This is a genomic window from Pseudomonas frederiksbergensis (genome assembly GCF_000802155.2).
GTDB classification, from domain to species: domain Bacteria; phylum Pseudomonadota; class Gammaproteobacteria; order Pseudomonadales; family Pseudomonadaceae; genus Aquipseudomonas; species Aquipseudomonas frederiksbergensis_A.
Genome location: NZ_JQGJ02000008.1, coordinates 226834 through 272860, shown reverse-complemented (window position 1 = coordinate 272860; position 46027 = coordinate 226834). Strand labels below are relative to the sequence as shown.

The 46027-nt window shown below is 60.4% G+C and carries 42 protein-coding genes and 2 pseudogenes (1 of these 44 cut by a window edge); 13 read left to right on the top strand and 31 right to left on the bottom strand.

The annotated features are described in order from the left end of the window. The 9 genes and pseudogenes from JZ00_RS31525 to fdxA all read left to right on the top strand — a co-directional run. Positions 1–204: pseudogene (locus tag JZ00_RS31525) on the top strand (hypothetical protein); the annotation flags it as partial. 48 nt (positions 205–252) lie between these two features. Further along, positions 253–450, top strand: a complete 198-nt coding sequence (locus tag JZ00_RS17400) for a hypothetical protein (RefSeq protein WP_039591952.1) — start codon at positions 253–255, stop codon at positions 448–450. Between the two features lie 4 nt (positions 451–454). Next, positions 455–784, top strand: a complete 330-nt coding sequence (locus JZ00_RS17395) for a hypothetical protein (protein ID WP_039591954.1) — start codon at positions 455–457, stop codon at positions 782–784. Continuing rightward, positions 781–1215, top strand: a complete 435-nt coding sequence (locus JZ00_RS17390; protein WP_039591955.1) for a hypothetical protein — start codon at positions 781–783, stop codon at positions 1213–1215. The genes JZ00_RS17395 and JZ00_RS17390 overlap by 4 nt, the downstream gene beginning before the upstream one ends. 422 nt (positions 1216–1637) lie before the next feature. Then, complete coding sequence (locus JZ00_RS17385) at positions 1638–2030, top strand: DUF7694 domain-containing protein (RefSeq protein ID WP_039591956.1); 393 nt, start codon at positions 1638–1640, stop codon at positions 2028–2030. A 43-nt stretch (positions 2031–2073) separates the two neighbouring features. Beyond that, on the top strand, positions 2074–2268 hold the full coding sequence (locus JZ00_RS17380) for a DUF4224 domain-containing protein (protein WP_039591957.1): 195 nt from the start codon (positions 2074–2076) through the stop codon (positions 2266–2268). A gap of 12 nt (positions 2269–2280) precedes the next feature. Further along, the gene (locus JZ00_RS17375; RefSeq protein ID WP_039591958.1) at positions 2281–3258 is read left to right on the top strand and encodes a tyrosine-type recombinase/integrase; all 978 of its coding nucleotides are present in this window, start codon (positions 2281–2283) and stop codon (positions 3256–3258) included. Between the two features lie 77 nt (positions 3259–3335). Next, the gene (mutS, locus tag JZ00_RS17370; RefSeq protein ID WP_152668446.1) at positions 3336–5876 is read left to right on the top strand and encodes a DNA mismatch repair protein MutS; all 2541 of its coding nucleotides are present in this window, start codon (positions 3336–3338) and stop codon (positions 5874–5876) included. Positions 5877–6020: 144 nt separating this feature from the next. Next, positions 6021–6344: a ferredoxin FdxA gene (gene fdxA / locus JZ00_RS17365; protein WP_003184854.1), complete on the top strand. Its 324-nt coding sequence runs from the start codon at positions 6021–6023 to the stop codon at positions 6342–6344. A 486-nt stretch (positions 6345–6830) separates the two neighbouring features. Here fdxA and rpoS read toward each other — a convergent pair whose 3' ends face one another. The 8 genes from rpoS to JZ00_RS17325 form a co-directional block, all read right to left on the bottom strand. After that, the gene (gene rpoS / locus JZ00_RS17360; protein WP_003184855.1) at positions 6831–7838 is read right to left on the bottom strand and encodes an RNA polymerase sigma factor RpoS; all 1008 of its coding nucleotides are present in this window, start codon (positions 7836–7838) and stop codon (positions 6831–6833) included. Between the two features lie 106 nt (positions 7839–7944). Further along, positions 7945–8790, bottom strand: a complete 846-nt coding sequence (locus tag JZ00_RS17355) for a peptidoglycan DD-metalloendopeptidase family protein (RefSeq protein WP_039591960.1) — start codon at positions 8788–8790, stop codon at positions 7945–7947. A gap of 225 nt (positions 8791–9015) precedes the next feature. Then, positions 9016–9651, bottom strand: coding sequence for a protein-L-isoaspartate(D-aspartate) O-methyltransferase (locus JZ00_RS17350; RefSeq protein ID WP_161796107.1), 636 nt, complete (start codon positions 9649–9651; stop codon positions 9016–9018). Between the two features lie 41 nt (positions 9652–9692). Then, complete coding sequence (surE, locus tag JZ00_RS17345) at positions 9693–10442, bottom strand: 5'/3'-nucleotidase SurE (protein WP_039591962.1); 750 nt, start codon at positions 10440–10442, stop codon at positions 9693–9695. Next, positions 10430–11488 (bottom strand): tRNA pseudouridine(13) synthase TruD, encoded by a 1059-nt coding sequence (gene truD / locus JZ00_RS17340; protein WP_039591963.1) that lies wholly within the window; start codon positions 11486–11488, stop codon positions 10430–10432. The genes surE and truD overlap by 13 nt, the downstream gene beginning before the upstream one ends. After that, positions 11485–11958: a 2-C-methyl-D-erythritol 2,4-cyclodiphosphate synthase gene (gene ispF, locus JZ00_RS17335; protein ID WP_039591964.1), complete on the bottom strand. Its 474-nt coding sequence runs from the start codon at positions 11956–11958 to the stop codon at positions 11485–11487. Before ispF ends, truD begins: the two co-directional genes overlap by 4 nt. Before the next feature lie 43 nt (positions 11959–12001). After that, positions 12002–12847: an S-formylglutathione hydrolase gene (fghA, locus tag JZ00_RS17330; protein WP_039591965.1), complete on the bottom strand. Its 846-nt coding sequence runs from the start codon at positions 12845–12847 to the stop codon at positions 12002–12004. Between the two features lie 8 nt (positions 12848–12855). Further along, complete coding sequence (locus JZ00_RS17325) at positions 12856–13968, bottom strand: S-(hydroxymethyl)glutathione dehydrogenase/class III alcohol dehydrogenase (protein ID WP_039591966.1); 1113 nt, start codon at positions 13966–13968, stop codon at positions 12856–12858. A gap of 108 nt (positions 13969–14076) precedes the next feature. On the opposite strand from JZ00_RS17325, the gene JZ00_RS17320 reads away from it, so the two are divergent. Further along, the gene (locus tag JZ00_RS17320) at positions 14077–14973 is read left to right on the top strand and encodes a LysR substrate-binding domain-containing protein (RefSeq protein WP_039591967.1); all 897 of its coding nucleotides are present in this window, start codon (positions 14077–14079) and stop codon (positions 14971–14973) included. A gap of 97 nt (positions 14974–15070) precedes the next feature. Here the strand turns inward: JZ00_RS17320 and ispD are convergent, their stop codons facing one another. The 23 genes and pseudogenes from ispD to rpsB all read right to left on the bottom strand — a co-directional run bounded on the left by ispD (position 15071) and on the right by rpsB (position 41361). After that, positions 15071–15778 carry a 2-C-methyl-D-erythritol 4-phosphate cytidylyltransferase gene (gene ispD, locus JZ00_RS17315; protein WP_039591968.1) on the bottom strand — a complete coding sequence of 236 codons (708 nt, stop codon included), beginning with the start codon at positions 15776–15778 and terminating at the stop codon, positions 15071–15073. Continuing rightward, positions 15775–16053 (bottom strand): cell division protein FtsB, encoded by a 279-nt coding sequence (gene ftsB, locus JZ00_RS17310; protein ID WP_030139474.1) that lies wholly within the window; start codon positions 16051–16053, stop codon positions 15775–15777. The genes ispD and ftsB overlap by 4 nt, the downstream gene beginning before the upstream one ends. A 171-nt stretch (positions 16054–16224) precedes the next feature. After that, on the bottom strand, positions 16225–17514 hold the full coding sequence (eno, locus tag JZ00_RS17305; protein ID WP_039591969.1) for a phosphopyruvate hydratase: 1290 nt from the start codon (positions 17512–17514) through the stop codon (positions 16225–16227). A gap of 154 nt (positions 17515–17668) precedes the next feature. Next, positions 17669–18514: a 3-deoxy-8-phosphooctulonate synthase gene (kdsA, locus tag JZ00_RS17300; RefSeq protein ID WP_030139476.1), complete on the bottom strand. Its 846-nt coding sequence runs from the start codon at positions 18512–18514 to the stop codon at positions 17669–17671. Positions 18515–18518: 4 nt separating this feature from the next. Then, positions 18519–20150 (bottom strand): CTP synthase, encoded by a 1632-nt coding sequence (locus tag JZ00_RS17295; RefSeq protein ID WP_030139477.1) that lies wholly within the window; start codon positions 20148–20150, stop codon positions 18519–18521. Positions 20151–20424: 274 nt separating this feature from the next. Further along, positions 20425–21751 (bottom strand): annotated as a pseudogene (gene tilS / locus JZ00_RS17290) (tRNA lysidine(34) synthetase TilS). Between the two features lie 150 nt (positions 21752–21901). Next, on the bottom strand, positions 21902–22849 hold the full coding sequence (locus JZ00_RS17285; protein ID WP_039591972.1) for an acetyl-CoA carboxylase carboxyltransferase subunit alpha: 948 nt from the start codon (positions 22847–22849) through the stop codon (positions 21902–21904). Between the two features lie 150 nt (positions 22850–22999). Next, positions 23000–26521 (bottom strand): DNA polymerase III subunit alpha, encoded by a 3522-nt coding sequence (dnaE, locus tag JZ00_RS17280; RefSeq protein WP_039591973.1) that lies wholly within the window; start codon positions 26519–26521, stop codon positions 23000–23002. 194 nt (positions 26522–26715) lie between these two features. Next, positions 26716–27369: a ribonuclease HII gene (gene rnhB / locus JZ00_RS17275; protein WP_039591974.1), complete on the bottom strand. Its 654-nt coding sequence runs from the start codon at positions 27367–27369 to the stop codon at positions 26716–26718. Next, positions 27366–28496, bottom strand: a complete 1131-nt coding sequence (gene lpxB, locus JZ00_RS17270) for a lipid-A-disaccharide synthase (RefSeq protein ID WP_039591975.1) — start codon at positions 28494–28496, stop codon at positions 27366–27368. The genes rnhB and lpxB overlap by 4 nt, the downstream gene beginning before the upstream one ends. A 2-nt stretch (positions 28497–28498) precedes the next feature. Beyond that, on the bottom strand, positions 28499–29275 hold the full coding sequence (gene lpxA, locus JZ00_RS17265; RefSeq protein ID WP_039591976.1) for an acyl-ACP--UDP-N-acetylglucosamine O-acyltransferase: 777 nt from the start codon (positions 29273–29275) through the stop codon (positions 28499–28501). Continuing rightward, positions 29272–29712, bottom strand: a complete 441-nt coding sequence (fabZ, locus tag JZ00_RS17260) for a 3-hydroxyacyl-ACP dehydratase FabZ (RefSeq protein ID WP_003184897.1) — start codon at positions 29710–29712, stop codon at positions 29272–29274. The genes lpxA and fabZ overlap by 4 nt, the downstream gene beginning before the upstream one ends. A 111-nt stretch (positions 29713–29823) precedes the next feature. Beyond that, a complete protein-coding gene (gene lpxD / locus JZ00_RS17255) occupies positions 29824–30879 on the bottom strand; it encodes a UDP-3-O-(3-hydroxymyristoyl)glucosamine N-acyltransferase (protein WP_039591977.1) in 1056 nt (351 codons plus the stop codon). A gap of 3 nt (positions 30880–30882) precedes the next feature. Continuing rightward, a complete protein-coding gene (locus JZ00_RS17250; protein WP_003184901.1) occupies positions 30883–31386 on the bottom strand; it encodes an OmpH/Skp family outer membrane protein in 504 nt (167 codons plus the stop codon). A 45-nt stretch (positions 31387–31431) separates the two neighbouring features. Continuing rightward, entirely contained in the window at positions 31432–33807 is a 2376-nt protein-coding gene (gene bamA, locus JZ00_RS17245; protein WP_039591978.1) for an outer membrane protein assembly factor BamA, read from the bottom strand. Between the two features lie 74 nt (positions 33808–33881). Further along, positions 33882–35234: a sigma E protease regulator RseP gene (gene rseP, locus JZ00_RS17240; protein WP_039591979.1), complete on the bottom strand. Its 1353-nt coding sequence runs from the start codon at positions 35232–35234 to the stop codon at positions 33882–33884. Positions 35235–35286: 52 nt separating this feature from the next. Then, entirely contained in the window at positions 35287–36477 is a 1191-nt protein-coding gene (ispC, locus tag JZ00_RS17235) for a 1-deoxy-D-xylulose-5-phosphate reductoisomerase (protein ID WP_039592205.1), read from the bottom strand. Further along, positions 36474–37280: a phosphatidate cytidylyltransferase gene (locus JZ00_RS17230; RefSeq protein WP_039591980.1), complete on the bottom strand. Its 807-nt coding sequence runs from the start codon at positions 37278–37280 to the stop codon at positions 36474–36476. Before JZ00_RS17230 ends, ispC begins: the two co-directional genes overlap by 4 nt. Further along, on the bottom strand, positions 37281–38036 hold the full coding sequence (gene uppS, locus JZ00_RS17225; protein WP_039591981.1) for a polyprenyl diphosphate synthase: 756 nt from the start codon (positions 38034–38036) through the stop codon (positions 37281–37283). It lies immediately after the preceding gene. Between the two features lie 13 nt (positions 38037–38049). Then, a complete protein-coding gene (gene frr, locus JZ00_RS17220) occupies positions 38050–38607 on the bottom strand; it encodes a ribosome recycling factor (RefSeq protein ID WP_039591982.1) in 558 nt (185 codons plus the stop codon). Next, complete coding sequence (pyrH, locus tag JZ00_RS17215) at positions 38604–39347, bottom strand: UMP kinase (RefSeq protein ID WP_039591983.1); 744 nt, start codon at positions 39345–39347, stop codon at positions 38604–38606. The genes frr and pyrH overlap by 4 nt, the downstream gene beginning before the upstream one ends. Before the next feature lie 211 nt (positions 39348–39558). Further along, positions 39559–40425 carry a translation elongation factor Ts gene (gene tsf, locus JZ00_RS17210; RefSeq protein ID WP_030139490.1) on the bottom strand — a complete coding sequence of 289 codons (867 nt, stop codon included), beginning with the start codon at positions 40423–40425 and terminating at the stop codon, positions 39559–39561. A 195-nt stretch (positions 40426–40620) separates the two neighbouring features. Then, the gene (gene rpsB, locus JZ00_RS17205; protein WP_039591984.1) at positions 40621–41361 is read right to left on the bottom strand and encodes a 30S ribosomal protein S2; all 741 of its coding nucleotides are present in this window, start codon (positions 41359–41361) and stop codon (positions 40621–40623) included. Between the two features lie 373 nt (positions 41362–41734). Here rpsB and map point away from each other — a divergent pair, with 373 nt between their 5' ends. The 3 genes in view from map to dapC are tightly spaced (at most 44 nt apart) and all read left to right on the top strand, a layout consistent with a single transcriptional unit that may run on beyond the window. Beyond that, a complete protein-coding gene (map, locus tag JZ00_RS17195; protein WP_030139491.1) occupies positions 41735–42517 on the top strand; it encodes a type I methionyl aminopeptidase in 783 nt (260 codons plus the stop codon). 44 nt (positions 42518–42561) lie between these two features. Then, a complete protein-coding gene (locus JZ00_RS17190) occupies positions 42562–45264 on the top strand; it encodes a [protein-PII] uridylyltransferase (protein ID WP_039591986.1) in 2703 nt (900 codons plus the stop codon). 39 nt (positions 45265–45303) lie between these two features. Then, on the top strand, positions 45304–46027 hold the 5' portion of the coding sequence (dapC, locus tag JZ00_RS17185) for a succinyldiaminopimelate transaminase (RefSeq protein ID WP_039591987.1). 476 nt of this gene lie beyond the right edge of the window; the window shows 724 of its 1200 coding nt (coding positions 1–724); its start codon is at positions 45304–45306; the stop codon falls past the right edge of the window.

Below are 46027 nucleotides of genomic sequence, written 5' to 3'. Positions count from 1 at the left end.
GTCGGCGGCATGCCTGAACAGATCCGGTATATGGAGCTGCGACCCAGCCGCCCAGGCCGCAAGCCTAAATGTCATTGCGGCTGCGGGACGCCAAAGACCCACCATGGCATGACCAACGGCGTTTGCCTAACGAGTGGCTGCGAGCTGTACATCCGTCGCTGGACCAAAACCGGCAGCGCGCGTCTCAACCCAATTCAGCAGTAACCCCTCCCCCTTCAAAGTCAGCCGCTATAGCGGCAAGGACGAACTCGCATGAAAAAAATGTACTGGATCCTCCGCGCCGCTCTGTACATGCGCAGCGTCATGGGTTGGTGGAAGCCGACGGACCTGGTGTTCTGCTGGAAAACCGGCGCAATCATCTACGACAACTATGAGTACGAAGGCCGTCTCAGCGAGATCGGCGAGCCGGCCGAGGAAATGGCCGAGGAACTCAGCTGCTGGTCGGAGTGATGCCATGAGTGATCTGAGCAAGAAACCAAAAGCCAACAATGCGCCGACCTACATGTGCCTCTATCCAGGCTTGGCGGAGATCGCCCGTGCAAACGGTTACGCGTTGGCCGTTCATGGCTCGCTGGCCCGCGATATGGACCTGATTGCTGTTCCATGGACCGACAGCGCGTCAGTTCCGGAACTGGTCATCAGCGCCATTGAATCCACTTTCGGGATCCGCCGCATCGGAGATCTGACCAAGGCGCATCACGGCCGACTTGTGCAGACGATCGGAATCCAGTTCGGCGAATGCTTCATTGATCTGAGCTTTATGCCGCTGGAGGTAACGCCATGACCGATTACACCGAACTGAAGCGGCTGGCCGAGGCGGCTACCCCGCAAAAATTCGATACCGCCGAAGAGAAATCAGGAAACGGCTATATCGAATGCCCGCATTGCGGAGGGAGTGGCGAAGTCGAACTCGAGGCGGACTATTGCAACTATGACGGCGTAGCAATTGGCGTCCAGTTCTATGGCATCGGTCATGAGTTTGGGGCTGCCGAGGCCTACTACCGAGCCGCCAACCCTGCCGCCATCCGGGCCCTGATCGCCGAGAAGGAAGAGCTTATCCAGGCGCTCCAAGCCATCACCACCCAAGTCGAAGGCAACATTCGCCCAACCATCCGCGACTGCGTGAACGGGCAGAACATCGTCCAGGACATCTATGGCTACTGCGATCAGATCGAATCGATTGCAGCGGCAGCGATGAAGGAGCCACCGCCATGATCCTCCCCTGCTCTACATGGCCTGGCTCATCTACAGGGGGCCCAGGCCATGAGGAAGGTCACACGCATCGTCGATGACCCTGCAGCGAAATGGGGGTTCCGCAGGGAGCCCGCCACGTATGAGGAAGCCGAAAAGATCACGGGCTTTCGCCTGGATCGCCGCTCCAGCTTCCTGATCACCCGAGCAGGCGAAGTCGAGCAAGAAGCCCAGTGCACCGTTGAGTGCTCAGGATGCAGCTGTGACTGCTCAACCTGCAGCTATGGGTACGCCTCGCACAAAGCCGGCGGTTGCCAGGAGTGCGGCTACACCGGAAAACGCCGCATGTATTTCGGCTTTCCTCCCTCCCCGCCAAAACGCAAGAACCCTTAACCCCAATCCACCTACAGCCTGCCGGTGAACGGCGGGCGAGGAATTCTATCGCCATGAATACCGATAGGAACCAGCGGCGCCTGCTGGAAAAGCAAAACGCCAAGTTGCCGCCATACCTCCAGCGGGTGCCCCCGGAACAGTGGCCCGGCTTCAAGCCGCCTGACCTGATCGAGGTCTGGCGATCCCGTAATTTCCTCGTTCAGATCTACGCGGAGCCGGCCGGCTACCAGCGGATGAGTATTTGCCGGTCGATTCACAACGGCGACAGCTGGGCGGATAAGGTCACCTGGGACGAATTGATGCGGCTCAAGCGCGAGTGCGGCCGCGGTGATGTAGATGCGGTTGAAATTTTCCCCGCAGACCAGGACATCGTGAACGTCGCGAACATGCGGCACTTGTTCTTCCCGCCTGAGCCGCTGCCCTTCAAGTGGTCAGCAGGCCGATAACTCTCACCATCTTCTGCCGCCACGCGCGGCATGGAGCACACACATGTTTTTGACCGCTGAAGAAGTGGCCGATCTCACCGGCTACACGAAGCCCGGAGCCCAAATCAAATGGCTGCAGGCCGAAAAGTACGGGTTCGCCATCGATGGATATGGCAAGCCGAAGGTGCTGCGCCAGGTTGTCATCGGCCGCCTGGGTGGTATTCAATCGAAAAAAGGCCCGGAACTCCGGTTGGCTTAAGGAAGACAGACAATGCGCCCTCGCAAGAAAGACCGGCACCTGCCGGCGTGCATGTACCAGAAGCACGGGGCTTATTACCTGGTGCGCAAAGGCAAGTGGGTTCGGCTGGGCACGGACTTTCAGGACTCGCTTGTCGCGTACGCCAAGGCCATCGACAAGGGTAATCAGGGCGGAATGGGACGGCTGATCGACGACGCGCTGGCGTACATGGCCCCAAAACTGTCGCCCAACACAGTCAAGCAATACGAAGCTGCAGCCGTCAGGCTTAAGGAAGCGTTGGCCGACTTCGAGCCGCGCGATGTTCTGCCGCGGCACGTCGCCGCACTAAAAATGCACATGGCTAACACGCCGAACATGTCGAACCGGGTTATCTCGTTTTTGAGGATGGTCTTTGCATACGCCTTGGAAAACCAGATGGTGGACTCGAATCCATGCACAGGCATCCGGCGGCACGTAGAGAAAAGGCGCGATCGGTACATCACCGATGCTGAGTTCGCGAAGATCTGCGAGAAGGCGAGCCCGAACATGCGGGTCATCTATGAGATGTGCTACCTGACCGGCCAACGGATCAGCGACGTGCTGTCCATCCACCTTTCAGATATCAGTGAGGAGGGTATTGCGTTCAAACAGCAGAAGACCGGCGCGCGGCTCATCGTTCGGATGAGCCCGGACCTTGAAGCATTGGTGTCGCGCATCAAGGCGCTGCCCCGAACAATACGAGGGATGACGCTTTTCTGTTCTCCTCGAGGAGGAAAGCCAGTCCATTACAGCTCAGTGAAAGACGCTTTCAAGCGCAACTGCAAGGCGGCTGGGGTTGTCGGCGCAACGCTGCACGACCTCAGGGCGAAATCGCTCACCGACACCGACAAGCAAGGCAACAACGCCCAAAAGCTTGGTGGCCACACTGACCCGAAGATGACGGCGCGCTACCTGCGACTGCGTGAAATCGACATCGCCGAGCCACCAACAATGCCGAAAAAATCCCTGTAGTATTAGACAATTGCCCCGTGTCAAATAGACAAGCAGAGTCAAAGCCTTTGAATACCGACGTTTCCAGCCACACCCCAATGATGCAGCAATACTGGCGCTTGAAGAACCAGCACCCCGATCAGCTGATGTTCTACCGCATGGGCGACTTCTACGAAATCTTCTACGAGGACGCGAAGAAAGCCGCCAAACTGCTGGACATCACCCTGACGGCGCGTGGGCAATCGGCGGGCATGGCGATTCCGATGTGTGGGATTCCTTACCACGCGGCGGAAGGTTATCTGGCGAAGCTGGTCAAGCTGGGCGAGTCCGTGGTGATCTGCGAGCAAGTCGGCGACCCGGCCACCAGCAAAGGCCCGGTAGAACGCCAAGTGGTGCGCATCATCACACCGGGTACCGTCAGTGACGAAGCCTTGCTGGATGAACGCAGGGACAACCTGATCGCCGCGGTCCTGGGCGACGAACGCCTGTTTGGCCTGGCCGTGCTGGACATCACCAGCGGTAATTTCTCGGTTTTGGAAATCAAGGGCTGGGAAAACCTGCTGGCGGAGCTGGAGCGGGTCAATCCGGTAGAGCTGTTGATTCCCGATGACTGGCCCAAGGACCTGCCTGCGGAGAAACGCCGTGGCGTACGTCGTCGGGCACCGTGGGATTTCGAGCGCGACTCGGCGCTGAAAAGTCTCTGCCAGCAGTTCGCGACACAAGACCTAAAGGGCTTTGGTTGCGAGAACCTGACTCTGGCCATCGGCGCGGCCGGTTGCCTGCTGGCCTACGCCAAGGAAACCCAGCGCACCGCCCTGCCCCATTTGCGCAGCCTGCGTCACGAACGCCTGGATGACACGGTGGTGCTGGACGGCGCGAGCCGGCGCAACCTGGAGCTGGACACCAACCTGGCCGGCGGTCGCGACAACACCTTGCAATCGGTGGTCGATCGCTGCCAGACCGCCATGGGCAGCCGCCTGCTGACCCGCTGGTTGAACCGCCCGCTTCGGGACCTGACGGTACTGACAGCGCGCCAATCATCCATTACCTGCCTGCTGGATCGTTATCGCTTCGAACAATTGCAACCGCAACTCAAGGAAATCGGCGACATCGAGCGGATCCTCGCACGTATCGGCCTGCGCAACGCCCGTCCCCGTGACCTGGCGCGCCTGCGCGATGCCCTCGGCGCGTTGCCTGAATTGCAGGTGGCAATGACCGACCTCGAAGCACCGCACCTGCAGCAACTGGCGCGCACCACCAGCACCTACCCGGACCTGGCCGCGCTGCTGGAAAAAGCGATCATCGACAATCCGCCGGCAGTGATCCGTGACGGTGGCGTGTTGAAAACCGGCTACGACGCCGAGCTCGACGAACTGCAATCGCTGAGCGAGAACGCTGGCCAGTTCCTGATCGACCTCGAAGCCCGGGAAAAAGCCCGCACCGGCCTGGCCAACCTCAAGGTCGGCTACAACCGCATCCACGGCTACTTCATCGAACTGCCGAGCAAGCAGGCCGAGCAAGCCCCGGCCGATTACATTCGCCGCCAGACCCTCAAGGGTGCCGAGCGTTTCATCACTCCGGAGCTCAAGGCGTTCGAAGACAAGGCGCTGTCCGCCAAGAGCCGCGCCCTGGCCCGGGAGAAGATGCTCTACGAAGCGCTGCTCGAAGACTTGATCAGCCAGCTCCCGCCGTTGCAGGATACCGCCGCCGCCCTGGCGGAACTGGACGTGCTGAGCAACCTGGCCGAACGCGCCCTGAACCTGGACCTCAACTGCCCGCGCTTCGTCAGCGAGCCGTGCATGCGCATCAGCCAGGGTCGCCACCCGGTGGTCGAGCAAGTCCTGACCACGCCGTTCGTGGCCAACGACCTGAGCCTGGACGACAACACCCGCATGCTGGTGATCACCGGTCCGAACATGGGCGGTAAATCCACCTACATGCGTCAGACCGCGTTGATCGTGCTGCTGGCCCATATCGGCAGCTTTGTCCCGGCGGCCAGCTGCGAATTGTCCCTGGTGGACCGCATTTTCACCCGGATCGGCTCCAGCGACGACCTGGCCGGCGGGCGTTCGACGTTCATGGTGGAAATGAGCGAAACCGCGAACATCCTGCACAACGCCACCGAACGCAGCCTGGTGCTGATGGACGAGGTCGGCCGCGGCACCAGCACCTTCGACGGCTTGTCCCTGGCTTGGGCTGCGGCAGAACGTCTCGCCCAGTTGCGGGCCTACACGCTGTTCGCCACGCACTACTTCGAATTGACTGTGCTGCCGGAAAGCCAGCCGCTGGTGGCCAACGTCCACCTCAACGCCACTGAGCACAACGAACGCATCGTCTTCCTCCACCACGTGCTGCCCGGCCCTGCCAGCCAGAGCTATGGCCTGGCGGTGGCCCAGCTGGCCGGGGTTCCGAGCGATGTCATCAGCCGCGCCCGCGAGCACCTGAGCCGCCTGGAAACCACCAGCCTGCCCCACGAAGCACCGCGCCCGACCAAAGGCAAACCGGCTGCGCCGCAGCAAAGCGACCTGTTCGCCAGCCTGCCGCATCCGGTGCTCGATGAACTGGCCAAGCTCGATCTGGATGACCTGACGCCCCGTCGGGCGCTGGATTTACTCTATACATTGAAGACACGGATCTAACGCACAGGCTTTCAAGCTGTTAGAATCTCGCGCGGTTTGGGATGCTGCTGCCTATTAGCCTGGGTTTGCAGATTATCGCTCCCGAACCCCGCGACCCCCACCGTGAAGGGGCTTCGCCGCAGCCGCCTGAGGAGAGAATTAGAAATGACCTTCGTCGTCACCGACAACTGCATCAAGTGCAAGTACACCGACTGCGTAGAAGTGTGTCCGGTGGACTGCTTTTACGAAGGCCCGAATTTCCTGGTCATTCACCCGGACGAGTGCATCGACTGCGCCCTGTGTGAACCGGAATGCCCGGCGAATGCCATTTTCTCGGAAGACGAAGTGCCAGCCGGCATGGAGAACTTCATCGAGCTGAACGCTGAACTGGCGGACATCTGGCCGAACATTACCGAGAAGAAAGATGCGCTGCCGGACGCTGAAGAGTGGGATGGCAAGCCAGGCAAGATTGCAGACCTCGAGCGCTGATCTTCCCTGCGTCACCAAAAGGCCCCTTGCGGGCCTTTTTGCTGCCTGGAACCAAATCACAGGCAAAAAAAGGGGCGGTTTGACCCGCCCACATTTTTTCCCTAATCCCTTTAATCCTTTTCATCGTCCTGATGAATCGCGTCCTGCGATGTCCTTCCGTTCCCATCGTCCTTGACGGGTGTGTCTGTCCGTCGACACAGGGTTGATATTAGTGTTTTCTCAATCCAGCGCAATGGGGCCAAGGCGAGTGCCGAGCTCTGTAACGGTCTATTCATAAAGAGTAAATTCCTTCAATAACAACGTGTTGAACATTCTTCGACGTCTTTATGAGTCAACTGTCCCATTAAAGGAAACCCGAAAGCTTACGTAACACTAGGCAAAGGCTTACAAACTGAAACTACAAAAAGGGCAGCACCGAAAGATCACAATCCAGAAAAGCAAAAGCCCCGAACCAGTCGGGGCTTTCTCTGCTGCGCTTGTTGAGCGTTATTGAAACAGCGACTCACTCGACAAGCCGTTCTTCTCCAGGATCTCCCGCAGACGCTTGAGGCCTTCAACCTGGATCTGCCTAACCCGTTCACGGGTCAAACCAATCTCCAGGCCCACATCTTCCAGCGTGCTGCTTTCATGCCCGCGCAAGCCGAAGCGGCGAATCACCACTTCCCGTTGCTTGTCGGTCAGTTCCGAGAGCCATTGGTCGATGCTTTGGGACAGGTCATCGTCCTGCAGCAATTCGCACGGGTCGGTAGGTCGATCGTCCGTGAGGGTATCGAGCAACGTCTTGTCCGAGTCCGGACCCAGGGAAACGTCCACCGAGGAAACCCGCTCGTTGAGCCCAAGCATGCGCTTGACCTCGCCCACCGGTTTTTCCAGCAGGTTGGCGATTTCTTCAGGCGAAGGCTCATGGTCGAGTTTCTGGGTCAACTCACGGGCAGCCCGCAAGTAGACGTTCAGCTCCTTGACCACATGAATCGGCAGCCGGATGGTCCGGGTCTGATTCATGATTGCCCGTTCGATGGTCTGGCGGATCCACCAGGTCGCATAGGTCGAGAAACGGAAACCGCGCTCGGGGTCGAATTTCTCGACAGCGCGAATCAGGCCCAGGTTGCCCTCTTCGATCAGGTCCAGCAGCGAAAGCCCACGATTGACGTAACGTCGGGCGATTTTCACCACCAGGCGCAGGTTGCTTTCAATCATGCGTTTTCGACCAGCCGGGTCGCCACTTTGCGATAGGCGCGCAAAATGAACTTCTTCCTCGGGGGAGAGCAGCGGCGAGAAACCGATTTCGTTGAGGTACAGCTGAGTGGCGTCCAGCGCCCGTGTGTAGTCGATGTACTTATGTTGTTTAAGTGAAGCGGAGTGTTTGGATTTGGCACGAACGGAAGGTGGAGTCGCCCCTTCATCATTCGACATCGAATCCATAGCGATGCCGGCCTCCATAAGGAGAACCTCATCGTCGATGTCAAACTCCGGCACTTCTTTACTGAGAGCCATTGTTATAGTCCTTTGGTGAGTTCGACCTCAAGCTCGAGCGACGCCTTTATCCTTGGCAACGCTGGAGCCTGTTCCCTCTACGTGACGGAACAGGCTGACATGCAAATCAACGACGTGGCAGGAATTGCAGCGGATCTACAGGCTTACCTTGTCGGCGAATCTCAAAATGCAGTTTCACCCGGTCTGTACCCGTCGATCCCATTTCGGCAATTGTCTGCCCGACCTTGACCTGCTGCCCCTCCCGAACCAACAGCCTGCGGTTGTGACCGTAGGCACTGACGTAGGTATCGCTGTGTTTGATGATCACGAGTTCGCCGTAGCCCCTCAAACCACTCCCGGCGTACACAACCGTGCCATCAGACGCGGCAAAAACAGGCTGTCCCAAATCCCCGGCGATATCAATTCCTTTATTCAAACTACCGTTTGAAGAGAATTTTCCAATGAGAACGCCATTAGAAGGCCATCCCCAGCCAGTCGGGGCGGGGCCTGCCGGAGGCATCGGAGCGGGCGCCGGCTTGTTCGCGACGGACGGTATAGTCGCCGTGGTGGGACCGACCGGACGACGGATAACCGTGGTTTTACTCGAGGACGAAGGCGTCGAACCCGACTGCGTGACGACCGCCGTAGGCGTTGAACCGCTGCGACCGTCAAAGCGAATTGTCTGACCTGGATGGATCGTATATGGCGCAGGAATATTGTTCCGAGCCGCGAGGGCTTTGTAGTCCCAGCCGTAGCGAAAAGCGATGGAAAACAGCGTATCGCCGCGACGGACTACATACTGGCCGGTCGTTACGGTAGGCCGTTGCGGTGTCGCGTTGTTGCGATCGACCACCCGGACGTTACCCGAAGGCGTACTGGAACAACCGACCAGCAAGGTACTCAAGAGAAGGCCAGTCACCAGGCGCTTTAAGCTCGTGATACCCATACGCTGCGCAATGACTGTGAGACTCACCCGCCGCTCCCTTTGTGGTGGCTGAAGAAATTCGAAACTGCCTGTCCAGGCAGATATGTTGCCCTGTGGGTGACCGACATCCTGCTTCTATAAAGGAAGCGCAAAGGACGCTCGCACACGTTTGCTCGACGCTGTTCAACGTTATTTGGCAAACCGGCGCCCGACCGACAGGTGCTGCCGTAAGACACGGTCCGCGTCTTGGAATTCAGCACCGATCATAAATGCTCAGGCCAACGGCCCATTGAGCAACGGCACAAAACGAACCGCTCCAAGGACGTGCCGTGAAAAACCGTGTTCTTCGCGCACGATCAACATCAGTTGCTGGACCTCGCCCGCGCCGACCGGGATGACCAAGCGCCCGCCAGGCGCGAGCTGATCCAGCAAAGCCTGCGGTACATCAGTAGCAACCGCCGTGACAATGATGCCGTTGTAAGGCGCCAGCGCCGGCCAACCTTCCCAACCGTCGCCCCAGCGAAATACCACGTTGCGCAGGTTCAGTTCCACGAGGCGTTCCTTGGCGCGATCCTGCAACACCTTGATCCGCTCCACGGAAAAAACCCGCTCGACCAACTGCGACAACACCGCCGTCTGATAGCCTGACCCCGTCCCGATCTCCAGCACCTTGTCCAGCGGCCCCGCCTCGAGCAGCAACTCGCTCATGCGGGCCACCATATATGGCTGGGAAATGGTCTGGTTATGGCCGATCGGCAACGCAGTATCTTCATAGGCACGATGGGCCAGGGCCTCATCGACGAATAGATGCCTTGGCGTGCGACGTATCACTTCCAGTACCTGGGCGTTGGACAGCCCTTCCTCGTAGAGCCGCTGGATCAACCGTTCCCGGGTACGCTGGGAGGTCATGCCGATTCCACGGCGCAGCATATCGTCTTGTTCACGAGCCATCAGTGCAGCCCCTCCAGCCAGCCTTCAAGGTGTCGAAAGGCATCATTGAAGGTGCGATCGAGCTGCAACGGCGTGATCGAGACATAGCCCTGCATCACGGCATGGAAATCCGTACCCGGCCCGCCATCTTCGGCGTCGCCAGCAGCGGCGATCCAGTAGCCGGCCTTGCCGCGCGGGTCGACGACATGCATCGGCTTGGCGGCGCGGGCACGATGGCCCAGGCGAGTGAGCTGGATGCCACGGATATGATCAAGTGGCAGATTCGGGATGTTCACGTTCAGCACCGTGCGCGGTGGCAGGTCCAGTTCGCCATGGGCTTCTACCAGCTTGCGGGCAAAGTAGGCGGCGGTTGGCAAGTTGTCGACCTGCCGTGAAACAAACGAAAAGGCAAAGGACGTCTTGTTCAGGAAACGACCTTCCAAGGCTGCGGCGACCGTGCCCGAATACAGCACGTCGTCGCCCAGGTTGGCGCCCAGGTTTATACCTGAGACCACCATGTCCGGCTCGCGCTCCAGCAAGCCATTGAGGCCCAGGTGCACGCAATCGGTGGGTGTACCGTTGAGGCTGATGAAACCGTTATCCAGGTAGCAAGGGTGCAGCGGACGGTCAATCGTCAGCGAACTGCTGGCGCCGCTCTTGTCCTGGTCCGGGGCAATCACCACGCACTCGGCAAAATCCGCCAGCGCAACATATAGCGCGGCAAGACCGGGTGCTGTCACCCCGTCGTCGTTAGAGATCAGAATACGCATGGGCTGTCCGTCTGCCCTGCTGGCACCAGATCGACGAGTTCGCGCACCAAGACAGTGGCGAAACATCCGGCCGGCAGGACGAATTCCAATTGCAGAATGTCAGGCTCGGGATAATGCCACGACAACCCGCCAATGGGCAGTCGCAGGATGCGACGTTCGTGACTCATTCCCGCGTTTATCAACCAGTCGCGCAGATCCGCTTCGCCTTGGGCGACGGCCTGCTCCAACTCGAAGACCACGCCGGCGGCGGGCGAAGGTCCCTCGCCCCATTGGGGGCCGGTCGGATGCAGATCTAGAATCGCCAGGCGCGGATCGCTGCATTCGGCCTCCCCGGCCGGGAAGAAACTCCGGCTGTCGGTGAAGGCCAGCAGATCACCCACCTGGGCACGTTGCCAGGTACCGTCGGCCACCCTGGCCGCCAGCACTTTGTTGAACAGGAAGCTGCGCGCCGTGGACAGCAGGCGCGAACGCACATTGCGTTGCTCAGGCAAGGCTTTGCGGGCAGCCCACGTGCGGGCATCGACGACATTGCCACCGTCATGGCCGAAGCGCTGGGCACCAAAATAATTGGGGATCCCCTGACGGATAATCTGTTGCAGGCGTGCTTCGATCGCCGCCACGTCGCCCTTGAATTGGGTCAGGCGCAAGGTGAAGCCGTTGGCCGAATGCGCGCCGCGCTGCAGCTTGCGCTTGTGGCGGACGGTCTTGAGGATCTTCAGCGTGTCGTTCTCTGCCGCCGACAAGTCCGGATCGGCCTTGCCCGGCAATTGGACGCTGAACCACTGGCGGGTCAGGGCCTGGCGATCCTTGAGCCCGGCGTAGCTGACGGTACGCAACGGCACGCTGGCGGCCTTGGCGATTCGCCGTGCAGCCTCCTCGGTGTTCAAGCCACGTTTTTCCACCCAGATCCACAGGTGCTCACCGTCGCCGGTCAACGGGATGTCGAGCACTTCATCGACTTGGAAATCTTCAGCGCTGGCCTTGAGTACAGCGCTGCCCAACGACTCTCCATAGGCCCGCGGCCCCAACAGTTCCAGTTCGGTCATGGGCGCAGCAACAAGGCAACGGAATGGACGGCAATGCCTTCTTCGCGACCGACGAAGCCCAGCTTCTCGGTGGTGGTGGCTTTCACGTTCACTTGGTCCAGCTCAACTTGAAGATCCTCGGCGATCACTTGGCGCATCGCTTCGATGTGCGGCGCCATCTTGGGGGCCTGGGCGACAATGGTGTTATCGACATTGCCGACTTTCCAGCCCTTGGCGTGGATCAGCGAAACCACATGGCGCAGTAGCACGCGGCTGTCGGCGCCCTTGAATTGCGGGTCTGTGTCGGGGAAGTGCTTGCCGATGTCACCCAGGGCAGCCGCGCCGAGCAGTGCATCGCTCAAGGCGTGCAGCAGGACATCACCGTCAGAATGCGCGAGCAGCCCGAAGCCGTGTGCGATCCGCACGCCGCCCAGAGTAATGAAGTCGCCTTCAGCGAAACGGTGAACATCGTAGCCGTGGCCAATACGCATAAAAAAACGCCCCGATTTTTGTCAGGGCGTGATTCTACCTGCATTAGGCGTCTAGAGCGCGTGCATGATGTTGCAAGTGATCATCGATGAAGCTGGCGATGAAGAAGTAGCTGTGGTCATAGCCCGGTTGCAAGCGCAGTTCCAGCGGATGGCCGGCAGTCTTGGCCGCCTGTTGCAGGGCATCGGGCTTGAGCTGGTTGGCCAGGAAATCATCTCGATCACCTTGATCCACCAGCAGTGGCAGCCGCTCATGCGCCTCGGCAATCAGCGCACAGGCATCCCATTCCCGCCACTTCGAGCGATCTTCTCCCAGGTAACGGGAGAAAGCCTTTTGGCCCCATGGGCAATCCAGCGGATTGTTGATCGGCGAAAAGGCTGACACCGAACGGTAACGCCCCGGGTTGCGCAAGGCGCAGACCAGCGCGCCGTGGCCGCCCATGGAATGTCCGCTGATACCGCGTTTATCCGAAGCCGGGAAATGCGCTTCGACCAACGTCGGCAATTCCTGCACGACATAGTCATGCATCCGATAGTGCCGCGCCCAAGGTTCCTGCGTGGCATTCAGATAGAACCCTGCCCCGAGGCCGAAGTCCCACGCGCCGTCCGGATCGCCCGGCACATCGGCGCCACGGGGACTGGTGTCCGGCGCGACGATGATCAGGCCCAGCTCGGCGGCCATGCGCTGGGCACCGGCCTTTTGCATAAAGTTCTCGTCGGTGCAGGTCAATCCGGACAACCAATACAGCACCGGCAACTTGCCGCCCTGCTCGGCTTGCGGAGGCAGGTACACGGCAAACACCATGTCACAACCGAGCACTTCGGAACGGTGCCGGTAACGCTTATGCCAGCCGCCGAAGCTTTTCTGGCAAGAGATGTTTTCCAGACTCATAACTGACCTCAGAAATGAATGACGGTACGGATGCTCTTGCCTTCGTGCATCAGGTCGAAGGCCTTGTTGATATCTTCCAGGCCCATGGTGTGGGTGATGAAGGTATCGAGCGGGATCTCGCCCTTCTCGGCCATGTCCACGTAGCTAGGCAATTCGCTGCGACCGCGCACGCCGCCAAAGGCCGAACCGCGCCAGACGCGCCCGGTCACCAGTTGGAATGGACGGGTGGCGATTTCCTGGCCGGCACCGGCCACGCCGATGATCACCGACTCGCCCCAACCCTTGTGGCAGCATTCCAGCGCGGCACGCATCAACTGCACATTGCCGATGCACTCGAAGGAAAAGTCCACGCCGCCATCCGTCATGTCCACGATGACTTCCTGGATCGGACGGTCGAAGTCTTTCGGGTTGACGCAATCAGTGGCGCCCAGCTGCTTGGCGATTTCGAACTTGGCCGGGTTGATGTCGATGGCGATGATGCGCGCGGCCTTCGCCTTCACGGCGCCGATCACCGCCGACAGGCCGATGCCGCCCAGGCCGAAGATCGCCACGGTGTCACCCGGCTTGACCTTGGCGGTGTTAAGCACCGCACCGATGCCGGTGGTGACGCCACAGCCCAGCAGGCAGACTTTTTCCAGCGGCGCTTCTTTTTGAATCTTCGCGACGGAAATCTCCGGCAGCACGGTGTATTCGGAGAATGTCGAGGTGCCCATGTAGTGGAAAATCGTCTCGCCCTTGTAGGAAAAGCGCGAAGTGCCGTCTGGCATCAGGCCTTTACCCTGGGTGGCGCGAATCGCCTGGCAGAGGTTGGTCTTGCCCGACTTACAGAATTTGCACTGTCCGCATTCCGGCGTGTACAGCGGGATCACATGGTCACCCACGGCCACCGAGGTCACGCCTTCACCAATGGCTTCGACAATGGCGCCGCCTTCATGGCCCAGGATCGACGGGAAGATCCCTTCCGGGTCGGCGCCCGACAGGGTGTAGGCGTCGGTGTGGCAGACACCGGAGGCCACCACGCGCAACAGCACTTCGCCCGCCTTGGGCATGGCCACGTCGACTTCAACGATTTCCAGGGGTTTCTTGGCCTCGAAGGCAACGGCAGCGCGCGACTTGATCATCCGGATTCTCCAGCAAATAAATACAAGACTGGGAGTGTAATCCTCCGCTGGAAAATGAATAATCCAGGCAAAAGCAAAACATTATTGCTGCATAGGGATAATCGACTCATGTCTGATAACCGCTGGGAAGGCATCGACGAGTTTGTTGCCGTGGCCGAATGCAGCCAATTTACTGCTGCCGCCGAACGTCTTGGGGTGTCGTCTTCCCATATCAGTCGACAAATCGTACGGCTTGAAGAGCGTCTGCAGACACGCTTGCTGTACCGCAGCACCCGCCGGGTGACCCTGACTGAAGCCGGACAAACCTTTTTGCAGCATTGCCAGCGCCTGCAGGACGGACGCGAGGAAGCACTGCGGGCCGTTGGCGACTTGACCAGCGAACCCAAGGGCATGCTGCGCATGACCTGCGCGGTGGCTTATGGTGAACGATTTATCGTGCCGTTGGTGACCCGCTTCATGGGCCTCTACCCGCAATTGCGGGTGGACATCGAACTGAGCAATCGCCCGCTGGACCTGGTGCATGAAGGCCTGGACCTGGCGATTCGCCTGGGCCGGTTGCAGGACTCGCGCCTGGTCGCCACGCGCCTGGCACCAAGGCGCATGTATTTGTGCGCTTCACCCTCTTACCTGGAACGCTACGGCCGGCCCCACAGCGTGTCGGAACTGAGCCGCCACAACTGCCTGATCGGCAGCTCCGACATGTGGCAACTGGAGCAGAACGGGCGGGAGTTTTCCCAGCGAGTACAGGGAAACTGGCGCTGCAACAGTGGGCAAGCGGTGCTCGATGCGGCGCTGCAAGGGGTGGGTTTGTGCCAACTGCCGGACTATTACGTGCTCGGGCATTTGCACAGCGGTGCGTTGATTTCGCTACTGGAAGCTCATCAGCCACCGAATACGGCGGTGTGGGCGCTGTATCCGCAGCAGCGGCATCTGTCACCAAAGGTGCGCAAGCTGGTGGATTATTTGAAGGAAGGGTTGGCTGAGCGGCCGGAGTATCGGGGGTAACGGAGGGGTCTTGTTGCCTGGGATGACGCCATCGCGAGCTGGCTCGCGATTAGCGCCACCCCAGACGATGAAAATCCACCGAGGGAACAGATCCGGCTCAACGCCGATTCGCCCACCGCTGGCGCAACCATTCCAGGTCTTCCGGCCGGGTGACCTTGATGTTGTCCGCCCGCCCTTCGATCAGCCGAGGCGCCTGCCCCGCCCATTCCATGGCGGACGCTTCGTCGGTAATCAGCGCATCCGCCACCAGGCTGTCGGCCAGGGCCCGATGCAAGGCGCCGAGACGGAACATCTGCGGTGTATAGGCTTGCCAGATCACGCTGCGATCAACGGTCTCCAGTACACGACCGTGCTTGTCGGCGCGCTTGAGGGTGTCACGCGCGGGGACAGCCAACAGGCCGCCGACCGCATCGTTCGCCAACTCATGGAGCAGGTTATCGAGATCGTCCCGGGCCAGGTTCGGCCGGGCGGCGTCGTGCACCAGCACCCAATCGAAATCATCGGCGCCCTGCTCGTGAAGGTGCAGCAACGCATTGAGCACCGAATCCGAACGTTGTTCGCCACCGTCAACGCGCTGGATGCGCGTGTCGTTGGCGCAGGCCAGGGTCGGCCAATAGGGATCGTCGGGTGCAACGCTGACCACCACGCCCTTGACGGTCGGGTGATCGAGGAAACAGCCAAGGCTGTGTTCGAGAATTGTGCGTGCGCCCAGTTGCAGGTATTGCTTGGGGCGGTCGGCAGCCATACGGGCACCAACGCCCGCGGCAGGAATGACGGCCCAGAAGGCCGGTAGACGAATGCTCATTGGGCCAACTGGTAGAGGGTTTCGCCCTCCTTGACCATGCCCAACTCATGGCGAGCCCGCTCTTCGACGGTCTCCATGCCTTTCTTCAGTTCCATCACTTCGGCGTCCATCACTCGATTACGCTCCAGCAATGCCTCGTTTTCGGCGTGCTGGTCGGCAATTTGCTGAGTCAGCTCGGCCACTTGCGCCAGGCTGCCATTGCCCACCCACAGGCGGTACTGCAGGCCGGCCAGCAACAAGAGCAAGACGAGAAACAACCAATTGGGACTGCGCATCGAATATCAGGTATCCAGTGAAAAAAGACCGCCATGCCAAACTTTGAAGCGTCTGATAGCACGAAGCCTGGAAAACCCAGGCTTGTGCTTGATAAGGCATCAGATTAGAGGCAAAACCACCATGTTGGCGACCTTTGCGACGCAATCCGCTGTCTTTTTACCATTTACCGCTTAACCGCGAAACTCGGCGCGACCGTTGTACTTGGCCTTGCCGTTCAACTGCTCTTCGATGCGCAGCAGTTGGTTGTACTTGGAAACGCGGTCGGAGCGGCACAGCGAACCGGTCTTGATCTGGCCCGCCGCAGTGCCCACGGCCAGGTCTGCAATGGTCGAGTCTTCGGTTTCACCGGAACGGTGGGAGATCACGGCGGTGTAGCCGGCAGCCTTGGCCATCTGGATGGCTTCCAGGGTTTCGGTCAGGGTGCCGATCTGGTTGAACTTGATCAGGATCGAGTTGGCGATCTTCTTGTCGATGCCTTCTTTCAGGATCTTGGTGTTGGTCACGAACAGGTCGTCGCCCACCAGTTGGGTTTTCTCGCCGATCTTGTCGGTGAGGATTTTCCAGCCAGCCCAGTCGGACTCATCCAGGCCGTCTTCGATGGAGATGATCGGGTAGCGTTCGGTCAGGCCCTTGAGGTAGTCGGCAAAACCTTCGGCAGTGAACACCTGGCCTTCGCCGGACAGGTTGTACTTGCCGTCTTCGAAGAACTCACTGGCGGCGCAGTCCAGGGCCAGGGTCACGTCGGTGCCCAGCTTGTAGCCAGCATTGGCCACGGCTTCGGAGATCACTTTCAGTGCATCTTCGTTGGACGCCAGGTTCGGTGCGAAACCGCCTTCGTCACCAACCGCGGTGCTCAGGCCACGGGCCTTCAGCACGGCCTTGAGGTGGTGGAAAATCTCGGTGCCCATGCGCAGGCCTTCGGAGAAGGTCTTGGCGCCAACCGGCTGCACCATGAATTCCTGGATGTCGACGTTGTTATCGGCATGCTCGCCGCCGTTGATGATGTTCATCATCGGCACCGGCATCGAGTAGACACCCGGCGTACCGTTGAGGTTGGCAATGTGCGCGTACAGCGGCAGGTCCAGGTCCTGGGCAGCGGCCTTGGCAGCGGCCAGGGACACGGCGAGGATCGCGTTGGCGCCCAGGGTGGCTTTGTTTTCGGTACCGTCGAGCTTGATCATGGCCTGGTCGAGGGCCTTCTGGTCGGCAGGGTCCTTGCCCAGCAACAGGTCACGGATCGGACCGTTGATGTTGGCGACGGCTTTCAGCACGCCCTTGCCCAGGTAACGGCTCTTGTCGCCATCACGCAGCTCCAGCGCTTCGCGCGAGCCAGTGGAAGCACCGGACGGCGCGCAGGCGCTGCCGATGATGCCGTTGTCGAGAAGCACGTCCGCTTCGACAGTGGGGTTGCCACGGGAGTCGAGAACTTCACGACCTTTGATGTCGACGATTTTTGCCATTGTTGTAAACACTCCAAAGTTGACGAAAACGACGCAGCGAGAGGAAATCTTTTACCGTCGGCGGGGATCGAGCAGCGGGCAGGCTCGCCGACGACAACGCCCGGCCTGCAGGCCAGAGCGTTTATCGAGCGGTACTTTACCGGAGAAAACCGCGTTACGCGGTTTCTATCGTCGGAAACCCCTTGACCAGCTCATCCAGCGACTTGAGCTGAGACAGGAAAGGTTCCAGCTTGTTCAAGCGCAAGGCACAAGGCCCGTCGCACTTGGCGTTGTCAGGGTCAGGGTGGGCTTCAAGGAACAGGCCCGCAAGGGACTGGCTCATGCCAGCCTTGGCCAGGTCGGTCACTTGGGCGCGACGGCCGCCGGCGGAGTCGGAACGACCGCCGGGCATTTGCAGCGCGTGGGTCACGTCGAAGAACACCGGATATTCGAACTGCTTCATGATGCCGAAGCCGAGCATGTCCACCACCAGGTTGTTGTAGCCGAAGCTCGAACCACGTTCGCAGAGGATCAACTGGTCATTTCCAGCTTCTTCGCACTTGCTCAGGATGTGTTTCATTTCCTGGGGCGCGAGGAACTGGGCTTTCTTGATGTTGATCACCGCGCCGGTCTTGGCCATCGCGACCACGAGGTCGGTCTGGCGCGACAGGAAGGCCGGCAACTGGATGATGTCGCAGACTTCGGCGACGACCGCGGCCTGGTCAGGCTCGTGGACGTCGGTGATGATCGGCACGCCAAAGGCTTGCTTGATGTCCTGGAAAATCCGCATCCCCTCTTCCAGGCCCGGGCCACGGTAAGAGGTCACCGACGAACGGTTGGCCTTGTCGAAGCTGGCCTTGAAGACGTAAGGGATGCCCAGCTTCTGGGTCACCTTCACGTATTCTTCGCAGACCTGCATCGCCATGTCGCGGCTTTCCAGCACGTTCATGCCGCCGAACAGCACCATGGGTTTATCGTTGGCAATCTCGATGTCGCCGACGCGAATGATCTTCTGGGCCATCGTCTTATGCCTTTTTCTGGTGTTGAGCCAAAGCGGCTTTCACAAAACCACTGAACAACGGATGACCGTCGCGCGGTGTCGAGGTGAACTCCGGGTGGAACTGGCAGGCAACAAACCATGGATGGTCAGCAGCCTCGACCACTTCCACCAGCGCACCGTCACCGGAACGACCGGAAATTTTCAGGCCAGCTTCGATCAACTGCGGCAGCAGGTTATTGTTCACTTCGTAGCGGTGGCGATGACGCTCGACGATCACGTCCTTGGCGTAGCAATCGTGCACCTTGGAGCCGGCTTCGAGCAGGCATTCCTGGGCGCCGAGGCGCATGGTGCCACCCAGGTCCGAACTCTCGGTACGCACTTCGACGGCGCCGGTGGCATCTTCCCACTCGGTGATCAGGCCTACGACCGGGTGACCGCTGGCGCGATCGAATTCGGTGGAGTTGGCGTCTTTCCAGCCCATCACGTTACGGGCGAACTCGATGACCGCCACTTGCATGCCCAGGCAGATGCCCAGGTATGGCACCTTGTTTTCGCGAGCGTACTGCACCGCGGTGATCTTGCCTTCCACGCCGCGCAGGCCAAAGCCGCCCGGTACGAGGATCGCGTCGGCGCCTTCAAGCAGGCCGGTGCCCTGGTTCTCGATGTCTTCGGAATCGATGTAGCGCAGGTTGACCTTGGTGCGGTTGCTGATACCGGCATGACTCATCGCTTCGATCAGCGACTTGTAGGCGTCCAGCAGTTCCATGTACTTGCCGACCATCGCGATGGTGACTTCGTGCTCGGGGTTGAGCTTGGCATCGACCACGGCGTCCCACTCGGACAGGTCGGCGCTGGCGCATTGCAGGCCAAAGCGCTCGACGACGAAGTCATCAAGGCCCTGGGAATGCAGGATGCCCGGGATCTTGTAGATGGTGTCGGCGTCTTCCAGGCCGATGACCGCGCGTTCTTCCACGTTGGTGAACTGGGCGATCTTGCGACGCGAGGAGATGTCGATCGGGTGATCGGAGCGGCAGATCAGCACGTCCGGCTGCAGGCCGATGGAGCGCAGCTCCTTGACCGAGTGCTGGGTTGGCTTGGTCTTGGTTTCGCCGGCGGTGGCGATGTACGGCACCAGGGTCAGGTGCATCAGCATCGCGCGCTTGGCGCCGATTTCGAAACGCAACTGGCGGATGGCTTCGAGGAACGGCTGGGATTCGATATCGCCCACGGTGCCGCCAATCTCGACCATCGCGACGTCGGCATCGCCGGCACCCTTGATGATGCGGCGCTTGATTTCGTCGGTGATGTGCGGGATGACCTGGATGGTCGCGCCCAGGTAGTCACCACGACGCTCTTTACGCAGCACGTGCTCGTAGACCCGGCCGGTGGTGAAGTTGTTGTTCTGGGTCATGGTCGTGCGGATGAACCGCTCGTAGTGGCCCAGGTCCAGGTCGGTCTCGGCGCCGTCGTGGGTGACGAACACTTCACCGTGCTGGAACGGGCTCATGGTGCCTGGGTCGACGTTGATGTACGGGTCCAGCTTGAGCATGGTGACCTTAAGTCCCCGCGCCTCCAGGATGGCCGCCAATGAAGCCGAGGCAATGCCTTTCCCCAATGAAGAAACAACACCGCCCGTGACGAATATGTAGCGCGTCATGAAAAACCCTAGAAGTCTGCGTTAAAGCGGTCCGAGCCGCCGGGGAAAGCGAAGGAAGGCCGAAGCCCCCGATCACCTGCATTAATCACAGTGCACCTTTCAAAAAAACCGCCGCGTCGGGACAGACCGGAGGTGAAATCACCGGTACGTTGCTCGCTACACATTTTTTGGAATCGCCCAGCAAAGACTGCTTGGTAATCGGCAACTCCTGCAATTCAGGCGAATCCACAGAAGTTGTATCAAGAAGGGAGCGTAGTCTACCGGAAAGCCCCTTTCAGCTCAAACCCAGATCTTGGCTTTCATGGCTGCCAAATCAGTTGCCATCTGCCGTCAGCGTCCCGATCCAACATCGGGAGGTTGGCAATCCCCAGCAATTGCTCGCCCCGATACAGCAAAGGCAATCGAGCGCGAACGAACGCCGGCACGCCGTTTTCGTTGAGCACACGCTTGAGGTCCCGGTGCCCGCGCCCCGGCAGTTCCATGACCTCGCCGCCCTGGCGATAGCGGATGCAAAGCGCTCCCGCGGGGGCTTCGCCGCGAAGGATCACCCGGCCATTGCCGGGCAGTGACAACACCTGATCAACCCGGGGCCATCCAACGGGACCGGAAACTGGCTGCAACCAGTGGTCGGATAACCACCAGATGCGTCCGCCGCTCCGGTGCATTTCCCCATCGGCGAGACGCCAGACGGGATGGCCATCTTCCCTGGCATCACGCAACGAGTCCCAGCCCACCCAATGGTCGCTATCGGGAAACCTCGTCACAGGCGCCAGCCAATGGCTCAGCGCATTGCGCTGGCGGGCGGGGGACAAGGCCCGCAAAGGCGCCAATTCAAGCGACCGCAGCCCGAGCCAATCGAACGCGCTGACGGTCAGGGCCCGCTCCAGGTCGATCTGCGCCAACTCATCCAGCAAGCCTTGCGCCTCGCTCAGATGCGCGGCGCTGCGGGCGAGGGTCAACGATGCATGGGGCCACTGCTCGGCGAGGACCGAAAAGACCCGCTGGCGCAGGAAATTGCGGGCGTATCGATGATCCTCATTGGAGGGGTCATGAACCCAGCTCAAGCCATGCCGACTGGCATATGCCTCCAACTCCGCCCGGGACACATCGAGCAATGGCCGCAGCAGATGCCCCTGCCCCAAGGGACGCTGCCTCGGCATCGCCGACAAACCCCGTACCCCTGCCCCACGCAGCAAACGGAACAACAGGGTTTCGGCCTGATCGTCGCGGTGCTGGGCAGTGAGCAGCACGTCGTTCTCTTGTGTCGCGGCAATGAAAGCCGCGTAGCGCGCGTCCCGGGCGGCGCGCTCTACGCTGGCGCCGGGCCGGACCTCCACGCAGGCCACTTGCAGCGGCACGCCCAAGGCGTCGCAGACCTGACGACAATGTTCCGGCCACGCGTCGGCCACGGCCTGGAGGCCATGATGAACGTGGATTGCGCTTATTGGCGGCAGGGATTGGTTTTCGGCCAGGGAAACGAGCAGGTGCAGCAGGACGGTGGAGTCGAGGCCACCGGAGAAGGCGATTCGCCAGGTGGCTGCGTGGCGCCAGGGAATGAGTTGGGTCAGCAGGCGGCTTGGCAGATCGTTGCTTGCATTCATGGGTTTCAGCCTTGGCACAAATCAAATGTGGGAGCGGGCTTGCTCGCGAAGGCGGTAGATCAGTCAACACATGGGTTGAATGTTAAACCGCTTTCGCGAGCAAGCCCGCTCCCACATTGGCTCCCCCCAACAGTTGGAAGCTTGGTCAGATCAGAGACCGTAGCTCATCAACCGCTCATAACGACGAGCCAGCAGCGCTTCGTTGTCGAACTTCTTGAGCATCGACAGCTGCGAGCTCAGCTCAGCGCGGATCAGCGCCGCGGCTGCAGCAGGGTCGCGGTGGGCGCCGCCCACTGGCTCGTTGATCACTTTATCAACGATGCCCAGGCCCTTGAGGCGCTCGGCGGTGATGCCCATGGCTTCAGCGGCATCCGGCGCCTTCTCGGCGGTTTTCCACAGGATCGAGGCGCAGCCTTCCGGCGAGATCACCGCGTAGGTGGAATATTGCAACATGTTCAACTGGTCGCAGACGCCAATGGCCAACGCACCGCCGGAGCCGCCTTCGCCAATCACGGTAGCGATGATCGGGGTCTTCAGGCGAGCCATGACGCGCAGGTTCCAGGCAATCGCTTCGCTCTGGTTGCGCTCTTCGGCGTCGATGCCCGGGTAGGCGCCCGGGGTGTCGATGAAGGTCAGGATCGGCATCTTGAAGCGCTCGGCCATTTCCATCAGGCGGCACGCCTTGCGGTAGCCTTCCGGACGCGGCATGCCGAAGTTGCGGCGCACTTTCTCGCGCACTTCGCGACCCTTCTGGTGACCGATCACCATCACCGGCTGGTCGTCCAGGCGGGCAACGCCGCCAACGATCGCGGCGTCATCGGAGAAGTGACGGTCGCCGTGAAGCTCATCGAACTCGGTGAAGATGTGTTCAATGTAGTCCAGGGTGTAGGGCCGACGCGGATGACGCGCCAGACGCGCGATCTGCCAGCTGGTCAGCTTGCCGAAGATATCTTCGGTCAGCGTGCGGCTCTTGTCCTGCAGCCGAGAGATTTCATCGCCGATATTCAGCGAATTGTCGTTACCGACCAAGCGCAACTCTTCGATCTTGGCTTGAAGGTCGGCGATCGGCTGTTCGAAATCTAGAAAATTCGGGTTCATAGGCGTCCGTCTTGGGTCGACGTCCAAGAGAGCTTGGGCCGGCCGGTTGTCTATTCGCGCCCTACCTTAAGGGAGAGGCGCGTTCAGGTCGAGATTAAAAATTCGAGTCGAGGTCAGGGGCGCTCCGGGTATGGGAGTGGCCCCTGGCCGTCAACGGTATTGGAGGAAGACGTTGTCTTTGCCGAACTGGTCACGCAAGGCTTGAATCAACGCATCCGCCGGGTCGATCCGCCACCCCTCGCCGAACTGCAGCACGGCCTTGGCGTCGGGGCGCACATACTCCATGGTGATTGGACACGCACCGCGATGGCGCTTGAACAACTCTCCCAGCCAGCGTAGCTGGTCACCCTTGAGGTCCTGGGTCTGCAACTTCAGGCGCAGGCTCTCGGCCAGGTTGGTACGGGCATCTTCCATGCTCATCACACGCTTGACCCGAAGCCGCAGGCCGCCAGAAAAATCGTCATTGCTGACTTCGCCTTCCACGACGACCATGGCATCAGTCTGCAACAACGACTGCGCCGAATGGAACGCATCGGCGAACAATGACGCCTCGATGCGTCCGGAGCGGTCGTCGAGGGTGATGAAGCCCATCTTGTCGCCCTTTTTGTTCTTCATCACCCGCAGCGCGATGATCATGCCAGCGACGGTCTGGGTGTCGCGCGCGGGCTTGAGGTCAATGATGCGCTGACGGGCGAAACGGCGAATCTCGCCTTCGTATTCGTCGATCGGGTGACCGGTCAGGTAGAGGCCCAGGGTGTCTTTCTCACCCTTGAGGCGTTCCTTGAGGGTCAGCTCCTTGGCCTTGCGATGGTTACCGTAGACATCGGCGTCTTCCTCGACGAACAGCCCGCCAAACAGGTCGGCGTGGCCGCTGTCATGAGTGCGGGCGGTCTGTTCGGCCGCCTTGATCGCTTCTTCCATCGCCGCCAGCAATACCGCGCGATTGCGGTCGATGTTGGCCTGATAGGCCTTGGGCTCATCGTGAAAATACGGACCCAGACGGTCCAGCGCGCCACTGCGGATCAAACCGTCGAGGGTGCGCTTGTTGATGCGCTTGAGGTCGACCCGGGCGCAGAAATCGAACAGGTCCTTGAAGGGCCCGTCCTGGCGCGCCTCGGTGATGGCCTCTACCGGACCTTCGCCCACGCCCTTGATCGCACCGAGGCCATAAATGATGCGGCCTTCGTCGTTCACCGTGAACTTGAATTCCGAAGCGTTCACGTCCGGCGCGTCGAGGCGCAGCTTCATGGTCCGCACTTCTTCGATCAAGGTCACGACCTTGTCGGTGTTGTGCATATCCGCCGACAGTACGGCCGCCATGAATGGCGCCGGGTAGTGAGCCTTCAGCCATGCGGTCTGGTACGACACCAGGCCATAGGCGGCGGAGTGGGATTTGTTGAAGCCGTAGCCGGCGAACTTCTCCACCAGGTCGAAGATGTTGCCCGCCAGGTCCGCATCGATGCCGTTGTTCGCGCAACCTTCGATGAAACCGCCGCGCTGCTTGGCCATCTCCTCGGGCTTTTTCTTACCCATGGCTCGACGCAGCATGTCCGCGCCGCCGAGGGTGTAGCCGGCCATCACCTGGGCAATCTGCATCACCTGTTCCTGGTACAGGATGATGCCGTACGTCGGAGCCAGTACCGGCTTGAGGCCATCGTACTGGTAATCGGGATGCGGATACGCGAGCTCGGCGCGGCCGTGCTTGCGGTTGATGAAGTCATCCACCATGCCCGACTGCAGCGGCCCCGGACGGAACAGGGCCACCAGTGCGATCAAGTCTTCCAGGCAGTCGGGCTTGAGCTTCTTGATCAGCTCCTTCATGCCCCGGGATTCAAGCTGGAACACCGCCGTGGTCTCGGCTTTCTGCAGCAGGCTGTAGGTCGGCTTGTCGTCCAGCGGGATGAAGGCGATGTCCAGCGGCTCTTCGCCGACCTTGGCCCGGTCGCGGTTGATGGTTTTCAATGCCCAGTCGATGATCGTCAGGGTCCGCAAGCCGAGGAAGTCGAACTTCACCAGGCCCGCCGCCTCGACGTCATCCTTGTCGAACTGGGTGACCAGGCCGTCGCCTTCTTCATCGCAATAGATCGGCGAGAAGTCAGTGAGCTTGGTCGGTGCGATCACCACGCCACCGGCGTGCTTGCCGACGTTACGCACCACGCCTTCGAGCTTGCGTGCCATCTCCCAGATTTCCGCAGCCTCTTCATCGACCTTGATGAAGTCCCGCAGGATTTCTTCCTGCTCGTAGGCCTTCTCCAGGGTCATGCCGACTTCGAACGGAATCATCTTCGACAGGCGATCCGCCAGGCCGTAGGACTTGCCCTGCACCCGCGCCACGTCGCGCACCACAGCCTTGGCCGCCATCGAACCGAAGGTAATGATCTGGCTCACCGCGTTACGACCGTACTTCTCGGCCACGTAGTCGATCACCCGGTCGCGACCGTCCATGCAGAAGTCGACGTCGAAGTCGGGCATGGAAACCCGCTCCGGGTTGAGGAAACGTTCGAAGAGCAGGTCATATTCCAATGGGTCGAGGTCGGTGATCTTCTGCACGTAGGCCACCAGCGACCCGGCGCCCGACCCACGGCCAGGGCCTACCGGCACGCCGTTGCTCTTGGCCCACTGGATGAAGTCCATGACGATCAGGAAGTAACCGGGGAAGCCCATCTGGATGATGATATCCAGCTCGAAATTCAGCCGATCGACATAGACCTGGCGCTTGGCTTCGTAATCTTCGGTGGTGTCCTTGGGAAGCAGGACGCTGAGGCGCTCTTCGAGACCGTCGAACGACACCTTGCGGAAATACTCATCGATGGTCATGCCATCGGGAATCGGGAAGTTGGGCAGGAAGTGCTTGCCCAGCTTCACTTCGATGTTGCAGCGCTTGGCGATCTCGACGGTGTTTTCCAGCGCCTCGGGCAGGTCGCTGAACAGTTCCGCCATTTCCTCGGCGCTCTTGAGGTATTGCTGGTCGCTGTAGTTTTTCGGCCGACGCGGGTCGTCGAGGGCCCGGCCCTCACCGATGCAGACGCGAGTTTCGTGGGCTTCGAAATCTTCCTGCTTGATGAACCGCACGTCATTGGTCGCCACCAGCGGCGCACCGAGCTTGTCGGCCAGGGCCACGGCGGCGTGCAGGTGCTCTTCATCATTAGGGCGATTGGTGCGTTGGACCTCGATGTAGAAGCGATCCGGGAACACCGCCATCCAGTCGCGGGCCAGTTGCTCGGCTTCTTCGGCATTGCCGCTGAGCAGGGCCTGGCCGATTTCACCTTCCTTGGCCGCCGACAGCATGATCAATCCTTCGCTCGCCTCGGCCACCCACTCGCGCTCGATGATGATCGAACCGTTACGCTGGCCGTCGATAAAGCCGCGGGAAATCAGCTCGGTAAGGTTGCGGTAGCCAACGGCGTTCATCACCAGCAGGCTGATCCGGCTCAGCGGCGCGTCGGGGTCCTTGTTCGAAAGCCATAGGTCGGCACCGCAGATCGGCTTGATCCCGGCGCCCATGGCGTTCTTGTAGAACTTGACCAGCGAGCACATGTTGTTCTGGTCGGTAACGGCCACGGCCGGCATGTTCATGCCCACCAGCGTCTTGACCAGGGGCTTGATCCGCACCAGACCGTCGACCAGGGAGTATTCAGTGTGCAGGCGTAGATGAACGAATGAAGCCGGCATAGTGATCCTGCGTTAAGTCATGAAAACAACAAGGCCCGGATTGTACCGGGCCTTGGGTAAAACATCAGCCAGCAACCCATTCTCTTGAAGATTGAGCCCGTGGCGAGCGAGCTTGCTCCCGCTGGGCTGCGCAGCAGCCCCCTTCTTATGGGCGCTTCGCACCCAAGCGGGAGCAAGCTCCCCGCCACGATGAATCAGGTGAACCCCTCGCTCACGACCAACCCATCACGAGCTTCATAAGCCAGCCGAACCGGTGCAAACGAACGCCGATGGATGGGCGTAGGCCCAAGGCGCGCCAGGGCTTCCAGATGGACGGGGGTCGGGTAGCCCTTGTGACTGCCGATGCCATAGCCCGGGTAGATCAATTCGAACGCGGCCATTTCCCGGTCACGGCTGACCTTGGCCAGGATCGAGGCCGCCGCGATGGCGGGTACCTTGCCGTCGCCCTGGATGACCGCTTCGGCGCGCATCGACAGTTTCGGACAACGATTGCCGTCGATCATCGCCAGCTTCGGCGTGATATGCAGCCCCTGCACTGCACGTTGCATGGCGAGCATGGTGGCGTGCAGGATATTGAGTTCATCGATTTCTTCGACTTCGGCCCGGGCAATGCACCAGCTCAGGGCCTTCTCGCAGATTTCTTCGTAAAGTTTTTCGCGACGGGCTTCGGTGAGTTTCTTGGAATCATCGAGGCCGAGGATCGGCCGTTTCGGATCGAGAATCACCGCGGCGGTCACCACGGCGCCGCACAAAGGCCCGCGCCCGACTTCATCGACACCGGCCACCAGCTCTTCCACTTCGGCAACCAGGTTGAAATCCAGGCCCATCTGTAGCTTTACGTTGCTCATGGTTTTGCGCCGATCAGGGTCAGTACTGCGTCGGCCGCCTGATTGGAGGCATCGCGGCGCAAGGTACGATGAATTTCGTCAAAGCCCCGAGTCTGTTCCGCGCCGCCATCGATCAAGGGCGACAGCGTTCTGGCCAAAGCGTCGGCGGTCGCATCGTCTTGCAGCAGCTCGGGGACCAGCAGGCGCTGGGCCAGCAGATTGGGCAAGGAAACGTAAGGGCTCTTGACCATGCGCTTGAGAATCCAGAACGTCAGCGGCGCCAGGCGATAGGCAACCACCATCGGGCGTTTGAACAGCAACGCCTCAAGGGTAGCAGTGCCGGATGCAATCAACACGGCGTCACAGGCCGCCAGCGCATCATGGGAACGCCCATCGAGCAACGTCACTGGTAAATCGCGACCGACCAGCAGGGCTTCAAGCTGGACGCGACGCTGCGCACTGGCACACGGCAGGACAAACCGTACACCGGGGCGCATTGCCCTCAGGCGCTCGGCGGCGTCAAAAAACAGGCCACCCAGGCGACTCACTTCGCCGCCCCGGCTGCCGGGCATCAATGCTACCAGCGGCCCTTCCGGCAGGCCCAACGCCTGGCGCGCCGCTTCGCGATCGGCTTGCAGGGGAATGGTATCGGCCAGGGTATGCCCGACAAACCGCACCGGCACGCCTTTTTCTTCGTAGAAGCGGGCTTCGAATGGCAGCAGCGTCAGCATCAGGTCGCAGCCTTCGCGGATTTTCAGCACCCGCTTCTGCCGCCAGGCCCAGACAGACGGGCTGACGTAATGCACGGTCTTGATCCCGGCCTGACGCAACTTCAGTTCGATATTGAGGGTGAAATCCGGCGCATCGATGCCGATGAATACGTCCGGTTTTTCGTCGATCAGCGTCTGGATCAGCTTCTTGCGACGAGCGAGCAGCTCGCGCAGGCGCCCGAGCACCTCCACCAGGCCCATGACCGACAGGCGTTCCATCGGGAAGTAGGATTCCATCCCTTCGGCTTGCATCAATGGCCCGCCGACCCCAATGAACTCGACTGCGGGATGCTGCGCCTTGAGCGCGCGCATCAAGCCGGCCCCCAGGATGTCACCGGAAGCTTCACCCGCCACCAGCGCAATACGCAGATTGGCCATGGTCAGCGAGTGATGCCGCGGGTCGAAGACTGGATCGAGTCACGGAATATCGCGATTTCCGGGAACTGCGTGGACGCTTCGGCCAGCTCGGCGAGCGCCTGTTCGACGGTCAGGCCCTGGCGGTAGACAACCTTGTAGGCGCGACGAAGCGCCGTGATCGCCTCTTCACTGAAACCACGACGGCGCATGCCTTCGAAATTCATGCTGCGCGCTTCGGCCGGGTTACCGAACACGGTGACATAGGCCGGGACATCCTTGCCGATGGCGGTGCCCATGCCGGAGAAACTGTGGGCGCCGATATGGCAATACTGGTGGACCAGGGTGAAACCGGACAGGATCGCCCAATCATCCACGTGCACATGGCCGGCCAACGCCGTGTTGTTGACCAGGATGCAGTGGTTGCCGATGACGCTGTCGTGACCGATGTGGGCATAGGCCATGATCAGGTTGTGATCGCCCAGCGTCGTTTCGGAACGGTCCTGAACGGTGCCACGGTGAATCGTCACGCCTTCACGGATCACGTTGTGATCGCCGATCACCAGGCGGGTTTCTTCACCTTTGTACTTGAGATCGGGCGTGTCCTCGCCTACCGATGAAAACTGGTAGATGCGATTGTGCCTACCGATCCGGGTCGGGCCCTTGAGAATTACGTGGGGACCGATCACGGTGCCCTCGCCGATTTCCACACCTGCGCCGACGATCGACCATGGGCCAACCTCGACATCGGCGGCCAGCACGGCCGTCGGATCGATGATTGCGCGAGGGTCAATCAAACTCATAGCTTGCGTTCCGCACAGATGATTTCAGCGGAGCAGACCGGCTTGCCGTCGACCGAAGCCTGGCATTCGAACTTCCAGATCTGACGCTTGCAGCTGATGAACTTGGCCTCGAGGATCAACTGGTCGCCCGGGGTCACCGGCTGGCGGAAGCGCAGCTTGTCGGAGCCGACGAAGTAGTAAAGCGTGCCGTCGGCAGGCTTCACGTCGAGCATTTTGAAACCAAGGATCCCGGCAGCCTGAGCCATCGCTTCGATGATCAACACGCCCGGCATGATTGGATGCGCGGGGAAGTGGCCATTGAAGAACGGTTCGTTGATGCTGACATTCTTGTAGGCGCGAATGCGCTTGCCTTCAACATCCAGGTCCACGACCCGATCCACCAGCAGGAACGGGTAACGGTGAGGCAGGTATTCGCGAATCTCGTTGATGTCCATCATTTCGGGGGGAAGCCTATGTAAAGATTGGGAGCGCACGATTGACGCGCACCCCGCTAGCAAATCAAGGAGGCCAAGGCCTAGCGGCTGTGCACACTTGATATGGAAATGGTATCAGCCATCTGATGAAGCATTACCGCCAGGGGTCACGTCCCCTACACGCTTTTCCATCTGCTTGAGGCGCCGCGCGATGTCGTCGAGCTGGCGGATACGCGCCGCGCTCTTGCGCCACTCGGCAGCCGGTTGCATGGCTGTGCCGGAAGAATAGGCACCCGGCTCGGTAATCGAGTGGGTCACCATGGTCATCCCGGTCAGGAATACGTTGTCACAAATACTGATATGACCCACCAGGCCCACGCCGCCGGCGAGCATGCAGTGCTTGCCGATCTTGGTGCTGCCGGAAATACCGACACAGGCCGCCATGGCGGTGTGGTCACCGACCTGGACGTTGTGGGCGATCTGGATCTGGTTGTCGAGCTTGACGCCATTGCCGATGACGGTATCGGCCAGCGCGCCACGGTCGATCGCGGTATTGACGCCGATCTCCACGTCGTCGCCAATGCTCACGCCGCCGATCTGGGCGATCTTCTGCCAGACGCCTTTCTCATTGGCAAAACCGAACCCTTCACCGCCCAACACCGCGCCGGACTGAATCACCACCCGCTTGCCGATGCGCACATCGTGATACAGGGTGACCCGCGGCGCCAGCCAACCGCCTTCGCCGATCTCGCTGCGCGCACCGATGAAGCAGTGCGCGCCCAGCGTCACGCCAGCGCCAATCCGGGCCGCGCCTTCGATGACGACAAAGGGACCGATACTGGCCGTGGGGTCGACAATGGCATCCGCCGCGATCACCGCACTGGGATGGATGCCTGCCGCCGACTTGGGCTTGGGATCGAACAGATGGGAAATTCGGGCATACGCCAGGTACGGATCGGCCACGACCAGTGCATCGCCAACGAACCCTTCGGCATCGCCGGCTTTGAGCAATAACGCGCCAGCCCGGCTGTCAGCCAGGTATTTGCGGTACTGGGGATTTGCCAGGAAGCTCAACTGAGCTGGGCCAGCCTCTTGCAAAGTGGCTAGCCCAGTGATTGGCTTCTCCGGGTCGCCACGCAGGGTGGCGCCGAGGAACTCGGCCAATTGGCCGAGCTTGATAGTCGCTGTCATGGATTACTTCAGCTGGTTCATGCGCTCGATGACCTGGCGCGTGATGTCATATTGAGGTTTGACATCGATGACCGCACCCCGCTCGAACACCAGGTCGAAACCACCCTTCTTGATGACTTCTTCCACGGCGCTGTCGAGTTTCGGCTTGAGCTGCTTGAGCATTTCACGGTCGGCCACGGCTTTTGCTTCGTTCAGCTCCTTGGACTGGAACTGGAAGTCACGAGCCTTCTGCTTGAATTCAAGCTCCAGGCGTTCGCGCTCGCCTTGGGCCATCTTGTCGCCACCGGCCACCAGACGGTCCTGAATACCCTTCGCGCTGCTTTCCAGGCCCTTGAGCTTGGTCAGTTGCGGACCGAACTTCTTCTCGGCGTCCACGGCATATTTCTTTGCCGCGTCGGACTCCAGCAAGGCCATCTGATAGTTCAGCACGGCGATTTTCATGTCGGCAAAAGCCGGGCCTGCGACCAGCACGGTCGCCAGGAGAACCAATTGAGTCAACTTACGCACGATGTACTCCTACAAAATCCATTGTCGTTATCTTGGGTCAGACGCTTAGAACGTCTGGCCGAGGGAGAATTGGAACACTTGGGTTTCAGCGTCATCCGGCTTCTTGATCGGCATCGCCAACGCGAAGCTCAGCGGACCCAGCGCAGTGACCCAGGTCACGCCCACGCCGACGGAGCTCGCCAGGTTGCTGAGACTGATGTCGTTGCACTTGGTATTGGAAGTCGTACCGTTGGCGTTGGTGGTGTCATCGCAACTGGAGTCGAAGACGTTACCCACGTCCCAGAATACCGAGGTACGCAGGGAGCGCTGATCCTTGACGAACGGCATCGGGAACAGGATCTCCGCACCGCCCTGGATAAGCACGTTACCACCGAACGGCAGCGGATCCTGGTCCGGGTCGGCAATCGTGCCCGGGTTGGTACCGCGGCTCGGCGTACTGCGCGGGCCCAGGGTGCTGTCCTTGAAGCCACGTACCGAGTTGAAACCACCGGCGTAGTAGTTCTCGTAGAACGGCAGGCCGTCGGTCGAACCGTAGCCATCGCCGTAACCCAGCTCGGTGTGCAGGCGCATGGTGTAGTTGTCGGTCAACGGCTGGAACAGCTGGCCGCGATAATCGATCTTGAAGAACGACAGGTCACTGCCAGGCGTGGTGGTTTCCAGCACCAGGCTCTGGGAGCGGCCACGGGTCGCCAGCACACCTTTGTTCAGGGTCGATTCGGACCAGCCGACAGACGCCTTGAAGTTCAGGTAGTTATCGCCTTCCTTCTCGACGAAATCGAAGATCTCGTCGACGGTGTAGCGACCGGTGTTGATCTTGTCCTGCTGAGCAGTCAAACCGAAGGTCAGGCGCGAAGTCTCGCTGATCGGATAGCCGACGTTGACGCCCGCACCCAGGCTGTCCACCGCATAGCTGGAGATGTCGGAGTCGAGTTCGTCATAGTCAGTGGTGCGATAGAAGGCGTTGTAGCCCAGGCTCACACCGTCGGCGGTCCAGTAGGGGTCCACGTAGCCGAAGTTGTAGCGGGTCTGGTATTCGCTACGGGTCAGGCCGACGCTGACCTTGTTGCCGGTACCGAGGAAGTTGTTCTGGGTGATCGAACCACCCAGGATCAGGCCCGCGCTCTGGGCGAAACCGACACTGGCGGTGATCGAGCCAGAGGCTTGTTCCTCGACGCTGTAGTTCACATCGACCTGGTCATCGACGCCCGGTACGGCCGGGGTCTCGACGTTGACTTCCTTGAAGAAGCCCAGGCGTTCCAGGCGGGTCTTGGATTGGTCGATCAGGTAGGTCGACGCCCAGCCGCCTTCCATCTGACGCATTTCACGGCGCAGCACTTCGTCCTCGGACTTGGTGTTGCCACGGAAGTTGATGCGATTGACGTAGGCACGCTTGCCCGGGTCCACGGCGAAGGTGATGTCGACGGTATGGTCTTCATCGTGCGGCTGCGGAACACCGTTGACGTTGGCGAAGGTGTAACCCTCGTTACCCAGGCGGCGGGTGATCAGCTCGGACGTGGTGGTCATCAGCTTGCGCGAGAAAACCTGGCCCTTTTGTACCAGCAGGAGCGACTTGACCTGGTCTTCAGGCACCTTCAGGTCACCGCTGAGCTTGACGTCGCGAACGGTGTATTTCTCGCCTTCGTTGACGTTGACAGTGATGTAGACGTGTTTCTTGTCTGGCGTGATGGACACCTGGGTCGAAGCGATGTCCATGTTGATGTAGCCACGGTCCAGGTAGTAGGAACGCAGGCGTTCCAGGTCACCGGAGAGTTTTTCACGGGCGTACTTGTCGTCGTTCTTGAAGAACGACAGCCAGTTGGTGGTCTTGAGCTCGAACAGGTCGATCAGGTCTTCGTCAGGGAAAACCGTGTTGCCCACCACGTTGATGTGCTGGATGGCTGCGACGGTGCCTTCGTTGATGTTGACCTTGAGGCCGACACGGTTGCGCGGCTGCGGCACGACTTCGGTGTCCACAGTGGCCGAGTAGCGGCCCTGGGCAACGTACTGGCGTTGCAGCTCGTTACGAACACCTTCGAGGGTGGCGCGCTGGAAGATCTCGCCTTCGGCCAGGCCGGATTGCTTGAGGCCTTTCATCAGGTCTTCAGTGGAGATCGCCTTGTTGCCCTCGATCTCGATACTGGCGACCGACGGACGCTCGACTACCGTGATGACCAGGACATTGCCGTCACGGCCCAGCTGGATATCTTGAAAGAAGCCGGTCTTGAACAACGCACGAGTGGATTCCACCAGGCGCCGATCATCCGCTTGCTCGCCGACGTTCAGCGGCAAGGCACCAAAGACGCTACCCGCGGAAACCCGCTGGAGGCCATTGACGCGAATATCAGAGATAGTGAAGGACTCGGCGTGAACTTCGGCGATCATCAATACGGTGAGAACCGCAGTTAGCAGCAGACGTTTCATGAAGTCCTTTCTTATTCCAACTGGCAATAAACAAACTGCCGCAAAACGCGGCAGATTCGCAATTCAGCGAAGCGTTACAGACGACCCAGATCGTTGACCAAGGCAAGCAACATCACCCCGACCACCAAGCTGATACCGATCTGTATCCCCCAACCTTGCACCCGATCCGACAAGGGACGACCACGCGCCCACTCGATCAGATAAAACAGCAGATGCCCCCCATCCAATACCGGGATGGGCAGCAAATTCAGAACTCCCAGGCTAATGCTCAGATACGCAAGGAAATTCAAGAAATCAGCGACGCCCGACTGGGCAGAAGCGCCCGCCACTTTAGCAATGGTTATCGGTCCACTCAAGTTTTTTACCGAGAGCTCGCCGAACAACATTTTCTTCAGCGAGTCCAGGGTCAGGACACTCATGGTCCACGTACGACGCGCGCCCTCGCCAATTGCCGCGAGAGGACCGAAGCTGACCTCGCGAACCATCTCCGGCGGCCAGTCGACAGCCTTGACACCCGCCCCCAGGTAACCGGTCGGCGCCTTGCTCTCGCCACGGGCGGCCAGGGTCACCGGGACGTCGATTGGAGCACCGTCGCGCTCGATGCGCAGCACAATTTTGGTATCAGGACGTACACGAACCGAATCGACCACCTGTTGCCAGTCGCTGACCGACTGGCCATCGAACGCGAGCAAACGGTCACCGGTCTTCAGACCTGCGGCTTGGGCTGGACCTTTCGGATCGAGCTCGGCAAGCACGGGCGGCAGCGCGGGGCGCCATGGGCGGATCCCGAGGGAGCGGATGGGGTCGGGCTCGTCGGCACCCTTGAGCCAGTTGTCGAGCACCAGTTCCCGCGGCGAATCTGCAGTGGAGCCCTCTTCGCGGACCATCATCTGCAGGGAACCGCTCTCACCCAGGCGACGCACCAGCTGCAAGTTGACGGCGGCCCAGCCCGAGGTTGGCTCGCCGTCGATGGCGACGATTTCCTGGCCGGCGCCCAGTCCGGCACGTGCTGCAACGCTTCCCGCCTCGACCGCGCCAATGACCGGTCGTACCTGCTCGCTTCCCAGCATGGCCAGCGCCCAGAAAAACACCAGGGCCAGCAGGAAATTGGCAATCGGCCCCGCCGCGACGATAGCGATACGCTGACGAACGGTCTTACGATTGAAGGACTGGTCGAGCTGGTCGGGCGGCACCTCGCCCTCGCGCTCGTCGAGCATCTTGACGTAGCCACCCAGCGGAATGGCCGCGACGACGAATTCGGTGCCCTGCTTGTCGTGCCAGCGCAACAGAGGCATGCCGAAGCCGACAGAGAAACGAAGAACCTTGACGCCACAGCGACGCGCGACCCAGAAATGGCCGAATTCGTGAAAAGTGACCAGCACCCCCAACGCAACCAGGGTGCCGACAATCATATAGAGCGCGCTCATCTGTTTTCTCCACAATCCTGCCCGGGACAACCCTGGCTAACGTACCGCAGCCTCAACGCCCGTGGCGACTCAACCATTGGCCTGCCAACTGACGAGCCCTGGCATCCACGGTGAATACCGCGTCGAGGTCATCGAGGGAGACCACGGCCTCGAGATTCAAGACTTCCTCGATGATACTCGCGATCTCGAGGTAACGGACACGCCCGTCCAGAAACGCTGCAACCGCCACTTCGTTGGCCGCATTAAGCATGGCCGGCGCGCTGTTGCCCGCCTCGGCCGCCTGTCGTGCCAGGCGCAGGCAGGGAAAGCGCTGCTCATCGGGCGCCTGGAAATCCAGGCGCGCGATCGCGAACAGGTCCAGCGGCGCAACACCCGAGTCGATGCGCTCCGGCCAGGCCAAGGCGTTGGCGATCGGCGTGCGCATGTCCGGGTTACCCAACTGGGCCAGCACCGAACCGTCGACATAATCGACGAGGGAGTGAATCACGCTTTGCGGGTGGATCACCACCTCGACCTGCGATGGCCTGGCGTCAAACAGCCAGCAGGCTTCGATCAACTCCAAGCCCTTGTTCATCATGCTGGCCGAGTCCACGGAAATCTTGCGGCCCATGGACCAGTTCGGGTGGGCGCAGGCCTGTTCCGGCGAAACATGCACCAATTCTTCCAGCGGCGTCTGCCGGAACGGACCACCGGAGGCTGTCAGCAAAATCCGCCGAACCCCTACCGCGCCGAGACCGCGGGAAAAATCCTGCGGCATGCACTGAAAAATCGCATTGTGCTCGCTGTCGATAGGCAGCAACACCGAGCCGCTTTTGCGCACAGCCTGCATGAACAGCGCGCCAGACATTACCAGCGCTTCTTTGTTGGCCAGCAGGATCTTCTTGCCGGCTTCCACCGCCGCCAACGTCGGACGCAAGCCCGCCGCACCAACGATCGCTGCCATCACAGCGTCGACTTCGGGGTCGGAAGCCACCTGGCAGAGCCCCTCCTCCCCTACCAGCACGCGGGTTTGCAAGCCGGCGGCGCGCAGATCGTCCTGCAACGCCCGCGCCACACCAGCCTCAGGCACCACGGCAAACCGCGGAGTGTGGCGGATGCACAACGCCAGCAATTCACTCAAGCGCGTGAATCCACTGAGGGCGAACACCTGGTAGCGCTCCGGGTGCCGGCCGATGACGTCGAGCGTACTCAGGCCAATCGATCCGGTCGCGCCAAGGACAGTGATCTGCTGGGGGCGACTCACGATGCCGCCATCCACAACAGCACCGCGAAGATCGGGATCGCGGCAGTCAGGCTGTCGATGCGATCCAGTACGCCGCCGTGACCCGGCAGCAAGTTACTGCTGTCCTTGATCCCGGACTGACGCTTGAACATGCTTTCGGTCAGGTCGCCGACCACCGACACGAACACGATGAGGGCCGCACTGAACAGCCCCATCAGCAGCTGCGCGACAGTCCAGTCCCGCACGAAACCAACCACCGCCGTGATGACCAGGCTCAAGGCCAGGCCGCCGTAGACGCCTTCCCAGCTTTTGCCAGGACTGACCTTTGGCGCCAGCTTGCGCTTGCCGAAGGCACGACCAGAGAAATAGGCACCTACATCGGCACCCCAGACCAGCACCATCACCGCCATGATCTGCCAGTTGCCCAGCGGCCCCTGCTTGATCCAGATCAGCCCTTGCCAGGCCGGCAGCAGGATCAGCAGGCCGATCAACAACTTGGTCGCGGCATTGGCCCAATGATGCGTCGTCTGCGGATAGGTCAGGACCAGGAAGGTCGCCACCGCCCACCACAGCACTGCCGCACCCAGCACCCAAGGCGCGAGGCCGGGCACCACGTACATGATGAACAGCATGGCGGCCACGGCTGCCGCATAGATCACGCGTGCCGATTGCGCCGCAAAACCCGCCAGCCGCGCCCATTCCCACGCGCCAAGGGTCACGACCAGGCCAATGAACAGGGCGAAGCCCGCACCTTCGAGCAGGAAAAAACCACCCAAGGCGATGGGCAACAGGATCAGGGCAGTGATGATTCGTTGTTTTAGCATTTATACCCGGGCCCCAGCTTCGATCTGCTCGCTCGTTTTACCGAAACGACGCTGACGGGAAGCGAAATCGGCCAGCGCGGTGCGCATGGCTTCGTGTTTGAAGTCCGGCCAGAACAGGTCGGAGAAGTACAGCTCGGCGTAAGCCAGCTGCCACAGCAGGAAATTGCTGATGCGGTGTTCGCCACCGGTGCGGATGCACAGGTCCGGCAGCGGCAGGTCGCCGGTTGCCAGACAGGTTTGCAACAGCTCAGGAGTAATGTCTTCGGGCCGCAGATGACCGGCCTGGACTTCCCGCGCCAGTCGCTGGGCCGCCTGGGCGATGTCCCACTGGCCGCCATAGTTGGCCGCGATTTGCAGGACAAACCGATCGGCGCCAGCCGTGGCTGACTCAGCCTCACGCATTGCCGCCTGCAGTTCCGGATGAAAACGCGAACGATCGCCGATGATGCGCAAGCTGATCTTGTTGTCGTTGAGGCGCTTGGCCTCGCGACGCAGAGCCTTGAGAAACAGGTCCATCAAGGCACTGACTTCATCGGCCGGCCGCTGCCAGTTCTCACTGGAGAAGGCGAACAGGGTCAGCACCTCGACCCCTGCCTCGGCGCACACCTCGATGACCGCACGCACTGCATCGACCCCCGCCTTGTGCCCGGCGACGCCAGGCATAAAGCGTTTCTTGGCCCAGCGGTTGTTGCCGTCCATGATGATCGCCACGTGGCGCGGCACCGCGAACGGCACGGCCTGCTTGGTCTTTTCCATGAAAACGAGACCCTTATACGGCCATCAGGTCTTTTTCTTTCTCGTCCGTGGCCTTGCTGATCTGGGCCTCGAATTCCTTGGTCAACTTATCGATATCAGCGATGGCACGACGCTCTTCGTCTTCGCTGATTTCCTTGTCCTTGACCAGCTTCTTCAGGTCACCCAACGCGTCACGACGGATATTGCGCACGGCAACACGCGCGTCTTCCGCTGCGCTACGGGCCTGCTTGGTGAAGCCTTTGCGCGTTTCCTCGGTGAGGGCCGGCATCGAAATCAGCAGCAGCTCGCCCAGGTTAGTGGGGTTGAGGTTCAGACCGGCGCTCTGGATCGCCTTGTCTACAGCAGCGAGCATGTTGCGCTCGAAAGCCACGACCTGCAGGGTGCGCGAGTCTTTCACGGTGACGTTGGCGACGCTGCTCAGCGGCGTGTCAGTGCCGTAGTAAGGCACCATGACGCTGCCGAGGATGCTCGGGTGAGCCTTGCCGGTACGAATCTGGCCGAATGCGTGGCTCAGGGACTCCAGGGATTTGCGCATGCGCTCTTGAGCGTCTTTCTTGATTTCATTGATCATTGCTTGCCTTCCTCGATCAGTGTTCCTTCGGCGCCGCCATGGACGATATTGAGCAGGGCACCGGGTTTGTTCATGTTGAAAACGCGCAGAGGCATCTTGTGGTCGCGGCACAGGCAGATAGCCGTCAGGTCCATTACACCCAGCTTGCGATCCAGCACTTCATCGTAGGTCAGATGATCGAACTTCTCGGCATGCGGGTCTTTGAACGGGTCAGCGGTGTACACACCATCCACCTTGGTTGCCTTGAGCACGACATCGGCGTCGATCTCGATCGCTCGCAGGCACGCAGCCGAATCCGTGGTGAAGAACGGATTACCGGTACCGGCGGCGAAAATCACCACTTCCTTGGAGTTGAGGTGGCGCATGGCTTTGCGGCGATCGTAGTGATCGGTCACGCCAACCATGGAAATGGCCGACATCACGATGGCCGAGATATTGGCACGCTCGAGCGCGTCGCGCATAGCCAGGGCGTTCATCACAGTGGCCAGCATGCCCATGTGGTCGCCTGTGACCCGATCCATGCCGGCCGCGCTCAGCGCTGCGCCGCGGAACAGGTTGCCGCCGCCGATGACCAGGCCGACCTGGACGCCGATCCCGACCAACTGGCCAACTTCCAGGGCCATGCGATCCAGCACTTTCGGGTCGATCCCGAACTCTTCCGAGCCCATCAGGGCCTCGCCGCTAAGCTTGAGTAGAATGCGTTTATAGCGAGCCTGATAACCACTGCCCTGCTGAGCCATTGCGAATCTCTCCTGCGGCGTATTCTCAAAAATTCTTTGCAAGCTGTTTTCAGCCTGCGTTCACTCTAGTCTGACGCTGACACAGCGCCATCGGAACACGGCTTTGTAAGCCAGTTCCGGCAGGAAACCAATATAAATCGGCATCCCATCCAAAAAGAGGCTGCGCGCGTTAAGCGGGCAGCCTCTTCTGGGCGACGTTATGAAAACCGTCTTATTGCTTGCTGGCAGCAGCTACCTGGGCAGCAACTTCTTCAGCGAAGTTGTCGACCGGCTTCTCGATACCTTCGCCCACTTTGAAGTAGGTGAAGGAAACGATTTCAGCGCCGGCTTTCTTCGCCAGGTCGCCAACCTTGATTTCCGGGTTCTTGACGAACGCCTGCTCGACCAGGCTGGCTTCGGCCAGGAACTTGGAAATACGGCCGCTGACCATTTTCTCGGCGATTTCAGCAGGCTTGCCTTTCAGCTTCTCTTCGTTCAGCTGCAGGAAAACGCCCTTCTCGCGCTCGATCGCTTCAGCCGAAACGTCCGAAGGCAGCAGGAACTCAGGGTTGGTCGCAGCCACGTGCATGGCGATGTCTTTCGCCAGCTCGGTATCGCCGCCCTTCAGGACAACTGCAACACCGATCTTGTTGCCGTGCAGGTAGGTACCGACCACGTCACCTTCAACGCGAACCAGGCGACGGATGTTGACGTTTTCGCCGGTCTTGCCAACCAGTACCAGGCGCGCTTCTTCCTGAGCTTCGATCAGCGGAGCTGCGTCGGTCAGTTTGTCAGCGAAGGCCTTGTCGACGCTGGCAGCGACGAATGCCTTGAAGTCGTCTTGCAGGGCCAGGAAGTCGGTCTGGGAGTTGACTTCCAGCAGAACGGCGGCTTTACCGTCGTCCTTGATGGCGATGGCGCCTTCAGCGGCAACGTTGCCGGCTTTCTTGGCTGCCTTGATGGCGCCCGAAGCACGCATGTCATCAATGGCTTTCTCGATGTCGCCGCCAGCCTTGGTCAAGGCTTTCTTGCAATCCATCATGCCTTCGCCGGTACGCTCGCGCAGTTCTTTGACCAACGCTGCAGTAATCTCTGCCATTTCAAAATCCTCTTGGATAGGTTTTCAACCATTCCACCCGATCGAACGGGCGATCAATTCTTCCCGAAAAACCACTGCTTATAGGCCGCGGCAGGTTACAAAAAAGTCACTGCACTGGCGGCAAATGGTTTTCGAGGTGGCAAAAAGGGGGCCAAGCCCCCTTTTTGCTTACTGAGTCAACGCCAGGGGCGTCGATTACTCAGCGGCTGCTGCCGGAGCTTCGTCAGCTGCGAACTCAACAGTACCGCCAGAAACATTGTTGCGACCACGGATCACAGCATCAGCCATCGAACCCATGTACAGCTGGATGGCGCGAATGGCGTCATCGTTGCCTGGGATGATGTAGTCAACGCCTTCCGGGCTGCTGTTGGTATCGACAACGCCGATGACCGGGATACCCAGCTTGTTGGCTTCGGTGATCGCGATGCGCTCGTGGTCAACGTCGATCACGAACAGTGCGTCAGGCAGACCGCCCATGTCCTTGATACCGCCCAGGGAGCGGTCCAGCTTCTCAAGATCGCGAGTGCGCATCAGCGCTTCTTTCTTGGTCAGCTTGGCGAAAGTACCGTCTTCGGACTGGACTTCAAGGTCACGCAGACGCTTGATGGAAGCGCGAATGGTCTTGAAGTTGGTCAGCATGCCGCCCAACCAGCGGTGATCGACGTACGGCGAACCGCAACGTGCTGCTTCTTCAGCAACGATCTTGCCAGCGGAACGCTTGGTGCCGACGAACAGAATCTTGTTTTTGCCCTGGGCCAGGCGCTCTACGAAGGTCAGTGCTTCGTTGAACATCGGCAGGGTTTTTTCAAGGTTGATGATGTGGATCTTGTTACGCGCGCCGAAAATGTACTTGCCCATTTTCGGGTTCCAGTAACGGGTCTGGTGACCGAAGTGCACACCGGCCTTCAGCATATCGCGCATGTTGACTTGGGACATGATAGTTCCTTGATAAGTCGGGTTTGGCCTCCACGTATCCCAATGACCAACCAGTGGCTATACAGCCAAAGGCACCCAGGTCATCGTGTCGACACGTGTGTGGATTTAAGCTTACGGGGTCATCCCCGGAAAGCGGCGCATTTTATACCACAGCAAGGGCGAAAACGAAACCCGGATTCTGAAATCCTAGAGAAGCACCCTTGTCCTGCCCTTCCATCGGCTGTGAATACACACCCTTATAGACAGAAGCGATGCACGCAGGCGCGGATTTGCCTTGCTCGTCTGTTAGAATCGCGTTTTTCAGGGCCGCATGGATCATCATCCACCGCCCATTTCGTTTTGAACAGCGCCGTCGGGCGCAGAGAGAGCCTGTATGACCGTTACCCTCAAGACGCCCGAGGACATCGCAAAAATGCGTGTCGCCGGCAAACTCGCCGCCGAAGTGCTGGAGATGATCGCCGACTACGTCAAGCCGGGCGTGACCACGGAAGAGCTGGACCGCATCTGCCACGACTATATCGTCAACGAGCAGAAAGCCATCCCGGCCCCGCTCAACTACAAAGGCTTCCCGAAGTCGATCTGCACCTCGATCAACCATGTGGTCTGCCACGGCATCCCCAACGAGAAACCGTTGAAGGACGGCGACACCTTGAACATCGACGTCACCGTCATCAAGGACGGCTACCACGGCGACACCAGCCGCATGTTCCATGTCGGCAACGTGCCGGAGTGGGCCGAGCGCCTGTCCAAGGTCACCCAGGAATGCATGTACATGGCCATCGAGCTGGTGAAACCGGGCTGCCGCCTGGGCGACATCGGCGAAGTGATCCAGAAGCACGCGCAAAAGAACGGGTTTTCGGTGGTGCGCGAGTTCTGCGGCCACGGCATTGGCAAGGTGTTTCACGAAGAACCGCAGATCCTGCACTACGGCCGTGCCGGCACCGGCATGGAACTGCAGGCTGGCATGACCTTCACCATCGAGCCGATGATCAACCAGGGCCGCGCCGACACCAAGGTATTGGGCGACGGTTGGACTGCCATTACCAAGGATCGCAAGCTGTCGGCGCAGTGGGAACACACGCTGCTGGTGACCGAGACCGGCTACGAGATCTTTACCCTGCGCAGCGACGACACCATCCCGCGCGTTTCCGCCTGACCCGTAACCAGCCTATAGATATAGATAGAAAGGAAAGCCATTCGATGCCGCAGGTGGATCCCGAACTCTTCGACCGCGGCCAGTTCCAGGCTGAACTGGCCCTGAAGGCAAGCCCCATCTCGGCGTTCAAGAAGGCGATCCGCCAAGCGCATGAAGTGCTCGACCAGCGCTTTCGCAGTGGCCGCGATATCCGCCGGCTGATCGAAGACCGCGCCTGGTTCGTTGATAACATCCTGCAAAAGGCCTGGGAACAGTTCAATTGGAGTGAAGACGCCGACATCGCCCTGGTGGCAGTGGGCGGATATGGGCGCGGAGAGCTGCACCCCTACTCCGATATCGACCTGCTGATCCTGCTGGACAGTGCCGACCATGAAGTTTTCCGCGACTCCATCGAGCGGTTCCTGACGTTGCTGTGGGACATCGGCCTGGAAGTCGGCCAGAGCGTACGCTCGGTGCAGGAATGCGCCGACGAGGCCCGCGCCGACCTGACGGTGATCACCAACCTGATGGAAAGCCGCACCATCGCCGGCCCCGAGCGCCTGCGCCAGCGCATGCTCGACGTCACCAGTACGGCGCAAATGTGGCCGAGCAAGGATTTCTTCCTGGCCAAGCGCGCCGAACAAAAGGCCCGTCACCACAAGTACAACGACACCGAGTACAACCTGGAACCCAACGTCAAGGGCTCGCCTGGCGGGCTGCGGGATATCCAGACCATCTTGTGGGTCGCCCGTCGCCAGTACGGCACGTTGAACCTGCGAGCCCTGGCCGGCGAGGGTTTCCTGGTGGAAAGCGAAAATGCCCTGTTGGCGTCGTCCCAGGAGTTTTTGTGGAAGGTCCGCTACGCACTCCATATGCTCGCCGGGCGCTCCGAGGACCGCCTGCTGTTCGATCACCAGCGTTCCATCGCCGGCCTGCTGGGTTTCGAAGGACAGGACGCCAAGCAATCCATCGAAAACTTCATGCAGCAGTATTACCGCGTGGTGATGAGCATCGCCCAGCTCAGCGAACTGATCATCCAGCATTTCGAGGAGGTGATCCTCGCCCCCGAAGATGAAGAGCCGCCGCAGCCGATCAACTCCCGCTTTCAACTGCACGACGGCTACATCGAAGCGCGCAACGCCAACGTATTCCGCCGCACGCCGTTTGCCATGCTCGAGATTTTCGTGCTGATGGCCCAGCAGCCGGAAATCAAGGGCGTGCGCGCCGATACCATTCGCCTGCTGCGGGAAAACCGTCACCTGATCGATGACGATTTTCGCCATGACATTCGCAACACCAGCCTGTTCATCGAACTGTTCAAGTGCAAGATCGGTGTGCACCGCAACCTGCGCCGCATGAACCGCTACGGAATCCTCGGCCGCTACCTGCCGGAGTTCGGTTTCATCGTCGGGCAGATGCAACACGACCTGTTCCACATCTATACGGTCGATGCCCACACCCTGAACCTGATCAAGCACCTGCGTAAGCTGCAATACACCCAGGTATCAGAGAAATTCCCGCTGGCCAGCAAACTCATGGCCAAGCTGCCCAAGCCCGAGCTGATCTACATGGCCGGGCTATACCACGACATTGGCAAGGGCCGCCAGGGCGACCATTCCGAGATTGGCGCGGTGGATGCCGAGGCGTTCTGCCAGCGGCACCAACTGCCGGTATGGGACAGCCGGCTGATCGTCTGGCTCGTCCAGAACCACCTGGTGATGTCGACCACCGCCCAGCGCAAGGACCTGTCCGACCCGCAGGTCATCCATGACTTCGCCCAGATCGTCGGTGATGAAACGCGCCTGGATTACCTCTACGTACTGACCGTGGCAGACATCAACGCCACCAACCCGAGCCTGTGGAATTCCTGGCGCGCGAGCCTGTTGCGCCAGCTCTACACCGAGACCAAGCGAGCCCTGCGCCGCGGCCTGGAGAATCCGGTGGACCGCGAGGAGCAGATCCGTCGTACCCAGAGCGCGGCCCTGGACATCCTGGTGCGCGGCGGCACCGATCCGGACGATGTCGAGCAGCTCTGGTCGCAGTTGGGCGATGACTACTTCCTGCGCCACACCGCCGGCGACGTGGCCTGGCACAGCGACGCGATCCTGCAGCAGCCGGCCGATGGCGGCCCGCTGGTGTTGATCAAGGAAACCACGCAGCGCGAGTTCGAGGGCGGTACGCAGATTTTCATCTATGCACCGGACCAGCACGACTTCTTCGCCGTGACCGTGGCGGCGATGGACCAACTCAACCTCAACATCCATGACGCCCGGGTCATCACGTCCACCAGCCAGTTCACCCTCGACACCTACATCGTGCTCGACACCGACGGCGATTCGATCGGCGACAACCCGGCGCGGGTCAAGCAGATTCGCGACGGCCTCACCGAAGCCCTGCGCAACCCGGCGGACTACCCGACCATCATCCAGCGCCGCGTGCCGCGCCAGCTCAAGCATTTCGCCTTCGCGCCACAAGTGACGATCCACAACGACGCCCAGCGCCAGGTCACCGTGCTGGAACTCAGCGCGCCAGATCGCCCGGGCCTGCTGGCGCGGGTCGGCCATATCTTCCTGGAGTTCGACCTTTCGCTGCAAAACGCCAAGATCGCCACGCTCGGCGAGCGGGTGGAGGACGTGTTCTTCATTACCGACGCACACAACCAGCCGTTGTCCGATCCGCAGTTGTGCAGCCGCTTGCAGGAGGCGATCGTGCAGCATTTGAGCGTCAACCAGGAACCCGACATCAACCTGACGCGAATCAGCATCTGATCGCGTCATGATTCAGCCGATTTGAGAGATTGCGCAACGATGAACAACGCCCTGTCCCAGCTCCAGCCCTACCCGTTCGAAAAACTGCGCGCCCTGCTCGGCAGCGTCACGCCGAACCCGGACAAGCGTCCGATCGCGCTGTCCATCGGCGAGCCCAAGCACCGTTCACCGAGCTTTGTAGCTGAGGCGCTGGCCAGCAATCTGGAAAAAATGGCGGTGTACCCGACCACCCTCGGCATCCCGGAGCTGCGCGAAGCCATCGCTGGTTGGTGCGAGCGTCGCTTCAATGTGCCAAGCGGCTGGCTCGACCCGGCGCGCCATGTGCTGCCGGTCAACGGCACCCGTGAAGCCTTGTTCGCCTTCACCCAGACCGTGGTCAACCGGGGCGACGACGCCCTGGTGGTGAGCCCGAACCCGTTCTATCAAATCTACGAAGGCGCAGCGTTCCTGGCCGGCGCCAAACCGCACTACCTGCCGTGCCTGGACGCGAACGGCTTCAACCCGGATTTCGATGCGGTCTCGCCAGAGATCTGGAAACGCTGCCAGATCCTGTTCCTGTGCTCGCCTGGCAACCCGACCGGCGCCTTGATCCCGGTGGACGTGCTGAAGAAACTCATCGCCCTGGCGGACGAATACGACTTCGTCATCGCCTCGGACGAGTGCTACAGCGAACTCTACTTCGACGAACAGACCCCGCCGCCAGGGCTGCTGACTGCCTGCGTTGAACTGGGCCGCAAGGACTTCAAGCGCTGCGTGGTGTTCC

Excerpts from the sequence above, each read along its gene's own strand:
- JZ00_RS17400 (WP_039591952.1), top strand. The coding sequence starts at position 253 with ATGAAAAAAATGTACTGGATCCTCCGCGCCGCTCTGTACATGCGCAGC.
- lpxB (WP_039591975.1), bottom strand. The coding sequence starts at position 28,496 with ATGGCCAATCTGCGTATTGCGCTGGTGGCGGGTGAAGCTTCCGGTGAC.
- JZ00_RS17320 (WP_039591967.1), top strand. The coding sequence starts at position 14,077 with ATGTCTGATAACCGCTGGGAAGGCATCGACGAGTTTGTTGCCGTGGCC.
- uppS (WP_039591981.1), bottom strand. The coding sequence starts at position 38,036 with ATGGAAAAGACCAAGCAGGCCGTGCCGTTCGCGGTGCCGCGCCACGTG.
- JZ00_RS17190 (WP_039591986.1), top strand. The coding sequence starts at position 42,562 with ATGCCGCAGGTGGATCCCGAACTCTTCGACCGCGGCCAGTTCCAGGCT.
- fdxA (WP_003184854.1), top strand. The coding sequence starts at position 6,021 with ATGACCTTCGTCGTCACCGACAACTGCATCAAGTGCAAGTACACCGAC.
- JZ00_RS17385 (WP_039591956.1), top strand. The coding sequence starts at position 1,638 with ATGAATACCGATAGGAACCAGCGGCGCCTGCTGGAAAAGCAAAACGCC.
- JZ00_RS17230 (WP_039591980.1), bottom strand. The coding sequence starts at position 37,280 with ATGCTAAAACAACGAATCATCACTGCCCTGATCCTGTTGCCCATCGCC.
- pyrH (WP_039591983.1), bottom strand. The coding sequence starts at position 39,347 with ATGGCTCAGCAGGGCAGTGGTTATCAGGCTCGCTATAAACGCATTCTA.
- frr (WP_039591982.1), bottom strand. The coding sequence starts at position 38,607 with ATGATCAATGAAATCAAGAAAGACGCTCAAGAGCGCATGCGCAAATCC.
- rseP (WP_039591979.1), bottom strand. The coding sequence starts at position 35,234 with ATGAGCGCGCTCTATATGATTGTCGGCACCCTGGTTGCGTTGGGGGTG.
- tsf (WP_030139490.1), bottom strand. The coding sequence starts at position 40,425 with ATGGCAGAGATTACTGCAGCGTTGGTCAAAGAACTGCGCGAGCGTACC.
- bamA (WP_039591978.1), bottom strand. The coding sequence starts at position 33,807 with ATGAAACGTCTGCTGCTAACTGCGGTTCTCACCGTATTGATGATCGCC.
- JZ00_RS17375 (WP_039591958.1), top strand. The coding sequence starts at position 2,281 with ATGCGCCCTCGCAAGAAAGACCGGCACCTGCCGGCGTGCATGTACCAG.
- JZ00_RS17285 (WP_039591972.1), bottom strand. The coding sequence starts at position 22,849 with ATGAACCCGAATTTTCTAGATTTCGAACAGCCGATCGCCGACCTTCAA.
- dnaE (WP_039591973.1), bottom strand. The coding sequence starts at position 26,521 with ATGCCGGCTTCATTCGTTCATCTACGCCTGCACACTGAATACTCCCTG.
- mutS (WP_152668446.1), top strand. The coding sequence starts at position 3,336 with ATGATGCAGCAATACTGGCGCTTGAAGAACCAGCACCCCGATCAGCTG.
- lpxD (WP_039591977.1), bottom strand. The coding sequence starts at position 30,879 with ATGACAGCGACTATCAAGCTCGGCCAATTGGCCGAGTTCCTCGGCGCC.
- JZ00_RS17395 (WP_039591954.1), top strand. The coding sequence starts at position 455 with ATGAGTGATCTGAGCAAGAAACCAAAAGCCAACAATGCGCCGACCTAC.
- rpsB (WP_039591984.1), bottom strand. The coding sequence starts at position 41,361 with ATGTCCCAAGTCAACATGCGCGATATGCTGAAGGCCGGTGTGCACTTC.
- rnhB (WP_039591974.1), bottom strand. The coding sequence starts at position 27,369 with ATGAGCAACGTAAAGCTACAGATGGGCCTGGATTTCAACCTGGTTGCC.
- truD (WP_039591963.1), bottom strand. The coding sequence starts at position 11,488 with ATGACCGAACTGGAACTGTTGGGGCCGCGGGCCTATGGAGAGTCGTTG.
- kdsA (WP_030139476.1), bottom strand. The coding sequence starts at position 18,514 with ATGGCCCAGAAGATCATTCGCGTCGGCGACATCGAGATTGCCAACGAT.
- lpxA (WP_039591976.1), bottom strand. The coding sequence starts at position 29,275 with ATGAGTTTGATTGACCCTCGCGCAATCATCGATCCGACGGCCGTGCTG.
- eno (WP_039591969.1), bottom strand. The coding sequence starts at position 17,514 with ATGGCAAAAATCGTCGACATCAAAGGTCGTGAAGTTCTCGACTCCCGT.
- fabZ (WP_003184897.1), bottom strand. The coding sequence starts at position 29,712 with ATGATGGACATCAACGAGATTCGCGAATACCTGCCTCACCGTTACCCG.
- JZ00_RS17390 (WP_039591955.1), top strand. The coding sequence starts at position 781 with ATGACCGATTACACCGAACTGAAGCGGCTGGCCGAGGCGGCTACCCCG.
- JZ00_RS17295 (WP_030139477.1), bottom strand. The coding sequence starts at position 20,150 with ATGACGCGCTACATATTCGTCACGGGCGGTGTTGTTTCTTCATTGGGG.
- rpoS (WP_003184855.1), bottom strand. The coding sequence starts at position 7,838 with ATGGCTCTCAGTAAAGAAGTGCCGGAGTTTGACATCGACGATGAGGTT.
- JZ00_RS17380 (WP_039591957.1), top strand. The coding sequence starts at position 2,074 with ATGTTTTTGACCGCTGAAGAAGTGGCCGATCTCACCGGCTACACGAAG.
- fghA (WP_039591965.1), bottom strand. The coding sequence starts at position 12,847 with ATGAGTCTGGAAAACATCTCTTGCCAGAAAAGCTTCGGCGGCTGGCAT.
- map (WP_030139491.1), top strand. The coding sequence starts at position 41,735 with ATGACCGTTACCCTCAAGACGCCCGAGGACATCGCAAAAATGCGTGTC.
- ispD (WP_039591968.1), bottom strand. The coding sequence starts at position 15,778 with ATGAGCATTCGTCTACCGGCCTTCTGGGCCGTCATTCCTGCCGCGGGC.
- surE (WP_039591962.1), bottom strand. The coding sequence starts at position 10,442 with ATGCGTATTCTGATCTCTAACGACGACGGGGTGACAGCACCCGGTCTT.
- JZ00_RS17325 (WP_039591966.1), bottom strand. The coding sequence starts at position 13,968 with ATGATCAAGTCGCGCGCTGCCGTTGCCTTCGAGGCCAAGAAACCCCTG.
- ftsB (WP_030139474.1), bottom strand. The coding sequence starts at position 16,053 with ATGCGCAGTCCCAATTGGTTGTTTCTCGTCTTGCTCTTGTTGCTGGCC.
- ispF (WP_039591964.1), bottom strand. The coding sequence starts at position 11,958 with ATGCGTATTGGCCACGGCTACGATGTTCACCGTTTCGCTGAAGGCGAC.
- JZ00_RS17350 (WP_161796107.1), bottom strand. The coding sequence starts at position 9,651 with ATGACCTCCCAGCGTACCCGGGAACGGTTGATCCAGCGGCTCTACGAG.